Origin of the sequence: Cupriavidus phytohabitans (genome assembly GCF_017815025.1) — a bacterium.
In the GTDB taxonomy this organism is placed as follows: domain Bacteria; phylum Pseudomonadota; class Gammaproteobacteria; order Burkholderiales; family Burkholderiaceae; genus Cupriavidus.
The window spans coordinates 1-56,303 of sequence record NZ_JAGIQB010000031.1 but is presented as its reverse complement, the minus strand read 5'-3'; the positions used below and the strand labels follow the sequence as shown (position 1 = coordinate 56,303).

General features: G+C 66.4%; 53 protein-coding genes and 2 pseudogenes (1 of these 55 running past the window's edge). 26 read left to right on the top strand and 29 right to left on the bottom strand.

The window, feature by feature from the left end; all coding sequences use genetic code 11:
• Together J8I34_RS21060 and mpl are read right to left on the bottom strand one after the other, a co-directional pair.
• Window positions 1-235 carry the 5' end (the start) of a YqiA/YcfP family alpha/beta fold hydrolase gene (locus J8I34_RS21060; RefSeq protein ID WP_029047865.1) on the bottom strand. 389 nt of this gene lie to the left of the window's left edge, so 235 of the gene's 624 nt are visible here — the first part of the coding sequence; the start codon lies at window positions 233-235; the stop codon falls past the left edge of the window.
• Between the two features lie 16 nt (window positions 236-251).
• Complete coding sequence (gene mpl / locus J8I34_RS21055; protein ID WP_029047866.1) at window positions 252-1,631, bottom strand: UDP-N-acetylmuramate:L-alanyl-gamma-D-glutamyl-meso-diaminopimelate ligase; 1,380 nt, start codon at window positions 1,629-1,631, stop codon at window positions 252-254.
• A gap of 202 nt (window positions 1,632-1,833) precedes the next feature.
• Here mpl and J8I34_RS21050 point away from each other — a divergent pair, with 202 nt between their 5' ends.
• The 10 genes from J8I34_RS21050 to J8I34_RS21005 all read left to right on the top strand — a co-directional run bounded on the left by J8I34_RS21050 (window position 1,834) and on the right by J8I34_RS21005 (window position 10,969).
• Complete coding sequence (locus J8I34_RS21050) at window positions 1,834-2,535, top strand: hypothetical protein (RefSeq protein ID WP_029047867.1); 702 nt, start codon at window positions 1,834-1,836, stop codon at window positions 2,533-2,535.
• A 50-nt stretch (window positions 2,536-2,585) separates the two neighbouring features.
• Window positions 2,586-3,134: a TlpA family protein disulfide reductase gene (locus tag J8I34_RS21045; protein ID WP_029047868.1), complete on the top strand. Its 549-nt coding sequence runs from the start codon at window positions 2,586-2,588 to the stop codon at window positions 3,132-3,134.
• A 208-nt stretch (window positions 3,135-3,342) separates the two neighbouring features.
• On the top strand, window positions 3,343-3,840 hold the full coding sequence (gene aroQ, locus J8I34_RS21040) for a type II 3-dehydroquinate dehydratase (protein WP_029047869.1): 498 nt from the start codon (window positions 3,343-3,345) through the stop codon (window positions 3,838-3,840).
• Window positions 3,841-4,007: 167 nt separating this feature from the next.
• The gene (gene accB, locus J8I34_RS21035) at window positions 4,008-4,469 is read left to right on the top strand and encodes an acetyl-CoA carboxylase biotin carboxyl carrier protein (RefSeq protein ID WP_029047870.1); all 462 of its coding nucleotides are present in this window, start codon (window positions 4,008-4,010) and stop codon (window positions 4,467-4,469) included.
• Between the two features lie 258 nt (window positions 4,470-4,727).
• Window positions 4,728-6,080 (top strand): acetyl-CoA carboxylase biotin carboxylase subunit, encoded by a 1,353-nt coding sequence (accC, locus tag J8I34_RS21030; protein WP_029047871.1) that lies wholly within the window; start codon window positions 4,728-4,730, stop codon window positions 6,078-6,080.
• A 54-nt stretch (window positions 6,081-6,134) separates the two neighbouring features.
• A complete protein-coding gene (prmA, locus tag J8I34_RS21025) occupies window positions 6,135-7,028 on the top strand; it encodes a 50S ribosomal protein L11 methyltransferase (RefSeq protein ID WP_029047872.1) in 894 nt (297 codons plus the stop codon).
• 9 nt (window positions 7,029-7,037) lie between these two features.
• Window positions 7,038-8,798, top strand: a complete 1,761-nt coding sequence (locus J8I34_RS21020) for a DUF3426 domain-containing protein (RefSeq protein WP_209806897.1) — start codon at window positions 7,038-7,040, stop codon at window positions 8,796-8,798.
• A gap of 121 nt (window positions 8,799-8,919) precedes the next feature.
• Window positions 8,920-9,420 (top strand): thiol peroxidase, encoded by a 501-nt coding sequence (gene tpx, locus J8I34_RS21015; RefSeq protein ID WP_209774195.1) that lies wholly within the window; start codon window positions 8,920-8,922, stop codon window positions 9,418-9,420.
• Between the two features lie 98 nt (window positions 9,421-9,518).
• Window positions 9,519-10,466, top strand: coding sequence for a carbohydrate kinase family protein (locus J8I34_RS21010; RefSeq protein WP_029047875.1), 948 nt, complete (start codon window positions 9,519-9,521; stop codon window positions 10,464-10,466).
• Between the two features lie 35 nt (window positions 10,467-10,501).
• Window positions 10,502-10,969: an outer membrane lipoprotein gene (locus J8I34_RS21005; protein WP_029047876.1), complete on the top strand. Its 468-nt coding sequence runs from the start codon at window positions 10,502-10,504 to the stop codon at window positions 10,967-10,969.
• A gap of 243 nt (window positions 10,970-11,212) precedes the next feature.
• Here J8I34_RS21005 and J8I34_RS21000 read toward each other — a convergent pair whose 3' ends face one another.
• Window positions 11,213-11,791 carry a histone H1-like DNA-binding protein gene (locus J8I34_RS21000; protein ID WP_029047877.1) on the bottom strand — a complete coding sequence of 193 codons (579 nt, stop codon included), beginning with the start codon at window positions 11,789-11,791 and terminating at the stop codon, window positions 11,213-11,215.
• 1,644 nt (window positions 11,792-13,435) lie between these two features.
• On the opposite strand from J8I34_RS21000, the gene J8I34_RS20995 reads away from it, so the two are divergent.
• Entirely contained in the window at window positions 13,436-13,921 is a 486-nt protein-coding gene (locus J8I34_RS20995; RefSeq protein ID WP_029047878.1) for a DUF2147 domain-containing protein, read from the top strand.
• A 121-nt stretch (window positions 13,922-14,042) separates the two neighbouring features.
• Here the strand turns inward: J8I34_RS20995 and J8I34_RS20990 are convergent, their stop codons facing one another.
• Together J8I34_RS20990 and J8I34_RS20985 are read right to left on the bottom strand one after the other, a co-directional pair.
• The gene (locus J8I34_RS20990; protein WP_209774197.1) at window positions 14,043-16,148 is read right to left on the bottom strand and encodes a TonB-dependent receptor; all 2,106 of its coding nucleotides are present in this window, start codon (window positions 16,146-16,148) and stop codon (window positions 14,043-14,045) included.
• Window positions 16,149-16,315: 167 nt separating this feature from the next.
• On the bottom strand, window positions 16,316-17,197 hold the full coding sequence (locus J8I34_RS20985; RefSeq protein WP_029047880.1) for a LysR family transcriptional regulator: 882 nt from the start codon (window positions 17,195-17,197) through the stop codon (window positions 16,316-16,318).
• Between the two features lie 140 nt (window positions 17,198-17,337).
• Between J8I34_RS20985 and J8I34_RS20980 the strand changes: the two genes are divergently transcribed.
• Both J8I34_RS20980 and J8I34_RS20975 read left to right on the top strand, forming a co-directional pair.
• The gene (locus J8I34_RS20980) at window positions 17,338-17,730 is read left to right on the top strand and encodes a tautomerase family protein (RefSeq protein WP_209806896.1); all 393 of its coding nucleotides are present in this window, start codon (window positions 17,338-17,340) and stop codon (window positions 17,728-17,730) included.
• Between the two features lie 167 nt (window positions 17,731-17,897).
• Window positions 17,898-18,731, top strand: coding sequence for an aldo/keto reductase (locus J8I34_RS20975; RefSeq protein ID WP_209806895.1), 834 nt, complete (start codon window positions 17,898-17,900; stop codon window positions 18,729-18,731).
• Between the two features lie 19 nt (window positions 18,732-18,750).
• Here J8I34_RS20975 and J8I34_RS20970 read toward each other — a convergent pair whose 3' ends face one another.
• On the bottom strand, window positions 18,751-19,167 hold the full coding sequence (locus tag J8I34_RS20970) for a hypothetical protein (protein WP_209806894.1): 417 nt from the start codon (window positions 19,165-19,167) through the stop codon (window positions 18,751-18,753).
• Between the two features lie 189 nt (window positions 19,168-19,356).
• Here J8I34_RS20970 and J8I34_RS20965 point away from each other — a divergent pair, with 189 nt between their 5' ends.
• Window positions 19,357-19,935 carry a BPSL1445 family SYLF domain-containing lipoprotein gene (locus J8I34_RS20965; protein ID WP_209806893.1) on the top strand — a complete coding sequence of 193 codons (579 nt, stop codon included), beginning with the start codon at window positions 19,357-19,359 and terminating at the stop codon, window positions 19,933-19,935.
• A 106-nt stretch (window positions 19,936-20,041) separates the two neighbouring features.
• Window positions 20,042-20,941 carry a recombination-associated protein RdgC gene (locus J8I34_RS20960; RefSeq protein WP_209806892.1) on the top strand — a complete coding sequence of 300 codons (900 nt, stop codon included), beginning with the start codon at window positions 20,042-20,044 and terminating at the stop codon, window positions 20,939-20,941.
• Window positions 20,942-20,976: 35 nt separating this feature from the next.
• On the opposite strand, the gene J8I34_RS20955 is transcribed toward J8I34_RS20960, so the two are convergent.
• The 12 genes and pseudogenes from J8I34_RS20955 to J8I34_RS20900 form a co-directional block, all read right to left on the bottom strand.
• On the bottom strand, window positions 20,977-21,429 hold the full coding sequence (locus J8I34_RS20955) for a thioesterase family protein (protein ID WP_209806891.1): 453 nt from the start codon (window positions 21,427-21,429) through the stop codon (window positions 20,977-20,979).
• Between the two features lie 122 nt (window positions 21,430-21,551).
• Window positions 21,552-22,907, bottom strand: coding sequence for a BatD family protein (locus tag J8I34_RS20950; RefSeq protein ID WP_209806890.1), 1,356 nt, complete (start codon window positions 22,905-22,907; stop codon window positions 21,552-21,554).
• Entirely contained in the window at window positions 22,904-24,538 is a 1,635-nt protein-coding gene (locus tag J8I34_RS20945; protein WP_209806889.1) for a vWA domain-containing protein, read from the bottom strand. Before J8I34_RS20945 ends, J8I34_RS20950 begins: the two co-directional genes overlap by 4 nt.
• Entirely contained in the window at window positions 24,538-25,560 is a 1,023-nt protein-coding gene (locus tag J8I34_RS20940; RefSeq protein WP_209806888.1) for a vWA domain-containing protein, read from the bottom strand. Before J8I34_RS20940 ends, J8I34_RS20945 begins: the two co-directional genes overlap by 1 nt.
• Entirely contained in the window at window positions 25,547-26,092 is a 546-nt protein-coding gene (locus J8I34_RS20935) for a DUF4381 domain-containing protein (RefSeq protein ID WP_029047890.1), read from the bottom strand. The genes J8I34_RS20940 and J8I34_RS20935 overlap by 14 nt, the downstream gene beginning before the upstream one ends.
• Entirely contained in the window at window positions 26,089-27,117 is a 1,029-nt protein-coding gene (locus J8I34_RS20930) for a DUF58 domain-containing protein (protein WP_209774209.1), read from the bottom strand. The genes J8I34_RS20935 and J8I34_RS20930 overlap by 4 nt, the downstream gene beginning before the upstream one ends.
• Before the next feature lie 16 nt (window positions 27,118-27,133).
• Window positions 27,134-28,111, bottom strand: coding sequence for an AAA family ATPase (locus J8I34_RS20925; protein WP_209774210.1), 978 nt, complete (start codon window positions 28,109-28,111; stop codon window positions 27,134-27,136).
• Window positions 28,108-30,751 (bottom strand): annotated as a pseudogene (locus J8I34_RS20920) (fused MFS/spermidine synthase). Before J8I34_RS20920 ends, J8I34_RS20925 begins: the two are co-directional and overlap by 4 nt.
• A 58-nt stretch (window positions 30,752-30,809) precedes the next feature.
• Window positions 30,810-32,570: an arylsulfatase gene (locus J8I34_RS20915; RefSeq protein WP_029047894.1), complete on the bottom strand. Its 1,761-nt coding sequence runs from the start codon at window positions 32,568-32,570 to the stop codon at window positions 30,810-30,812.
• Between the two features lie 56 nt (window positions 32,571-32,626).
• Complete coding sequence (locus J8I34_RS20910) at window positions 32,627-33,709, bottom strand: HAD family hydrolase (RefSeq protein ID WP_371748113.1); 1,083 nt, start codon at window positions 33,707-33,709, stop codon at window positions 32,627-32,629.
• Between the two features lie 43 nt (window positions 33,710-33,752).
• Window positions 33,753-35,039 (bottom strand): formylglycine-generating enzyme family protein, encoded by a 1,287-nt coding sequence (locus J8I34_RS20905; protein ID WP_209806886.1) that lies wholly within the window; start codon window positions 35,037-35,039, stop codon window positions 33,753-33,755.
• Entirely contained in the window at window positions 34,931-35,215 is a 285-nt protein-coding gene (locus J8I34_RS20900; protein ID WP_209806913.1) for a hypothetical protein, read from the bottom strand. Before J8I34_RS20900 ends, J8I34_RS20905 begins: the two co-directional genes overlap by 109 nt.
• A 101-nt stretch (window positions 35,216-35,316) precedes the next feature.
• On the opposite strand from J8I34_RS20900, the gene J8I34_RS20895 reads away from it, so the two are divergent.
• Entirely contained in the window at window positions 35,317-36,327 is a 1,011-nt protein-coding gene (locus tag J8I34_RS20895; protein WP_209806885.1) for a Bug family tripartite tricarboxylate transporter substrate binding protein, read from the top strand.
• 82 nt (window positions 36,328-36,409) lie between these two features.
• Here the strand turns inward: J8I34_RS20895 and J8I34_RS20890 are convergent, their stop codons facing one another.
• On the bottom strand, window positions 36,410-37,567 hold the full coding sequence (locus tag J8I34_RS20890; RefSeq protein ID WP_245176044.1) for a CaiB/BaiF CoA transferase family protein: 1,158 nt from the start codon (window positions 37,565-37,567) through the stop codon (window positions 36,410-36,412).
• A 269-nt stretch (window positions 37,568-37,836) separates the two neighbouring features.
• Between J8I34_RS20890 and J8I34_RS20885 the strand changes: the two genes are divergently transcribed.
• From J8I34_RS20885 to J8I34_RS20870, 4 genes are all read left to right on the top strand, one after another.
• Window positions 37,837-38,643, top strand: coding sequence for an IclR family transcriptional regulator (locus J8I34_RS20885; protein ID WP_245176040.1), 807 nt, complete (start codon window positions 37,837-37,839; stop codon window positions 38,641-38,643).
• 119 nt (window positions 38,644-38,762) lie between these two features.
• Window positions 38,763-39,764 carry a Bug family tripartite tricarboxylate transporter substrate binding protein gene (locus J8I34_RS20880; RefSeq protein ID WP_209806883.1) on the top strand — a complete coding sequence of 334 codons (1,002 nt, stop codon included), beginning with the start codon at window positions 38,763-38,765 and terminating at the stop codon, window positions 39,762-39,764.
• A 75-nt stretch (window positions 39,765-39,839) separates the two neighbouring features.
• On the top strand, window positions 39,840-41,012 hold the full coding sequence (locus J8I34_RS20875; protein ID WP_209806882.1) for an acyl-CoA dehydrogenase family protein: 1,173 nt from the start codon (window positions 39,840-39,842) through the stop codon (window positions 41,010-41,012).
• Between the two features lie 76 nt (window positions 41,013-41,088).
• Window positions 41,089-41,592: a GNAT family N-acetyltransferase gene (locus J8I34_RS20870; RefSeq protein WP_209806881.1), complete on the top strand. Its 504-nt coding sequence runs from the start codon at window positions 41,089-41,091 to the stop codon at window positions 41,590-41,592.
• Window positions 41,593-41,695: 103 nt separating this feature from the next.
• Here J8I34_RS20870 and J8I34_RS20865 read toward each other — a convergent pair whose 3' ends face one another.
• The 5 genes and pseudogenes from J8I34_RS20865 to J8I34_RS20845 form a co-directional block, all read right to left on the bottom strand.
• Window positions 41,696-42,541, bottom strand: coding sequence for an enoyl-CoA hydratase/isomerase family protein (locus J8I34_RS20865; protein ID WP_209806880.1), 846 nt, complete (start codon window positions 42,539-42,541; stop codon window positions 41,696-41,698).
• Window positions 42,538-43,773: a CaiB/BaiF CoA transferase family protein gene (locus tag J8I34_RS20860; protein WP_209806879.1), complete on the bottom strand. Its 1,236-nt coding sequence runs from the start codon at window positions 43,771-43,773 to the stop codon at window positions 42,538-42,540. Before J8I34_RS20860 ends, J8I34_RS20865 begins: the two co-directional genes overlap by 4 nt.
• 59 nt (window positions 43,774-43,832) lie before the next feature.
• Window positions 43,833-44,802: pseudogene (locus tag J8I34_RS20855) on the bottom strand (Bug family tripartite tricarboxylate transporter substrate binding protein).
• A gap of 66 nt (window positions 44,803-44,868) precedes the next feature.
• Complete coding sequence (locus tag J8I34_RS20850) at window positions 44,869-45,807, bottom strand: LysR family transcriptional regulator (RefSeq protein WP_029047906.1); 939 nt, start codon at window positions 45,805-45,807, stop codon at window positions 44,869-44,871.
• Between the two features lie 268 nt (window positions 45,808-46,075).
• Window positions 46,076-47,038: a LysR family transcriptional regulator gene (locus J8I34_RS20845; protein ID WP_209806878.1), complete on the bottom strand. Its 963-nt coding sequence runs from the start codon at window positions 47,036-47,038 to the stop codon at window positions 46,076-46,078.
• Window positions 47,039-47,142: 104 nt separating this feature from the next.
• On the opposite strand from J8I34_RS20845, the gene dsdA reads away from it, so the two are divergent.
• The 3 genes from dsdA to J8I34_RS20830 are packed head-to-tail and all read left to right on the top strand — an operon-like array spanning window position 47,143 to window position 51,401.
• On the top strand, window positions 47,143-48,483 hold the full coding sequence (dsdA, locus tag J8I34_RS20840; RefSeq protein ID WP_209806911.1) for a D-serine ammonia-lyase: 1,341 nt from the start codon (window positions 47,143-47,145) through the stop codon (window positions 48,481-48,483).
• Window positions 48,484-48,523: 40 nt separating this feature from the next.
• On the top strand, window positions 48,524-49,843 hold the full coding sequence (locus J8I34_RS20835) for an MFS transporter (RefSeq protein ID WP_209806877.1): 1,320 nt from the start codon (window positions 48,524-48,526) through the stop codon (window positions 49,841-49,843).
• A 34-nt stretch (window positions 49,844-49,877) separates the two neighbouring features.
• Window positions 49,878-51,401: a M81 family metallopeptidase gene (locus J8I34_RS20830; protein WP_209806876.1), complete on the top strand. Its 1,524-nt coding sequence runs from the start codon at window positions 49,878-49,880 to the stop codon at window positions 51,399-51,401.
• A gap of 421 nt (window positions 51,402-51,822) precedes the next feature.
• On the opposite strand, the gene J8I34_RS20825 is transcribed toward J8I34_RS20830, so the two are convergent.
• The 5 genes from J8I34_RS20825 to J8I34_RS34800 form a co-directional block, all read right to left on the bottom strand.
• The gene (locus J8I34_RS20825; RefSeq protein ID WP_209806875.1) at window positions 51,823-52,809 is read right to left on the bottom strand and encodes an IS5 family transposase; all 987 of its coding nucleotides are present in this window, start codon (window positions 52,807-52,809) and stop codon (window positions 51,823-51,825) included.
• Window positions 52,810-53,057: 248 nt separating this feature from the next.
• On the bottom strand, window positions 53,058-53,576 hold the full coding sequence (locus tag J8I34_RS20820; RefSeq protein WP_209806874.1) for a hypothetical protein: 519 nt from the start codon (window positions 53,574-53,576) through the stop codon (window positions 53,058-53,060).
• Window positions 53,573-53,761, bottom strand: coding sequence for a hypothetical protein (locus tag J8I34_RS20815; RefSeq protein WP_156914395.1), 189 nt, complete (start codon window positions 53,759-53,761; stop codon window positions 53,573-53,575). The genes J8I34_RS20820 and J8I34_RS20815 overlap by 4 nt, the downstream gene beginning before the upstream one ends.
• Window positions 53,758-54,336 carry a PAAR domain-containing protein gene (locus J8I34_RS20810; RefSeq protein WP_209806873.1) on the bottom strand — a complete coding sequence of 193 codons (579 nt, stop codon included), beginning with the start codon at window positions 54,334-54,336 and terminating at the stop codon, window positions 53,758-53,760. Before J8I34_RS20810 ends, J8I34_RS20815 begins: the two co-directional genes overlap by 4 nt.
• 232 nt (window positions 54,337-54,568) lie before the next feature.
• Entirely contained in the window at window positions 54,569-54,718 is a 150-nt protein-coding gene (locus J8I34_RS34800; protein WP_245176038.1) for a hypothetical protein, read from the bottom strand.
• Between the two features lie 347 nt (window positions 54,719-55,065).
• On the opposite strand from J8I34_RS34800, the gene J8I34_RS35260 reads away from it, so the two are divergent.
• The 3 genes from J8I34_RS35260 (at window position 55,066) to J8I34_RS20795 (ending at window position 56,270) form a co-directional block, all read left to right on the top strand.
• Complete coding sequence (locus tag J8I34_RS35260; RefSeq protein ID WP_255360116.1) at window positions 55,066-55,197, top strand: hypothetical protein; 132 nt, start codon at window positions 55,066-55,068, stop codon at window positions 55,195-55,197.
• A gap of 142 nt (window positions 55,198-55,339) precedes the next feature.
• Window positions 55,340-55,990, top strand: a complete 651-nt coding sequence (locus tag J8I34_RS20800; RefSeq protein ID WP_209806872.1) for a lasso peptide biosynthesis B2 protein — start codon at window positions 55,340-55,342, stop codon at window positions 55,988-55,990.
• Window positions 55,991-56,006: 16 nt separating this feature from the next.
• Complete coding sequence (locus J8I34_RS20795) at window positions 56,007-56,270, top strand: hypothetical protein (RefSeq protein ID WP_209806871.1); 264 nt, start codon at window positions 56,007-56,009, stop codon at window positions 56,268-56,270.
• Window positions 56,271-56,303: the final 33 nt, after the last annotated feature.

Here is a 56,303-nt window from a genome sequence, read left to right as displayed (position 1 = left end):
GCCAGCGGGCATAGAAGCCGCCCAGCGACGAGCCCATGATGGCGACTTCCTGGTCGCCGCCAGCCCGGGCGGCGCGGATGGTGGCCTCGGCCTGGGCGATCGCCAGCGCCGGCGAGACATTGAGCTCCGGGCAGGCGTAGTAGCGCCCTACGCCCCACTCGCGCATGCGCTCCTGCACCAGCCGCGCCTTGAACGACTGCGGTGAGGAGCGGAATCCGTGCAGGTACAGCAGCATGGCGGTCCCTTCCGGCTCAGGCTGCCGCGGCCAGCGCGTCCAGCAGTTTCTGGTGCACGCCGCCGAAGCCGCCGTTGCTCATTACCAGCACGTGGTCGCCCGGCCGCGCCGCGGCGCGCACGGCCTGCACCAGCGCCCCCAGGTCCTGGAACGCGGTTGCCTTGTCGCCCAGCGGCGCCAGCGATTCGGCCAGGTCCCAGCCCAGCGCGTCCTTGCCGGCCGGGGCGCCGTAGCCGAACACCAGGTCGGCCTGCTCCAGGCTGGCCGGCAGCTGGGCTTTCATCACGCCCAGCTTCATGGTGTTCGAGCGCGGCTCCAGCACCGCCAGGATGCGGGCATCGCCGACGCGGCGGCGCAGCCCTTCCAGCGTGGTCTGGATCGCGGTCGGGTGGTGGGCGAAGTCATCGTAGACGGTCACGCCGCCGACCTCGCCGCGTACTTCCATGCGGCGCTTGACGTTGGCGAAGCGCGACAGCGAGGCGATCGCCTGCTCCGCCGGCACGCCCACGTGGCGCGCCGCCGCGATTGCCGCCAGCGCGTTCATGCGGTTGTGCGTGCCCTGCAGGTCCCACACCACGGTGCCGACCACGGCACCGCCAAACCAGACGTCGAAGGCATCCTTGCCCGGCCGCGCGGTGTGGGCGGCATCGCTCTCGCGCCAGTCGCCCACGCCGAACTGTTCGACTTCGCTCCAGCAACCGCGCTCGAGCACGCGCGCCAGGCTTTCCTCGACGCCGTTGACGATGAGGCGGCCCTGGCCCGGCACGGTTCGGACCAGGTGGTGGAACTGCGTCTCGATCGCCGCGAGATCCGGGAAGATGTCGGCGTGATCGTATTCCAGGTTGTTCAGGATCGCGGTGCGCGGGCGGTAATGCACGAACTTGCTGCGCTTGTCGAAGAACGCGGTGTCGTACTCGTCGGCCTCGATCACGAAGAAGTCGGATTCGGTCACGCGCGCCGAGATGCCAAAATTCTGCGGCACGCCGCCCACCAGGAAGCCCGGGTTGTAGCCGGCATCCTCCAGGATCCAGGCCAGCATCGACGTGGTGGTGGTCTTGCCGTGCGTGCCGGCCACCGCCAGCACCCATTTGCGCGCCAGCACGTGCTCGCCCAGCCATTGCGGGCCGGACACATAAGGCAGGTTGCGATCGAGGATGGCTTCCATCAGCGGATTACCGCGCGACACCACGTTGCCGATCACGAAGAGGTCTGGCTCCAGCGCCAGCTGGGCGGGGTCGAAGCCTTCGATCAGCTCGATGCCCTGCGCTTCCAGCTGGGTGCTCATCGGCGGATAGACATTGGCATCGCAGCCGGTGACGCGATGGCCGGCCTGCTTGGCCAGCACCGCCAGGCCGCCCATGAAGGTGCCGCAGATGCCAAGGATATGAATATGCATGGGTTCCCGGGAAGACATGAAGCCCGCAGGCTTGGGGGACTCGGCACCCGGCGCACGCGCGGCGGCAGCGTGGCCGCATGGTGATGGCAGGCCGGGCAGGAAGCCTTCGATTGTACCCGAGCGCCGGCGGCGTTCGCTGCACCGCCGCACCCGCGCTTGCCTGCCCCACAGCGCCCCGGCTGCGCTCCGGTATCATGGGGCAATGAGCCGACGTACCCCGCCCGACCCCAACCGCCTGCGCGAGGAAATCGCCCAGGCCGCCGCCCGTATGATCGCCGAGGACGGCGCCGACTATGCCACCGCCAAGCGCAAGGCCGCCCGCCAGGTGCTGGGCGAACAGCGCGTGCCCGGCGAATGGCTGCCCGATAACGACCAGGTCGAGGCCGAAGTGCGTGCCTACCAGGCGCTGTTCCATGGCGACACCCAGCCGCGCGTGCTGGCCCTGCTGCGCCGCGTGGCGCTGCTGACCATGGAGGACCTGGCGCCGTTCCGGCCCTACCTCGTGGGCGCCGTGCTGAACGGCACGGCCACCGAGCACTCGGATATCTATCTGCAGTGCTTCTGCGACAGCGCCAAGGACGCCACGCTGCACCTGCTGAACGCCGGGGTCGACTTCGAAACCAGCGAAAGCCGTCACTTCGGGGGCCGCGCCGATGTGGAGACCCTGAGCTTCCTGTGGAAGGGCCAGTGGCCCGAGCGCCGCGAGGCCCGGCAGCTGGCCGGCGAGGTGCGCGCGGAACTGGGCGTGCCCGTTGGCATCCATATTGCACTGTATGATGCCGTCGACGAACGCGGCGCCGTGCGTGCCGATGCTTCCGGACGGCTCGCTCGCGCGGACCTGCAGGCAGTACGCGCGCTGATCGGCGAAGATGCCGGCACCGGCCCGGCCGGAAACGCGGCCTGAAAGCCTGATCGGCTACGCTGCCTACTAATGCTCAACAGCCCAGCTCGCCCATGACCGACACTGTCACTTCGCCCGTCCGCCGTTCCCGCCTCTGGCTGTGGATCGGGGTTGCCGTCGTCGCCTGCGCCGCTGGAGCGCTTGCCGGCCACTTCGTGTTCTCCCCCAAGCCCGCGAACGACCAGGCGGTGGAGGCGTTCTTCCAGACGCGGCTGCCGGACCCTGCCGGCACCGAGCTTGACCTGGGCAAGCTGCGCGGCAAGACGCTGGTGGTGAATTTCTGGGCACCGTGGTGCGGCCCCTGCGTGGAAGAAATGCCCGAGCTGACCGCGCTGCACGAGGAATACAGGAACCGGCAAGTCGAGTTTGTCGGCATCGGTATCGATTCAGCCAGCAATATTCAGCAGTTCACCCGTAAGGTACCAGTCGCCTATCCGCTCGCGGTGGCAGGCTTTGCCGGCACGGAGCTGTCGCGCAACTTTGGCAACAGCGCCGGCGGCCTGCCCTATACCGTGGTCATCAACCCCGACGGCACCGTCAAGTACCGCAAGATGGGCCGCGTCACCGCGGAAGAGCTGCGCGCAGTGCTGCCGCGCACCTGAGGACGCAGTGGAGTAAGTTCTTTCGGTATCTCCGGTCAATTTCGGATTTCTCGCACGATTTATTCCGTTTTCAGGCCGGGAGACTGAGAAAGTGCCGAAAACGCCTCCGAATCGCCCGAACGCCCCGGGAGCCTTGTATCCCGCGCTAGACAAATCCCTCTAAGCTACGGTAATCTCCGCGCAATTTCGTTGATCTGGTCGAGCCGCCGTGACTGCAACCCGCTCCATCCGTCGCTCAGCCCGCTACCGCAAGGTGCTGGTCCTCCATGGGCCTAACCTGAACCTGCTGGGTACGCGCGAGCCGGAGACCTACGGGCATACCACCCTCGCCGATATCGACGCAGCGCTGGCCGATCATGCATCAAAGGCCGGTATTTCCCTGGCTTCGTTCCAGTCCAACCATGAGGGGGAACTGGTCGACCGCATCCACGCCGCGCGCGCGGAAGGCGTCGATTTCATCATCATCAACCCGGCGGCTTACACGCATACCAGCGTGGCCCTGCGCGATGCGCTGGCCGGGGTGGCCATCCCGTTCGTGGAGGTCCACCTGTCCAACGTGCACCGCCGCGAGAGCTTCCGTCACCACTCCTATTTCTCCGACGTGGCTGTCGGGGTGATCTGTGGGCTGGGTTGGCAGGGATACCTGCTGGCACTCGACTATGCGCTCGCCCAGGAACAGCCGTCGCCAGGGAGCCCGGGGCGCTGACCCCTGCCAGAATTTTTTGACGAACCTGCGCGCGCCGCCTGGCGGTCCGCGCCCGTTGCGCGTGCTGCGGCACGGCGGGCGCGGCTCCGTGGTGGACGCCACAACGATTTCTTCCGCCGCAGCCCAGCGGGCAGCGGCCGGACAACCTGATTCAGGAGGATAAGAAGATGGACCTGCGCAAGCTGAAGACGCTCATCGACCTGGTGGCCGAATCCGGCATCTCCGAGCTGGAAGTCACCGAAGGCGACGGCAAGGTACGCATCGTCAAGCAACCGCCGCAAATCGTCGCCGCGCCGATGGCCATGCCGCAGCTGCAGGCGCTGCCGGCCACGCCGGCCGCTGCCCCGGTCGGGTCCGCCGCCCCGGCCGCCGAGCCGGTTGCGCAGCTGCCCGCTGGCCACATCGTGACCTCGCCGATGGTGGGCACCTTCTACCGCGCTCCGTCGCCGGGCGCCGCCCCGTTCGTCAATGTCGGCGATTCGGTCAAGGAAGGCCAGACCGTCTGCATCATCGAAGCCATGAAGCTGCTCAACGAGATCGAGTGCGACAAGGCCGGCGTCATCAAGGAAATCCTGGTCGAGAATGGCCAAGCTGTGGAATACGGCCAGCCGCTGTTCGTTATCGGCTGAACCTGAATGGCATGCCGCGCCCAGCGCTGCGTGCGGCCGCCAACGTGGCCGCAAGCACGGCACCGGCGCGGCCCTCTACGGCGTTTCAGGACGCCAGGGACGTGTGGACATCGCAACACGTTCCGTGCAGTTCCATGCAGTTCCGCGCGTTAATGTGGCGCGTCGGCCAGGCGGCCCAGCGGCCAGCCTGACGGCCGCGCGCCCGATGTGCCATGGCGGCACGCAGCGGGACCGCTCCCGTTCTCGCAGAGAGAGACCATGTTTGAAAAAATTCTGATCGCGAACCGCGGCGAAATCGCACTTCGCATCCAGCGCGCCTGCCGCGAACTGGGCATCAAGACGGTGGTGGTGTATTCCGAGGCCGACAAGGAGGCCAAGTACGTGCGCCTGGCCGACGAAGCCGTCTGCATCGGCCCGGCCCCGTCGCCGCAGTCGTACCTGAACATGCCGGCCATCATCTCGGCCGCCGAAGTGACCGATGCGCAGGCTATCCACCCGGGCTACGGCTTCCTGTCGGAGAACGCCGACTTCGCCGAGCGTGTGGAAAAATCCGGCTTCGTCTTCATCGGCCCGACCGCCGACAGCATCCGCCTGATGGGCGACAAGGTCTCGGCCAAGCAGGCCATGATCAAGGCGGGCGTGCCGTGCGTGCCGGGCTCGGACGGCGCCCTGCCAGACGACCCCAAGGAAATCCTGGCGACCGCGCGCCGCGTGGGCTACCCGGTGATCATCAAGGCCGCCGGCGGCGGCGGTGGCCGCGGCATGCGCGTGGTGCACACCGAGGCCGCGCTGCTCAACGCCGTCAACATGACACGCGAGGAAGCCGGCCGCGCCTTCGGCAATCCCGAGGTCTACATGGAGAAGTTCCTGGAGAATCCGCGCCACGTGGAGATCCAGATCCTGGCCGACCAGCACAAGCAGGCAATCTGGCTGGGCGAGCGGGACTGCTCGATGCAGCGCCGCCACCAGAAGGTGATCGAGGAAGCCCCGGCGCCGCATATCCCGCGCCGCCTGATCGAGCGCATCGGCGACCGTTGCGCCGAGGCCTGCAAGAAGATGGGCTACCGCGGCGCCGGCACCTTCGAATTCCTGTATGAGAACAATGAGTTCTACTTCATCGAGATGAACACCCGTGTGCAGGTCGAGCACCCGGTCACCGAGATGATCACGGGCATCGACATCGTGCAGGAACAGATCCGCATCGCTTTCGGCGAGAAGCTGCGTTTCCGCCAGAAGGATGTGCAGTTCCGCGGCCACGCGATCGAATGCCGCGTGAACGCCGAGGACCCGTTCAAGTTCATCCCGTCGCCCGGCCGTATCACCGCCTGGCACATGCCGGGGGGCCCCGGTGTACGCGTGGACTCGCACGCGTATGATGGCTACTTCGTGCCGCCCAACTACGATTCGATGATCGGCAAGATCATCACTTACGGCGCCACGCGCGAGCAGGCCATCGCCCGCATGCGCATCGCGCTGTCCGAAATGGTTGTGGACGGTATCCAGACCAATGTTCCGTTGCACCGAGAGCTGATGATGGACGCGAACTTCGTCGAAGGCGGCACCAGCATCCATTATCTTGAGCATCGCCTGGCGGAGCGCGCTAAGGCCTGAGTAACGTTACCCCGACGTTACCCGCAACACACACGCAGCAAGCAAGGGAAGCCCGTGGCATTTCAGGAATGTGTGATCGAAGTGGCGCAGGACCAGGCCGAAGCCTGGTCCGAGGCCCTGTTCGACCTCGGTGCGCTGTCGGTCTCGGTGGAAGACGCCGATGCCGATACGCCCGATGAGCAACCGCTTTTCGGCGAGCCCGGGCTCGAACCCAAGCAACTCGCGTGGAACCGCTCGCGCGTGGTGGCGCTGTTCGGCGACGATGCCGATCCCGCCGTGGTGGTGGCCGCTGCCGCCAACCAGCTTGGCATCGATCCGGTGCCGGCCTACGAACTGCGCGCTGTGGAAGACCAGGACTGGGTGCGCCTGACGCAATCGCAGTTCGAGCCGATCCGCATCGGCGAGCGCATCTGGGTGGTGCCGTCGTGGCATGACGCGCCCGAGCCCGACGCGGTGGTGCTGGAGCTGGATCCCGGCCTGGCCTTCGGCACCGGCAGCCATCCGACCACGCGGCTGTGCATGCAGTGGCTGGAGCAACACGTGGTGCCGGGCGAGACCGTGCTCGACTATGGCTGCGGCTCTGGCATCCTGGCGATCGTCGCGCGCAAGCTCGGCGCGGGCGCTACCGTCGGCATCGACATCGATCCCAACGCCGTGGAAGCCTCGCGCTACAACGCCGAGCGCAACCAGGTCGAGGCGTCATTCGCGCTGCCCGAGTCGGTGTCGGAAGCCACCTATGACCTGGTGGTCGCCAATATCCTGTCGAACCCGCTCAAGCTGATGGCCGCCATGCTCAGCGCCCGGGTGCGCCCCGGCGGCCGGCTGGTGCTGTCCGGCGTGCTGGAGCGCCAGGCGGAGGAAGTTGCCGCCGCCTATGCGCCGTGGCTGCCGCTGACGGTATGGCGCGCCGAGGAAGGCTGGGTGTGCCTGCACGGCACCCGTCCCTGATCTGCACAGATGGCCGCCGTCAAGCTCGTCACGCGCTGCCCGGCCTGCCGCACCGCCTTCCGGCTGGTCGCCGACCAGTTGCGCCTGCGCCAGGGGCTGGTGCGTTGCGGCCACTGCGAAACGGTGTTCGATGCACGCGAACACCTGATTGAAATCCCCTTGCCGGCGGGCAGCGCCACGCCGCCGGCATCCGGCGTAACGGCAACGGCCACGCCGGCGGCCACACCCGCACCGGCAGCTGAAGCTCCGCGCCCCGGCGAGTCCGCCGCGGCACCGCAGCCTGCGCCCTCCACGCAATTTACGCCCACCATCGATCCCGGCTATGACGTGCCGGCGCTGGACGCGCCTACCATGCTCATGACCTCGCCCGAGGACCTCGATGTCCCGGCACCGGCTGAGGTGGACGTGCATGAGGACGAGATCGAACGTGCGCTGCGCGAGGCCAACGAGGCCGTCGCCCAGCGCGACGCGCGCGATGCGGAGCGGCAAGCCGACGTCGAGCCCGAGTCGCAGCTGACGCCTGCGGCGCAGACCGCGCCGGAAGCGGAACCCGCGGCGGAGCCGGAGCCGGAGCCGGAGCCGGAGCCGGAGCCGGAGCCGGAGCCGGAGCCGAAGGCAGAAGCAGAAGCAGAGGCAGAGGCAGAGGCAGAGGCAGAGGCAGAGGCAGAGGCAGAGGCAGAACCAGAACCAGAACCCGAAGCCCTGCCTGAACCGGAGCGCGAAGCGACGCCCGGCGCAGAAGCCACCGCCACGCACGCGGCACCGCAGCCGGCCGCACCGCAAGCTGCAGCGCCGGCATGGCCCGCGCTGAACCACAACGCACTCGATCATCCTGCGCTCGATGAGCCGGCACGGATCGGCAAGACCGCCGAAACCGAAGCGGAGGCGGTAGCAAAAGCGGAAGCGCCAGCGCCCCAGCCAGGCGGTGTGCCCGCACCCGCGGCCATCCCGAGTGCCAGCGAATTCCTTCGCGCCGCGTCGGCGGATATCGGCCCGCCACCGGCGATCCATCCGTCGCCGGCGGACACGCCCCAGGCTGCCGCCGAGCCATCTGAGAGCGAGGCTGCCGAGCGCACCGACACCAGCGATGCGCGCTACGGCCGCGACGCCGGGCCCGCGCTCGACACCGGCGGGCCCGCCAGCATCACTGGTGAAGCCGTCGCACGCGAGCAGACCACGCGCCGCTGGACCCGCACGGAAGCTCCGGCCGGCCCGGTCTTCGCTCCCGACTTCCTGCGCCACACCCGCGAACGCGAGCGCGAGCGCGCCCCCGCGCGCAGCCGCGCGCCGGCGCCGCGTACGCTCTGGTACGTCGCGGCAGCGGTGCTCGCGCTGGGCGCGACGGTGCAAGCGGTGTATCTAGCGCGCAGCCCGCTGGCCGGACAGTTCCCGATGCTGCGTCCGGCACTGGAAGCCGCATGCGCCCCGTTCGGCTGCGACGTGCCGCCGTGGCGCGACATCGACGCACTGCGTATCGAGAGTTCGCAGCTGCAGCGGCTCGACGAAGGCGGCGACGCATACATGCTCGCCGTCACGCTGCGCAACCTGGGCCGCGCCACCACCGCGCTGCCTGCGATCGAGCTGGTCATGACGGACCTGCAGGACCAGCTGTTGTTGCGACGTGTGCTGCAACCGGCGGATTACCTGGACCCTTCGCAAAAGGCCTTCGCCACGGAGGGTCTTCGCGCCGGCATGGAGCTGCCGGTTCGGGTACGATTCCGGACGCAGCAGGCGCCATCCAACTACCGCGTGCTGATTTTTTATCCCTGAATTCCGCGGCCTGCCGCCGGACCGAATCCGAGTCCGGCGGCGGGCGGCGCCCCCCCACCGGGCATTGGCCGGCCAGGCGCCGGAAACTGAACCGGAAACCATCAGACATCAAGGAGTAGACATGAGCAACGTCACCCTCGGCGGCAACCCGATCGAAGTCGCAGGCAAGTTTCCGCAGGCCGGCGACAAGGCGCCCGCCTTCTCGCTGGTCGGCAAGGACCTGAAGGACGTCACGCTGGCCGACTTCGCCGGCAAGCGCAAGGTGCTGAACATCGTCCCGAGCCTGGACACGCCGGTGTGCCAGGCCTCGGCCCGCAAGTTCAACGAGGCCGCTAACGGCCTGGCCAACACCGTCGTGCTGACGATCTCGGCCGACCTGCCGTTCGCGATGGGCCGCTTCTGCACCGCCGAAGGCCTGGCCAACGTGGTGACGCTGTCGACGATGCGCGGCGCCGAGTTCAAGGGCAACTACGGTGTGGACATCAAGAGCGGCCCGCTGGCCGGCGTGACTGCGCGCGCGGTGGTGGTGCTCGACGAGAACGACACCGTCAAGTACGCCCAGCTGGTCCCGGAAATCAAGACCGAGCCGGACTACGAAGCCGCCCTGGCCGCGCTGCAGTAACGCGCGCCGCCTGACGGCAGCGGCCGCCCGCGGAACCGGGGCGGCCGTTTTCGCTTTATCTGACCCATACAACCAACAACCTACCACCTGGAGAGAGCATGGCCAGCCTGATCTGCGGCTCCGTCGCCTACGACACCATCATGACGTTCGACGGACGCTTCCGCGAACACATCCTGCCGGACCAGATCCATATGCTGAACGTCTCGTTCCTGGTGCCCGGCATGCGCCGCGAGTTCGGCGGCTGCGCCGGCAACATCGCCTACACGCTGAAGATGCTCGGCGGCGACCCGGTGGTGATGGCCACCGTCGGCACGGATGCCGAGCCCTACCTGGAATACCTGCGCAAGCTGGAGATTCCCACCAGCCACATCCGCGTGCTGCCCGAGACCTTCACGGCGCAGGCCATGATCACCACCGACCTGGACAACAACCAGATCACCGCCTTCCACCCTGGCGCAATGAGCCAGTCGCAGCTGAATAATGTCAAGGACGCGCTCGGCGGCGGCAAGGCGCCGGCGCTCGGCATCGTGGCCCCGGACAGCCGCGAAGGCATGCTTCACCACGCGCGCCAGTTCGCCGATGCGGGTGTTCCGTTCATCTTCGACCTGGGCCAGGCAATGCCGCTGTTCAACGGCGAAGACCTGCGGGAGTTCGTTGAACTCGCCAGTTACGTGACAGTCAATGACTACGAGGCGCAGGTCCTGCTGTCCCGTACCGCATGGACCAGTGCGGAGGTTGCCGCCAAGGTCCGTGCCTTCATCGTCACGCACGGCGAGCGCGGCGCCAGCATCCATGCCGATGGTCGGCAGTACGCGATCCCGGCCGTGCAGGCCGAGCGCATCGTGGACCCGACCGGCTGTGGCGACGCCTTCCGTGGCGGCCTGCTCTACGGCATTGAAAACGGTTTAGACTGGGAAACGACCGGCCGCCTGGCTTCGCTGATGGGGTCGGTCAAGATCGCGCAACAGGGTCCGCAGAACCACTGGTTGTCGCGCGAGGAAATCGGCAACCGGTTCCAGTCTGCATTCGGGTACCGCTACGCCTGATCTGCGGCCAGTGCGTGGCTTTTTCGGGATCTGACATGAATCACAAGGTCCGGGGCGGCGCGCTTGCCGTCATTGCCATCGCGGCCCTGGTCGCCGGCTGTGCGACAGAGTCGAACTCCAACAGCGTCTACAGCACCGGCCAGGCGCAGCGCGAGCAGACGGTACGCTATGGCGTGGTCGAGGGGGTACGCGAAGTTGCCATCCAACGCAGCCAGACCGGCGCGGGCACGCTCGCCGGCAGTGCCATCGGCGGCATCGCGGCTGGCAGCACCATCGGCAGTGGCAACGGCGCGGTGGCAGCAGGCATCCTCGGCGCGATACTGGGCGGCATCGCCGGCAGCGCTGCCGAGAACAAGGTCAACGAGCGGCGCGGCCTGGAGATCACCGTGCGCCTGGACAACGGCGAGATGCGTGCGATCACGCAGGAGGCCGACGAGGTCTTCCGCCCGGGCGAGCGCGTGCGGCTGCTGTCCTCAGGCGGCGTCACCCGCGTCACGCACTGAACCGCTGCGCCCGGCCGGGCGCCAGCATGAGAGCGCATCCAGGCGCCCGCGCCCGCACGGGCCGCGGCGCTTTTTCTTTGACCGGGCACCAATGAAAAAACCCGCCGGGCCAGCGGCCATCGGCGGGTCTGCAAGACTGGCGTCTTGCTGACCGGATACGCGGTATCCGGTCATGCTGGCACGCACTGCGTGCCGATGTGGTTCCGTACGGAACGCGTAAGGCCCACGCCGTGGCGGCGCAGCTTACGGACGGTTGCCCGTCGGGAACGGCCAGGCAGCGGCCGGGTTCAGCGCGGTCTTGGCAGCCGAAGCGGGAGCAACGGCAGGGGCAGCGGCAGGCTTCGCGGCAGCCTTCCTGGCAGCCGGCTTCTTCGCGGCAGCCTTCTTGGCCGGAGCCTTCTTGGCAGCCGGCTTCTTCGCAGCAGCCTTCTTGGCCGGTGCAGCCTTCTTGGCGGCTACCTTCTTGGTCGCAGCCTTCTTGGCCGGTGCTGCCTTCTTGGCGGCGACCTTCTTCACTGCGGCCTTCTTGGCCGGTGCTGCCTTCTTGGCGGTGACCTTCTTGGCGGCGACCTTCTTGGTTGCAACCTTCTTGGCGGCGACCTTCTTCACCGCGGCCTTCTTGGCGGGGGCCTTCTTGGCCGCAGCCTTCTTCGCCGGCGCAGCCTTCTTGGCAGCGACCTTCTTCACGGCGGCCTTCTTGGCCGGTGCCTTCTTGGCGGCCGGTGCTGCCTTCTTGGCGGCTACCTTCTTGGTTGCGGCCTTCTTGGCGGCCGGCTTGGCGGCCTTCTTAGCCGCCGGCTTTTTCTTTGCAGCAGTTGCCATGGATAACTCCTTCACTAGAGAGTGAATATCGAATGACCTAAGTCAGGCGACCCGACCGACCCGAGGCGCGATACCACAGCGCGTGCCCCAGTCGAGCGAGCGATTCATCGGCGCGCGGACCGACTGCGGCTGCACGCTAATGAATTTGGTTGCAGGCGCACCGCCAGCAGCGGTGACTTCGCGGCAGTTGCGGACCCGCAAGCGGGACCGGGGCACTTGCCGCGCCCTGGAATATTCGATTGGCCCGCCCCGCCAGCTGGGTCGGTGCGCGGCCTGAAAAGAGGAGATATCGGACAGCAGGCCTGCGGTGCGGGCATGGCCTCGCGCACGGCAAGCGGCATTCATTCGGTGGTAGCTGGTCCAACCCGTTAATGGACCAAGGGAGACTGCACGCGTTTTAAGAAGCCGGCTCGGCCAGGTCTGCGTCAAAGTTCTCGTGCTCCTCGGCTACAACCTTCATCACTGCATCGAAGCGCGCATCGCGCTCGTCGTTCCAATCTTGCTTCCTGCTTCTCTGCAATGAAGTGAGACTCTTGTCAAGGCGAATCATAATTCGTTTGCACGATGATGTTAAGAAAAAAGTGCAAAAAAACTTGCCTGCATGCGTTGCTCAAACTAGTTCTCGCGCGCGTCGTCACGAAGACGTTGCCGATGGCATCGCGATGCATCGCTCGCACGCTGGTGCGAAGGCACGCTTCGCACGTTCGCGCACGCGTCGCGGCGCTCCATCCCGACCCGCACGCGCGCAGCTTTTACACACCCGCGCAGCACCTGCTTACAAGCCGCGTAACGCGCATCGAAGGAGCGCGCGCGCCCTGCTGCGCGCCTCATCGCGCTTTCCGAAAAACCGCATGGACAAAGGCTTTGCGGGCGATGTACCGATACGCGCGCAGCCAGCGCAGCAGTGCGCGCGCACGTCAGCGCGCGCGCCGGAAACTGGTGGCACGCTTCGTCGTCTGCATGCGCTACACAGTCGTCAGCGCGCACGCGCAACGCGCGTTTGGCTGACGGCGACGACTCGCGCCACCTACGTCGCGCGAGCACGCCGGACATTCCGTCGAAGAGTGATGCGCGAACGCAACGGTTTGCATCGAAGCAACAGCGCGCGAGCATCAAAGCGTTGCGATTGAGCAAAGCGGCGACGCGCGCGAAGCATCGGGGCAACACTTCGAACGCTTGTCGGAGACAGCTGCGCCGACAGCATCGCGATCGCTGCTCTCATCCATTCGGATGACTCCGATCACGCACCGCAAGCTGCGACGCGCATCGCGCGATGCCAACCGTCGCGCCACGCTACGCAGCGCTTGCCACACGCTTGCCGATCTCCCCTCGAAGGCCCCGCGGTGCGCCGCACGTCCGCTTAGAGGAATGCTTCGGCAGCACGTTCAGCGGCCCGGTTTGCTGCAACACAAAAACCTGCAAACGACGGCCGCATGCGGCTTTGCGGGGAGCGCGCAAGCCGTGCGCTGGAGCCACCGCGGAGCTCGGCGCGGCATGCCGGACGATTGCGGCGCGGCGGCTGCGACAGTAGATTGGCGTGCGCGCCCGCCGCCCGGCCCGCGCCGCTTCGACGCAAGCGGCGGCCGCCGCGCGGTGCATCGCACCGGCCCGCTGCCGGTGGCAACGAACCTCAAAGGAGACATCATGCGCAAACCATCCCACCTCGCCGCTGCCCGTCCGCTGGTGCGTCCGGCATTGCAGGCGGCGGTGCTCGCCGTCACCCTGCTCGGCAGCGCCGGCGCGATGGCGCAGGCCTCGCCCGGCGGCATGTGGAAGACCATCGACGACAGCACCGGCAAGCCGCGGGGGCTGGTAGAGATCAGCGAGAAGAACGGCGTCTACAGCGGACGCCTGGTGAAGACGTTCGTGGAAGGCGACGGCAAGCCCAGGGTCTGCGACAAGTGCACCGACGCGCGCAAGGACCAGCCGCTGATCGGCATGACCATCCTGAGCGGACTGCGCAAGACCGGCGACAACGAGTGGAGCGGCGGCGAGATCCTCGACCCGGAGAACGGCAAGGTCTACAAGAGCAAGATGTCGCTGGCCGAGGACGGCAACAAGCTCAACGTGCGCGGCTTCATCGGCATCAGCCTGATCGGCCGCACCCAGACCTGGGAACGCGAGCACTGAGCGTCGACGGCTCGTGTGACTCAGGGTTTCTCCGCAGCCGCGGGCAACACGCGGCGGCGCGGCTGACGAAAAAAAACCGGGCGGTTCTCACCGCCCGGTTTTTTGTCCTCGATGCTGCGCTTTACATCCGGTACCGCAGCGTCGCCATCACGCTGCGCGGGGCGCCGGGCATGTTCAGGTTGGGGCTGGTGCCGTGCGCCGACACGATGTAGCCCTTGTCGAACAGGTTGTACACGTTCAGCTGCGCCTCGAAGGCGCCGCGGCGGTACCAGGCCATGGCGTCGGCGGTGACGTAGCCGGGCAGCGTCACGGTATTGAGCGGATCGGCATAGCGCGCGCCCACCAGGTTGAGGCCGGCGCCCACGCCGAAGCCGTGGCCCAGGTCCTTGGTCACCCACGCGTTGCCGGAGTGGCGCGGCGTGATGGTGGCGCGCTTGCCCTGCAGCGCGGCGGTGGACTTGGTGATGGTGGCATCCAGGTACGCGTAGCCCGCCAGCACACGCCAGCCGCTGCCCAGCTCGGCCGCGCCGGAGAGTTCGATGCCGTCCGTGCGTTGCTCGCCGATCGGCAGCAGTGCCGTGTTGGTGGCGTTGGCAACCTTGATGTTGCTGCGCTCCAGGCGGAACACCGAAATCGTGGTGCTGGCCTTGCCGTTCAGCCAGTCGTACTTGGCGCCGACTTCGGTGTTGTTGGTGGTCTCCGGCGCCAGGTCGGCGTTGTTGGCCGCCAGCGCAAAGGCCTCGCCCGACGGCTGGAACGACTTGCTCCACGACACGTAGTACGACTGCGCCTTCGACGGCTGCCACACCAGGCCGGCGCGCGGGCTCCAGGCGGTGTCGGTGCGCGACAGGTCGCGCTGGCCGGCGATCCGGTTCCTGGTCTCCTGCTGGAAGTTGTCGTAGCGCACCCCGACCAGCGCCTTCCACTGCTCGCTGAACTTGATCATGTCCTGAGTGTAGAACGCCAGGGTGTCGAACACGCCGAGGTTCGACGTGGTCGGATTGCCCGGCGCCTTCAGCGCCAGCGTCGGCAGCACCGGGTTGAACAGGTCGAACGTGCCCGGCACCGGCTTGGTATTGTTGACCTGGTCCTTGTTCTGTTGCCCGATCTCCATGCCGTACAGGATCTCGTGCTCCATGCCCAGGAAGGTCGCCTTCTGGGTCAGGTCAGTCTGGTTGAACCAGCCATGTTCCTCGCGGCGGACATTGCCGTGGTTCATGGTCAGCGTGCGCGCCGCTTCGTTGACCGCAGCGGTCAGCGTGTTGTTGCGGTCCAGCGAGTAGTGGTAGTAGCGCGTGGCGTTGCGGATCGACCAGTTCTGGTTAAAGCGGTGGTTGATCGTGGCGGTGCCGGAGAACACGCGCGACTGGGAGTAGTCGGCATCGCGCGCATTGGCCGCGCCGTAGTAGCGCGAGGCCGGCACGTCGACCGGGCGGCCCTGGTAGGCCGGGATGCCGAAGTCGGTGACGCGGCGGTCTTCCAGGTAGTCAGCCTGGAACAGCACGGTGGTCTCGGGCGCCACGCGCAGCTCCAGCGACGGCGCGATCGCCTTGCGGTCCAGGAACTGCTGCGAGCGATAGCTGTTGGCCTTCTGCACGGCGCCGGTGATGCGGAACGCGGCAGCGCCGTCGGCGAACACGCGGCCGACGTCGGCCTCGGCGCGGCGGTCGGCCCACATGCCGTAGCTCAGCGCGAAATCGGTGACGTCGATGCCGGGCTTCTTGGTGACGCGGTTGATCAGGCCGCCGGCCGAGCCACGCCCGTACAGCACCGCCGCCGGACCCTTGACCACTTCGACGCGGTCCACGTTGGACAGGTCGCGGAAGTACAGCGCGTCGTCGCGGATACCGTCGACGAACTGGTCGGCGATCGCGGTGAAGCCGCGGATCGAGACCTGGTCGCGCTGGCCGTCGCCATGCGAGAACGACACGCCGGGCACGTTCTTCAGCGCGTCCTGCATCGACGTGGCGTGCTGGTCGCGCATCACCTCGGCGGTGACCACGTTGACGGTCTGCGGGATATCGCGCAGCGGCGCTTCGGTCTTGGTCGCGCTGACCGCATTGGGCGGGTTATAGCCGGCGCCCAGTTCCCGACTGACATCGGCCTTGACGGTGACCTCAGGCAGCTGCGCCGCTGCCGCCGGGGTCGCCTGCGACCAGGCTGCCATCGGTTGAAAAATGAAGGTCCCCGCCACCGCGGCGCAGATCGGGTGAAGTTTTATTCTCATTTCCCTGTAATCGACTGTAATTTATTCTAAGAAAGCGACGCATTATCAATTACGAGAATGAAGGGGTCAACGAGATTGCGAATTATTCCCATTCAACGCCGCACAGCGTTGTTTTCAGATCGGCGTTGACCGGGAGCAGTACGCTGGTGCCTGACTTGTGAGCCGACTCAGGCCAACTGGTCGGCCAGGACGTTGCGCGCCTCGGCAATGAACGGCGATTCGCTGCGGCGGGCGGGTAGCAGGAAGAACTCCGCTTCGGGCAGGCGCGGCAATCCGAGCCGCGCGACCGTGCCGCCGTCCAGCGGCGCGACACCTGGCCCGATCGCCGATGCATTCAGGCAGGACAGCCCCAGCCCGGCTGCGAGCGCGAGATGCAGGCCCGCCACGCCCGAGGCCGAGTGCGCGACCTCGAACGGCAGGCGCTTGCGCAGCAGCAGCTGCACCACGAACTGGTGCAGCGAGCACGTATCGGGCAGCAGCACCAGCGGCAACGTGGCGGGCAAGGCGTCGGCCTCGCCGGAGGCCGCCACCCAGGCCAGGGCTTCGCGGCGCAGTACCGTGCCCCGCGTGCTCTTGCCTTGTGTATCGCGGCCGCGCGGCAGGCGCATGCTCAGGCCGATATCGAAAGCATCCATCTCGGCGGCGGCATCGATCGCCGCACTCTTCATCACCGTCACGTGCAGCCGCAGGTAGGGATAGCGTTCGCGCAGGCGCCGCAGCATGCCGGCGATCTCGCCAGGGCGGAAGTAATCGGTGACAGCCAGCCGCAGCTCTCCTTCCAGCGCGTGCCCGCGCAGCTCCTGCAGCGCCAGTTCGTTCAGTGCGAGGATGCGGCGCGCGTGCTCCAGCAGCCGCGCACCGGCCGGCGTCGGCACCGCGCCGTGCCGCCCGCGCGACAGCAGCGGCACGCCGGCGCGCTCTTCCAGCTTGCGCAGCTGCTCGCTGACCGACGACTGCGACAGAAACAGCCGGGGCGCCGCGGCGGACAGGCTGCCGCTGTCGGCAACGGTGACAAAGGTGCGCAACTGGTCTGTTTCGAATCCACGCATGTCGGGGCTCCAGCAAGGGGAAAAAGGCGGCCGCAGTTCCTTCGGCTGATCCGATGGATCGCATCGGATATTCCCGCTTATCCGATAGTACACCGGCTCCTAACATGGCATCACCCACCCACGAAACAAGGAGCACAGCCATGCCCCACATCGTCCTGCAGCTCTCCGGCCAGCCCGATGCCGCCCTCACCCGCCACAGCGCCGCCGCCATCGCCGACCTGACCGCAAGCGTGCTCGGCAAGAAACGCGACGTGATTGCCATCACCGTCCACTATGTACCGCACGACAACTGGATCATCGGCGGCGTGCCGCTGTCCGGGCAGGACCGCAACGCCTTCCACCTCGATATCAGCGTCACCGACGAGACCAATACCAAGGCCGAGAAGGCGCAGTTCATCCGGGACGTGTTCGAAACCATGGCGGGCCTGCTCGGCAGCCTGCATCCCGTCTCCTATGTGCATGTCATCGATGCCCGCGCGGCGGCGTACGGCTATGGCGGCCGCACGCAGGAGTACCGCCACCAGCAGGGCTGACGCGCGCGGCGAAGGCTACGGCACCATGCTGCGCAACGAGCCCGAGTATTTTGTGACCGGACTGGCCTGAAGCAATCGGGCGGCCCGCCGCTTGTACATTTAGTGCGTTGTTAACTAGTGTGGTTGGGTGCAGCCGGCACCCAACCCGGCCAACTGGAACCCGACGCATGAAAGAGATCACCCTGCCCGACGGCGAGCGCATTCCCGCGCTCGGCATGGGAACGTGGAACATGGGCGAGACGCCCGCCGCGCGCGCCGAAGAGATCGCCACGCTAAGGCTGGGCCTTGACCTGGGCCTGCGGCTGATCGATACCGCCGAGATGTACGGCGAAGGCCAGTCCGAGGAAATGATCGGCGAGGCCCTGGCCGGGCGGCGCGAAGAGGCCTTCCTGGTCAGCAAGGTCTATCCGTTCAACGCCAGCCGCCGCGGCACCGTGCAGGCGTGCGAGCGCAGCCTGCGGCGGCTGCGCACCGACCGCATCGACCTGTACCTGCTGCACTGGCGCGGCGGCGTGCCGCTGGAGGAAACGGTCACCGCCATGCAGGCGCTGCAGCGCGACGGCAAGATCCGCCACTGGGGCGTCAGCAACCTGGACCTGGCGGACCTGCAGGAGTTGTGGGACGCGCCCGGCGGCGACGGCATGGCCACCAACCAGCTGCTGTACAACCTGGGCCGGCGTGGGATCGAATGGGACCTGCTGCCGTGGCTGCGCCAGCGCGGCATCCCGGTGATGGCCTACTCGCCGATCGAGCAGTCGCGGCTGCTGGGCAACCCGGGGCTGAAGCGCTTCGCGCGCGACCACGGCATGACCGCGGCGCAGGCGGCGCTGGCCTGGCTGCTGGCGCAGGACGGCGTCATCGCCATTCCCAAGACCGGCCGGCGCGAGCGCCTGCAGGAGAATATCGGCGCGCTGTCACACCCGTTGTCAGCGGCCCAGCTGGCCGAACTCGACCGCATCTTCCCGCCACCGGACGGGCCAGGGGCGCTGGAGATGCTGTGAGCGCGCCCGCGGCGCGGCGTCAGTTCAGGCGCGACGCGTAGCGTTCGCGCTCGACGTAGCGCACCAGGTAGTTGCGCGCCTTGTCGCGGGTATCGGCCGTGACGCGCGCCGCCGCCTGGCGGGCGCTGTTCTTGCCGTGCGACGACGACATCTGTCCGTCCAGGTAGCTGCGGAAGGCGTCGTGCATGGCGTTCAGGTCGGACTGGCACGCGGCCAGCGCCGCATTCGCCACGTCTTTCGACTGGCCCTTGGACGCCAGGTTGTCGTCGGCCTTTTCCTTGACGCAATCCATGTATTTGGCGCGCAGCGACTGCCAGCCGCTGCTGTCGGCGGTCGCGGCAGCGCTGGCGGTATCCCCGGCGGCGGGTCCGGTCGAGGGCTGGGAAGCGCACGCAGCGAGGAGCGCCAGTGGCAGGGCGGTAAGAATTTTCTTCATGCCTTGATGATGCGATGCGGCGGTGCCGCATGGGTGCGTGGTGGTTTCGGGAGCCGTCAAACTGCCACGAATGCGTCGGCGAGGCTACCTTCGTCACAAATGGAAACGCCTCGTCACCACGTGATCTTTTGTCCGAGTGCTTCTGGCGCCTATGCTTCAGAGACGACAACAACACCCAAGGAGACAAGAATGAAGCGTCGAAACTTCCTGACCGCCAGCGCAGGCCTGGCCCTGGGCAGCCTGGCACTGGGTGCCTGTACCACCACACCACCCGACGCGCCGGCCGACAAGGCGGCCCGGCGGCGCGAGCTCGACTCGGGCGTCGATGCCACGCTGTCGCGCCTGTATGGCTCGGTCAACGGCTCGCGCGAACTCGGCAGTCGCGCGCGCGGCATCCTGGTGTTCCCCAAGACGTTGTCGGCCGGCTTTATCGTCGGCGGCGAATATGGCGACGGCGCCCTGCGCTCGGGCGGCGCAACGCGCGGCTATTACCGCCTGGTTTCCGGCTCGTTCGGCTGGCAGATCGGCGCGCAGTCCAAGTCAGTGATCCTGATGTTCCTGACGCAGGACGCGTACGACAAGTTCGTACGCAGCTCAGGCTGGACCGCCGGTGTCGATGCCACCGTCGCGCTGGCGACGGTCGGCGCCAGCGGCGTGCTCGACACCAATACCGCGCAGCAGCCGATCGTCGGTTTCGTGATGACCAATGCGGGGCTGATGGCGGGCCTGAGCCTCGAAGGCAGCAAGATCACCCGGCTCGACCTGTAAGCACCTGGCGCGGGCTTGCGCCGCACGGCTCGACGGCCGTGCGGCGGCAGTTTTTCGCGGCCATCCGCCGCGAGGGGATAGAATTCGTCCCTTTGGCCGAATTCTCATGTGGTTCAAGAACCTGCAGGTCCATCGTTTCTCCGCCCCGTGGACGTCCGGCGCCGACGAAGTCGAAGCCAGCCTGGCGAAGCACGCCTTCTACCCCGGCACCAGCCTCGAAATGCAGACGCAGGGCTGGGCCTCGCCCCGTGACAACGGCCAGCTGGTCCACGCCGTGGGCCGCCAGATGCTGCTGACGCTACGCACCGAGAAGAAGCTGCTGCCGACCACCGTGGTCAACCAGGTCACGCGCGCACGCGCCGCGGAGATCGAAGAGCAGCAAGGCTACAAGCCGGGCCGCAAGCAGATGAAGGAACTGAAGGAGCAGGTCACCGAGGAACTGCTGCCGCGCGCCTTCAGCATCCGCCGCGACACGCGCGTGTGGATCGACCCGGACAACGGCTGGCTGGCGATCGACGCCGCCGCCGCGGCCAAGGCCGATGAAGTGCGCGGCATGCTGTTCAAGGCGCTGGATCCGCTGCCGCTGGTCAACCTGCATGTCAACCAGTCGCCGGTGGCGGCAATGACCGAATGGCTGGCCGGCGATGCCGCGCCGGGCGGCTTCACCGTCGATCAGGAAATCGAGCTGCAGTCCGGCAGCGAAAGCAAGGCCACCGTGCGCTATGTGCGCCACCCGCTCGATCCCGAAGACCTGCGCCGCCATATTGCCGCCGGCAAGCGCTGCACGCGCCTGGCGATGACGTGGAACGACCGCGTCTCGTTCGTGCTGACCGACGGGCTGGTGGTGAAGAAGGTCGCGCCGCTGGACGTGATCAAGGAACAGGCCGACGGCACCACGCATGACGAAGACGAGCGCTTCGACGCCGATTTCGCCATGATGGCCGGCGAGCTGTCCGGCATGCTGGGCGACCTGACCGAAGCGCTGGGCGGCGAACGCAAGAACTGAGGCAGGCGGCGCGCGCTGCCGCGGGCCGGCCCCCCTTACGCCGGTTTCGCCATCCAGTTCACCTTGGGGAAACGGCCGGCAAACCCGGCCGGCATCGGCACCACGGTCTTGCCGGCGTAGTCGAAGAACACGAAGCCTGACTTGGCCATGGCGATCAACGCGCCGTCAGCCGGGCGCGTGATGCGGAAGATGATGTCGCCGCCGTACTTGTTGAAGTCCATCACGCCGACCTCGAACAGCAGCTGGTCGCGCGCGTGCGCTTCGTTGCGATACATGGTGGCCAGGTCCGTGACGATGATGCCGAAACCTTCCACCTGGTCCCCCTCGCTGCCGAACTCATAGAGGAAGCGGGCGCGCGCCTCGGAGATCATCGAGATCATCGAATCGTTGGCCAGGTGGTTGGCCGAGTTGATGTCGGTGACGCGCACGGTCAGGTGGGTCGAATAGCAGAACTGGTCGTCGGGAAGGTCGAGTTGAAGACGGGCCATGGCGGCATCGGGCTAAGTGGACGGGAAGCCGCCGCCCGGCGCGCGCAAGGGTCATCCGATCCCGGGCAGGCTGGCGGCGAGGCGCCCATCATAGTCGATCCGGCCGGTTCGGCCAGCGGGGCTCAGGGATTGAGCGGCGGCAGGGCTGCGGGCATCGCCCGATGCGCGCGGACAGGCCGGTGTGGGGGGCCGTACTTCGGCAACAGGCCCGCAAGTTCGCTGCCGTTCCATTGCCCCGTGCCGGTGCCGGCACCGAACAGGCGCCGTTCGAGTTCATCAACGGCGGAAACCAGCGCCGTGTCGCTGGTGCCTGCCGCCCACTCCGAAGGGGCCTTGCCCCACGCGGTGCGCGACCACACCCCCAGAGCGCGATAGGCTGCCGGTGCGTCATCCGCGCGGCAGGCCTGCAGCAACGCAGCGAGCCGCGCCTCGCTGCCAGCCGCCCTGGCGCCGCGCCGTGCCGCGAGCGCCCGGCGCAGGCGTGCCACGCGCGGCCGTGCCCAATGCAGCAGCAGCCACGCCAGCACCAGTACCAGGGCACCCCCGGCCGCCCACAGCCACAGGCGCCACGCGGTGCCGCCCTCCCCGGGCAGCGGCGCGGCGTGCGGGCCGGTCGGCGACAGTCCTGCGAGGTGCTGCGCGGAAGCCACGTCCACCTTCACCTCGGGTGCCTCCGATTCGCCGGGCTTGCGCGTCACCGGGTCGAACCATTCCACCTTGATCGCCGGCAGCGTATAGGTCCCGGCGTGCTCGAACACATAGGTAATGCGGTCCGTGCGGCTGCCGCCCGTATTGCCGGCGCTGTCGTGCGCGGCATCGCTGAGTTGCGGATCGCCAGCGAACACGCGCACACCGGATGGCGCCTCGACCTTTGGCGGCCGGATCATCATGGCCTGGGTCTGCGGCGCGAACGTGGTGATGGTGCGCACCAGCGCGTCACCGGCATGGAATTGCGCCTGTGGGCCGCTCACCGGGCGGTCGAAGCGCTGCGTGACGTTCAGGCGCGCCACCGGCAGCGTGGCAACGGCCGGCGCGCCGGCTGCTCCCGCGGCGCGGATCGTGGTGGCCGGCAGCGTGACGCTGCCCTGCCGCGGCTTGCCGTCGTCGCCGGAATAGGTGAAGGCGATGGAGACCTGCGGCAACTGGAAATCACCGCCCTGCGCCGCGGCAAACAGGTAGGTCTTCCGGATGCCGGCATAGGTCACGCCGTTGATGGTCTCGACCGTGTTCTGGCCGCGGTCGTCCGGCATCGTGACGATCGCGCCGGGCACCTGCAGCGTCGGAAAGACCGGCGCCGACAGGAAGAAGTTGGGCGCCAGTACCGTCACGTCGATGCGGATCTGCTGGCCCGGCAACACCGGCTGCTGCGCCGCCACGTCGACGCGCACGACGGGATCGGCCCCCAGCGCGAGCGCGCTCGCCAGCCACAACACAAGGCCGGCGAGCCAGATGCCGAAGCTCCGCCCCGTGCGCATCATGGTTTGGCTCCGCCCGGCTGCGCCCGGCTCTGCTGCAGCGCGAACTTGCGCTGCAGCAATTCGGTCGGCGTGGTCTGGATCGCGCGCATCCAGGTCTCGGCGCTTTCGACCGCGCCCATCTCCAGCTTCTTGCCCTCGCCCTCGGGCGGCCTGGACTCGCTGTCGTACTTCACTTCGTCTGGCTTGATGTCGGGCGCCTCCTCGCCTTCCTTCGGCTTTTCCGCCTTCGCGGCCAGTTTCTCCATGAGCGCCAGGTTGGCCGCTGCCGCGGGCCATTGCGGGCGGCGTTTCAGGGCCTGCCGGTAGCGCGCCGCCGCATCCTTGTACTTGCCCATCCACGCCAGCGCATCGCCCTGGTTGAAGTCGCTCTCGGGCGAATCGACCAGCGCGAAGCTCTGCACCGCCTGCGCGTATTGCCCCGCGCGGTACTGCGCCACGCCGCGCCACATGGGGTCGTCGAACAGCGCGGCGGCGCCGGCAAAGTCGCCATGCTCGAACGCCCGGCGGCCCTGCTGGTCATGCGTGAGCCACAGGTCTACAAAGCGCCACGCGCGCGGCGCTTCGGCATCCGATGCCGAAGCCTGCGCGCGCAACTCCTGCTGCGGCGCCGCCAGCGCCACGGCAAGCAGCACGCCCGTGATCCAGCGCACGGTCCAACCCTTGCGGAACCACAGCACACCCAGCAGCGCAATGGGTATCGTGAGCCACCAGCCCTCATCCTTCCAGCGCGTGTTGTCCGCCGACTGCTTCTGCGCGAGGTGCGACTGCACGTGGCGCTGCACCCAGGCCACGTCGTCGTCGCTGTCGGGCGTGAACGTGGCAACCGGCACGCCGGTATCGTCGCCAAAGCGCTTGAGCGCGGCCATGTCCATGCGCGCGAACACGCGCACGCCGTCCTTCTCGACAAAGCCGTCGGTGCCGCTGCGCAGCGGGCCGCCGCGCTCGGTACCGATTGCCAGCACCACCGGCTGGCTGCGCCCGCTGCCTGCCTGGGCCTTGAACGCGCGCTCGGCGGCGGTTTCCACCCCATCCGTCAGGAACAGGATGGTGCCGGGCACCTCCTCATGCGCAAGTGCCGCGTCGATGGTGCGCAGCGCCAGCGCGGTGTCCCGGCCGGGCACCGGCATGATGCGGGTCTGCAGCGCATCGACAAAGGTCTGCAGCAGCGTGGCGTCGTCGGTCAGCGGCAGCACCACGTGCGTGGAGCCGGCATAGGCCCAGATGGCGGTACGTCCGCCGTCGCGGCGCGCCAGCAGCGCCTTGATCTTGAGTTTCGCGCGTTCGAGCCGCGTGGGCGTCACGTCAATGGCATCCATGGTCGGCGACAGGTCGATGGCGATCGCCAGCGGCGCCTTGTCGTCGAGAAACGGCGGGCGCTCGCGCTCCCACGCGGGACCGGCCAGCGCAATGGCGCCGAGCGCGAGCAGCAGCGCGGTCAGGTGCACGGGGCGGATGGCCAGCCGGCGTCGCTCGCCGACCATCAGCGCGTCCAGCAGGTGCGGGGCGATCGCGTCGCGCCAGCGGCGCCGCACATCGCCGCGGCGGCGCACCGCCCACACCAGCAGCACCGCCGGGACCAGCACGAGCAGCCACCATGGGCGCAGGAAATGGAAATCGGCAAGCGCGTGCATCACGGCTCCTCCGCCGCCGGCTGCGGCGCGCCCTGTCGGCGCGGACGCGACAGCCACGCCGACCACACCGCCATGATGAGCTGGTACACCAGCACCACGCCGACCGCGGCGCCGAGCGGCCACATGAACAGCTCCCGGCGCGGCCGCCACGACAGCGTCTTGTGGTTGTGCGGCGTGATGCGGTCGAGCGTCGCGTAAATGCTCTCGAGCCCCTTCTGGTCGGCGCCGAAGAAATAGCGCCCGCCCGTCTGCGCGGCGATGCGCTGCAGCACGCCGAGATCGACGCGCTGCTCGCCCTCGGCGGACGGGTCGCCGATGCCGATCGTATGGACGATCACATGCAGCTGCCTGGCGATGTCCGCGGCGCGTTCGGGCGGCATCTTGCTGGCGGTGTCGTTGCCGTCAGTCAGCACGATCAGCACCTTCTCCGGCGCCTCGCTCTGGTCGAACATCTTGATGCCAAGGCCGATGCCGTCGCCCAGCGCCGTGCTGGGCCCGGCCATGCCCGGCAGCAGGTCACGGATCATGGTCTGCACGAGCGCGTGGTCCAGCGTGAACGGCGCCAGCGGGTATGGCGCGTCGCCGAACACGATCAGCCCGATGCGGTCGCCGGGCCGGCGCGTCACAAAATTGCTGACCACCTCCCGCACCGCCTGCACGCGCGGGATCAGCGCGCCGGCCGGGTCGCGGAAATCCTGCGTATCCATTGACTGCGACAGGTCCAGCGCGAGCAGCAGGTCGCGCGCCGGCTGCACCTTCTCGATCGGCGCCTCCAGGAACTGCGGGCGCGCCAGCGCCGCTACCAGCAGCGCCCAGGCGAGCGGCGCCAGGATGCGCTGCAGCCAGTTGCTGCGCGGCACGACTGCGCCCGGCGCCGGCTTCAGCCCCGCCGCGCTGGCCACCTCGCCGAAAAACGGCAGGCGCACGGAGGGGCTTTCCTCGCGATACGGCGGCAACAGCCACCACAGCAGCAAGGGCAGCGGCAGCAGCACGAAGAGCCACGGGTATTCAAACTGGTACATGGTGGCCGGCAATCCATTGCTGGCAGGCCGCAGCCGTGGCCGTCACCCGGCTGTCGGGCCATTGCGCCAGCGCCGCGGCATCGCGGTACTGTGCGTCGCTGACCAGCGTGGCGAGCACCGGCGCCGCCGCGCCGGCCTTGCCTGCATGGGTCCGCAGGAACTGCGCCCACTCCGCACCGGCCATGCTCGCCACCTCTGTGCGCGGCCACGCCGCCAGGGCGGTGCGCTTGAGCAGTTCCGCCATGGCGACCAGCGCGCGCGCGCGCGCCTGCGGCGACGCGGACATGCTTGCGCGCAACCGTGCCAGCTCGGCCAGCGCCTCGCGGCGGTAGCGGTTGGCGCGGTAGCGGCGCCACCAGCGCCAGGTTGCGAAGGCCAGCAGCGCCAGCACGATCGCGCCGGCCACCGGCCAGCCGATGGTCTGCGGCCGCCACGACGGCGGCGGCGGCACGACCACCTCGGCCATCTGCTGGAGATCGCCGGCAATCGTGGCGCTGTCGGGCGCGGCCGTGCTGTGCGTCAGGTCGCTCATGGCCGTCCTCCCTGGCGGGCGCGCAGCGTTCCCCTGCCTTGCGGCAGCGCTTGCCCGAGCAGGCGGCGCAGCTGCAGCGGCGTTTCCTCCGCGGCCGACAGCGGCAGCAGCGGCACGCCGATGGCGCGGTGCCAGCCCAGCAGGTTGCGGCTCTGCGCATCGACGAAGTCGGCGATGCCCTTGCGCGTGGCGGTCTGCCCGAAGCCGAGCTCGACCTGCAGCTCGCCGTCGCTCACGACAAGGTGGCCGGAATCAGGCAGCTCAAGCAGGAACGGGTCATAGACCAGCATCGTCAGCAGGTCGTTGCGGGCGCTCATCGACAGCATCAGGTCACGCGTGGCCGCGTCATGCCCGTCGAAGTCGCTGATGACGATGACCAGGTGGTCATGCCGCGCCAGCCGTGCGGCGCGCTCGAGCGCGGCATTGAGCTGGCCGGCGCCGCGCCGGGCGGGGGCATCGGCACGTAGCGCCTGATTGTGGCGCGCGATCTCGCCAAGCAGGTGCTCCACGGCCTGGCGGCTGCGGCGCGGCGCGAGTTCGATGCAGTCGCTGTCGCCGAACACGAGGCCGCCGACACGGTCTCCCTCCGACAGCACGCGCCACGCGGCAAGCGCAGCAGCCTCGGCGGCCACCACGGACTTCATCGCGCGACGGCTGCCGAAGAACATGTTGATGCGCTGGTCGACGAGCAGCAACACCGGCCGGTCCTTCTCCTCGCTGTACACGCGTACGTGCGGCTTGCCGGTGCGAGCCGTGACGCGCCAGTCCATGCTGCGGATATCGTCGCCGGGCAGGTAACCGCGCACTTCCTCGAAGGTCAGGCCGCGACCGCGTACCCGGGATGCGTGCCGGCCGGCCAGCACGCTGTGCACCGGCTGGCGTGGCAGGAAATGGAAATCTCGCGCGGCGACTTCGAGCGCCGCCAGCGCAGCGGCATCGACGCTGACACCGGGCTGCACGCGTGCGAGCCTGGCGGGTCCCGCGGGCACCGACGATCGGCCGAGCGAGGCAAGGTGGAAACGCATGGCGCTGCCCGCCGCGTCAGGCCACGGCCACCTGCTGCACCAGGCGGTCGATCACGGCATCGGCGCTGACACCGGCCGCGTGCGCCTCGTACGACAGGATCAGGCGGTGGCGGAACACTTCATGCACCACGGCCTGCACATCCTCGGGCGAGACGAAGTCTTGCCCGCGCAGCCAGGCATGCGCGCGCGCCACCTTGTCCAGTCCGATGGATCCGCGCGGGCTCGCGCCGACCTGGATCCAGCGGTCCAGCTCGTCATCGACGGCCTTGGGCTCGCGCGTGGCATGCACGAGCGCGACCATGTAGCGCGCGACCGCTTCGCTCACGTGGATGCCGTGGATCTCGGCCCGCGCGGCGAAAATGACTTCGGGTGCCAGCCTCTGCACGGAGCCCGCCTGTGCACCGGTGGCGGCGCCAGCCTCCTCGGCGCGCGCCAGCGCGACGATCTGCGCCTCGGCGTCGGCTTCGGGGTAGGTCACGTTCACGTGCATCAGGAAGCGGTCCATCTGCGCTTCAGGCAGCGGGTAGGTGCCCTCCTGCTCGATCGGGTTCTGCGTGGCCATGACCAGGAACAGCGGGTCGAGCTTGTGCGTGACGCCGCCGACGGTGACCTGGCGCTCTTCCATGGCTTCGAGCAGCGCCGCCTGCACCTTGGCCGGCGAGCGGTTGACCTCGTCGGCGAGCACCAGATTGGCGAAGATCGGCCCGGCCTGGAAGCGGAACTCGCCCTTTCCGCCCTCGGTGTAGTACACCTCGGAGCCCGTAACATCGGCCGGCAGCAGGTCAGGCGTGAACTGGATGCGCGACAGCTTTGCCTCCAGGTTCCGCGCCAGCACCTTGATCGCGCGCGTCTTGGCCAGGCCCGGCAGCCCTTCCACCAGCAGGTGGCCGTCAGCGAGCAGGCCCAGCAACATGCGCTCGATCATGCGCTGCTGGCCGACGATGGCCTCGCCCATCCGCTGCTGCAGTGCCAGCACGTCGTCACGGGTGCTCATGGGGCATTCCTCGATGGCGCCGGGCCGGGTGTACGGCGGACACCTCCGAACCAGGCGTAGTAAGGGTTGTCAGGATCGGTGCGCATGACTTGCTGCATATGCAGCGCCCAGGCGCCGCGGTCGCCGTAATAGGCATCGAGGCCGGCGGTGTAGAAGGTGTGCAGCGTTTCGCGTTCGCGCCCGATATCGGCGATCAGCCCGGCATCGGCGCCGGTCAGCGGCGGCTCGGTCTGCAGCGTCAGCAGGCGCTGCAGGACCTGCGGGAACCCGGCACGCCGCACCCAGGCCGCGTATTCGATGCGCGGGCGGTCGTCGGTCACGGCGGGCGCATCGCCGGCATAACGCTCCAGGCCCGCGCGGTCCGTCACCCAGGTCGCCAGCAGCGCGGCCGGCGAGGCCACGCCGACCGCTCGCAGCGCCGACGCCACTTCCGGCTGCGCAAAGCGCTGGCGGATGCGTGCGGCATCGAGCGTGACCGGCGACAGGGAGCCCACCAGCATCATCTCGTGCAGTTCGGTAGTCCACAACGTCGCGTGCGGGAACACGTCGAGGAAACTGCGCACCAGCGAGCGCGTGTCTTCGTCGTTCTGCGTGGGCAACGGCAGCCATTGCGCGACCAGCCCGCCCGGTTGCAGCCGTGCCGCAGCCAGGCGATAGAAATCGGTCGAGTACAGGTTGACCACGCCTGCGGCCGAAGGCGGCGGCGGCTCCAGCGTGATCAGGTCGTAGCGCTGCTCGCTCTGCAGCAGCTCGCGCCGGCCATCCCGCAGGCGGATGTCGACGCGCTTGTCGCCGGTCACGCCGAAGTTGCCCTGGAACCGCGGCACCGCACGCAGCACCGGCGGCAGCAGTTCGGCCACCACGCGCTGCTGAAGTCCCGGATACGCCAGCGTGGCACCGGCGGTAATACCTGTGCCGAGGCCGATCACCAGCGCCGAGCGCGGCGTGCCGCTGTGCACGATCAGCGGCAGCAGCGCCTGCAAGCGCATATAGCGCAGCGAGGCCATGGTGTCGCCGGAGTTCGACACGCCCTGGATATAGAGGCGGTTGAAGCTATGGCTAGACGACGATTGCTTCACCACCGCCACGGTGGCGCCGCGGCCTTCCTCGTAGAACACCATCTCGCCGCCACGTGCGCGCGCCAGCAGCGTGGCGAGCCGGTCCGCGGGCGCGAGCGTCGCGGCAATTACCGCAAGCAGCGCTACCATCGGCACGGCCCAGCGCGCCCGCTTGCGTACACCGGAGCCGAGCGCCACGGCGATGACGCCGACAATGCCGGCGCCCACGGCCAGCAGCGACAGTGTGTGGACAAGGCCGATGCGCGGCACCAGCACAAACCCCGCCACCGCCGTCCCGACGATGCCGCCCAGCGTATTGAGCGCGACCACCGCGCCCACGCCGGCGCCGAGCCGGTGGTTGTCCACGCCCACACGCAGCACGAACGGGAACGCGGCGCCCAGCAGCAGCGTGGGCACGAATACCACGCTCAGCGCGGCCACGGCAAAGCCAGCACAGGCCGCAGCAAGGCCGTTCGGCGTGACCGACTGCACCCAGGCCGATACCACTGACTGCGCCTGCAGCAGCCATTCACCGAGCACCACGATCTCGAGCAACGCCACCAGGCCCGCTGCGGCGATCAGCATCCCGAACGCGCCCCACGGGTCTCGTGTTCGATCGGCCCGCCGCGCCGCGAGCGCACTGCCGATGGCAAGGCCCGCAAGGTAGGTCGCAAGCACCACCGCGAAGGCAAAGGTGCGCGTGCTGATGAACTGCACGATGGCTTGCGACCACACCACTTCGTAGCCAAGCGCGATGCCGCCCGCGGCGGCATAGAGCACCAGCGCCAGCCGACCGTCGCCGGCATCGCGCGCGGGCTCTGCGGATGCGGGCGGCGCGGCAACAGTGGCGGCCGGTTCGTGCGCGGGCACCGTGCGCGAAGCCAGGGCCAGCGCGGCGACCGCGGCCAGACCGTTGAGCGTGGCCGCGGCCAGCGCGCTGGCCATGATGCCGAGCCAAGGGATCAGCACAAAGCCCGCCAGCAGCGTGCCGGCAATGGCGCCTGCGGTGTTGGCGGCATACAGGCTGCCGCCATGCGTGCCGACCTGGCCCGCGCGCGACGCAAGCGCGCGCATCAGCACCGGCAGCGTGCCGCCCATGGCCGCCGCAGGCAGGATCACCAGCACGAACGGCAAGGCCCAGGCCAGCAGGCCGACGCGGCTTTCCAGCCACGCGAACGGCGCCGCGGCGCGAGCGAGCGCCAGCGTGGCGCCAATGGCCAGCACCAGCACGGCGATTTCGAGCCACGCATACAGCCGCAGCGGCCGCGCATGGCGGTCGGCCACGCGCCCGAACAGCCAGCCGCCGAGCGCGAGCCCTGCAAAGAAAGCGCCCACGGCGGTGGTGATGGCGTGCACATCCACGCCGACCACAAGCGCGAGCTGCTTGATCCAGAGAACCTGGTAGATCCAGTCCGGCCGTGCCGGAGAGGAAAAGCAGCAGGGCAGGCACCAGCAAGGCGCCATGTTGCGCCAGTTGGCCCTGCCCTGCCCGCAAGGCGGCGCTTTGCGCGCGCCGCGTTTTGCCAGATCTGTGCCGCGCTTGCTGCTTGCCGGCGTTTGCGCCGGCATGCGCTTCTCTCATGGTGCGATCCTGGTGAAGAGACTGGCCGGGAGGATCCGGCCAACCATTGCCACGGGAATTACTTCGCGCCCGCCGCCGCCCCCTTGTCAAGGGACTTCATCAGCGCCTCGGTCATCTGGTCGATGGTGAAGCTTGCCGGCCTCTGGCTGGGCGGATACTCCTTGAATGTCTGTAGGAACGGCCCTACCCGCGACGACGCATAGCTGATCATGTATGCATTCTTCGCGGTCCAGTCATAGTACTGATCGGACACGATATCCGCACGCTCATAGGGATCCATGCGCAGATTGAACGCCTTCGGCACGCGCAGGCAGGTGAACGGGTTCGCCCACACCTGGAAGCCGCCCGGCTGGCGTTGTTCGCAGAAGACAAACTTCCAGTCGTTGTGACGCATCGCCACCAGGACGCCGTCATCGTTGAAGTAGTAGAAGTCCTGGCGGGGCCCAGTATTGCTCTGACCCGTCAGGTATGGCAGGAAGTTGTAGCCGTCCAGGTGCACCTTGAAGGACTTGCCGCCGATGCTGGTGCCCTTGAGCAGCCGGTCCTTGATATCGGCATCGCCGGCCGCCGCAAGCAGGGTCGGGAACCAGTCGAGCCCGGACATCATCGTCGTGGACACCGTGTTGGGCTTGATGCGCCCGGGCCACCGGACAAGCGCCGGCACGCGGAAAGCCCCTTCCCAGTTGGTGTCCTTCTCGCTGCGGAACGGCGTGGTCGCGGCGTCCGGCCAGGTGAACTGGTTCGGGCCGTTGTCCGTCGTGTAGATCACGATCGTGTTGTCGGCGACCTTCAGGTCATCCAGTGACTTGAGCAGCTTGCCGACATGCCCGTCGTGCTCGATCATGCCGTCCGCATATTCATTGCCCGGCATGCCGCTCTGCCCGCGCATCGACTCGCGCACGTGCGTGAACAGGTGCATGCGCGTGGTGTTCATCCACACGAAGAACGGCTTGTCGGCCTTGACCTGTTTTTCCATGAAGCCGATCGCCGCCGTCGTGGTCTCGTCGTCGATGGTTTCCATGCGCTTGCGGTTGAGCGGGCCGGTATCTTCCACCTTGCCGTCAGCAAAGGAGTGGATGACGCCACGCGGTGCATTTGCCTTGACCCAGGCCTCGTCGTTCTTCGGGTAGTACGGGCGCTCGGGCTCCTCTTCCGCATTCAGGTGGTAGAGGTTGCCGAAGAATTCGTCGAAGCCATGCGCGGTCGGCAGGTACTCGTTGCGATCGCCGAGGTGGTTCTTGCCGAACTGGCCGGTTGCATAGCCAAGCGGCTTGAGCGCCTGCGCGATGGTCACGTTCTGCGCTTGCAGGCCGACGGGCGCCCCCGGAATGCCGACCTTCAGCAGGCCCGTGCGCAAGCCGACTTCACCCGTGATGAAAGTGGATCGTCCCGCCGTGCAGCTGTTCTCGCCGTAGTAGTCGGTGAGCATCATGCCTTCCTGCGCGATGCGGTCGATGTTGGGCGTGCGATAGCCAACCACACCGTGGCTGTAGGCGCTGATGTTGGTCTGGCCGATGTCATCGCCGAAGATGACGAGGATATTGGGCTTCTTGCCGGACGGCGCGGTCGCCGGCAGCGCGGGCGCCGAAGCCGCCGCAACCGGCGCACTGGCGGCGACCGGCGGATTCTCCCTGGCCGGCACCGGCGCGGCCGCGGTGGGTGCCGGCGCCGTGGCGGGTGCCTGGGCAGCCGGCTGCTGCTCCTTGGGCGGCGTCTCCTTCTTGCCGCAGCCCGCGATCGTGAAAACGGCGGCGGCCATGGCCAGCATCACCAGCCTGGAGCCCCGTCCTTTCGCTATGCCTTGTTCAACTCGGTGCATGTCCCGCCTCCGTTCGTTGACCCGTTACGGTCGGTTCACTGCTGCTCCCATCGTGCTCATGGCTTGCCGGCCGGATAGATCTGCTGCCAGTCCTGCTTCATGCTGACCACGGTCCAGCCCTTGGCCCTGGCCGCATCCAGCGCCTTGTCGAGCTTGCCGACCTTGGACTGGCGGTCGTAGGCGAACTCCCGTTCGGCGTCGTCGTGATGCACCAGCACCGCCAGGCGCGGACCGTCGCCGCCGGCGGTGTACTCGAGCATCTGCAGGTCGCCGTCGGAATTGCCGACGGCGAGGATCGGGCGGCGGCCGATATGACGGTAGATGCCGACCGGCTTGCCGGGGCCGTCATCGATAAAGTCGAGCTTGGGATCGCGCATCAGCATGGGCTTGCCGTCGCGCACCATGTAGCGCACCGCCTGGGACGAGCCGATAACCTGTTCGGGCGGAATGCCGTAAACCTGCTGGCTCCACGGCCGCATGAAGTCGATGGTGCCGCCGGACACGATGTAGGTCTTGAAGCCGTTGGCGCGCAGGTAGGACAGCAGTTCGAGTTGCGGCTGGTAGACCAGCTCGGTATAGGGCCGGTTGAACCTGGGATGGCGCGCCTTGGACAACCAGTCGCGGATGGTGCGGTCGTATTCGTCCACGCTCATGCCGCTGTTGGCCGTGGCGATCAAACCGAGCAGCTGCTTCTGGTTTGCCATCAGCGCGTTCATGTCGTTGGCCATCAGCGCCTTGAACGCGGCATTGTTGCGCCACTCCGGATGCTGCGGCGCGGCGGCCCGGACCTGGTCGAGCAGGAAGAAGAACTGGAAGTACAGCGGCTGCTCGCTCCAAAGCGTGCCGTCGTTGTCGAACACCGCCACGCGCGCCTCGGGTGGCACGAAGGTGGGCGAGCCCGGGCTGGTCACGTCGGTCACGAACTTGAGCAGCGCCTGACGCGCGGCGCCATCGCGCCACGATGGCAGGGCCTGTTCCGCGGGCCGTGCCGCCTGGGTGGCAGCGGCCTGTGCCGCGGGGGCCGCAGGTCCGGCGGGCGCGGTACAGCCGAGCTGCAGTCCGGAAAGCGCCAGCGCGGTACACACTGCGGCGATCGTCTTGCGCGATGCGCTGGCGCGCAAGGCGCTGTTGGCGGGCATGCTCATGGCACTTGCTCCTGTCTCGTGTCGCACCGCCCTGGCGTCAGCGTGGCGCCGGTTGCGACTGTCCGCCCATCGCCAGCGGCATATGGGGCGCATTGCGGCGCATCTCGGCCCAGCGGCTGTCGTCCATCACCAGCCGGAAGCCAAGGTGCGACATGCTGTTGAAAGGATCCGTCCCGCGCCGCGCGCTGGGGCGGTAGCTCAGGCAGTAGTCTTCGTTGCAGAGGAACGAGCCGCCGCGCGTCACGCGCTTGGGCGCGTTGACCGGTACGCCGGGCTCGCCGGGATCCCACGAGGCCAGCGGGCCGACGGGATTCTCGATCGGCTGCGCCTTGCCGGCTTCGCGCCGGAACTGGTCGGCGCGGTACCAGTCGGCGACCCATTGCCAGGCATTGCCGGTCATGTCGGACAGCCCGTAGCCGTTGGGCGGGAACGTGCCGACCGGGCTGGTGCCAAGCGCGCCGCCGGCCTTGGGGCTGACTACCTGGCTGACTACCGGACTGACAACGGGGAACGGCTGCTTCTGCTGGCCCTGCCAGACGTTGGCCATCTGCTTGCCGGCGGGCGCGAACTGGTCGCCCCATGCGTAGGTGGCTTGCTCCAGCCCGCCACGCGCGGCGAATTCCCACTCCGCTTCGGTAGGCAGGCGCTTGCCGGCCCATTTGGCGTAGGCCTGCGCATCTTCGTAAGACACCTGCACCACCGGATGGTCGTCCCTGCCTTCGATCGAGGTACCGGGACCGCCCGGATGACGCCAGTCGGCGCCGGGCACATAGCGCCACCAGCGCGAGTAGTCCTGCAGCGGCACCGGACGCGGCGTGCCGACAAAGACCATGCCGCCGGCAACCATCGCGCTGTCGGGCGGACGCGGCGTACCGGGGGGCAGCTCTACCTTCAGGGTTTCCCAGTCCGGCGCCCGCTCCGCCGTGGTGACATACCCGGTGGCCTCGACGAACTTGCGGAACTCGGCATTGGTGACGTGGTGCTTGTCCATCCAGAAGGCATGCACGCGTACCTTGTGCGCCGGCTTCTCATTGGCCTGCGCCATCTTGCTGTCGCTGCCCATCAGGAATTCACCGCCGGGTACACGGACCATGCCGAGCGGGCCGTTCCTGCCGTCGCCTTCTACCACCCCGGGCGCCTTGCTGTCGCGCGACTGCGCGTACCACCAGCTGCCGCCCGCGCCTGCCGCGATGCCGGCACAGACGAGCAAGGCAATCACGAATCCGCGGCGTCGATGCGGCGCCGCAGCAGAGGCAGGCAGCGCTTGCGCTGCGCCGCGCGGCGGAGCATGTGAATGGAGCCCGTTGCGCTTGCCAGTTGCCATAGGACGTCCTCCACCAAAGACAAAAAAAGGTGCAATCGTGCACCTGCGGGTATCGTCACAGAACGGGTACCGAAAAGGAACTTAGATTTCTTGCCGTGCGTGTTGAAAGATTTCACGGCGACGATGTCATCAGTGCTTGCTCCTCGGGGTAAATACCGCCCCGGCGTCTCGTCCATAGCGCCGATGTGCCACGCCCGCAGCGGCCCGTACGCTGCCGTCTGCCATGCGCGCAAGGCGCGACAAGACAACCAGGACGTCATAACCAGGAGGAAACACCATGCAAGCTGACCGACGCAAAGCCCTGCAGTGGCTGGGGGCAGGCTCCCTCGCCGCCACGGCTTCGGCACTTGGCCTTGGCCATGCCAGGGCCCAGTCAGGACAGTCCGCCGTGTCGAACTATCCGGCGCGGCCGGTACGGCTGGTCGTGCCCTACCCGCCGGGCGGCGCCACCGACGTGCTGGCACGCGCGCTCGGCGATCCGCTCGGCAAATTGTGGCAACGCCCGGTCATCGTCGAGAACCGCCCCGGCGTCGGCGGCATGATCGGCGCCGACGTGGTGGCCAAGGCGACGCCGGATGGCTACACGCTGCTGCTGGCGCTCCCCAGCCTGGTGCAGACGCCCTACATGGTGGCCAAGCCCCCGTTCGATCCGCTGCGCGATCTCACCGCCATCGGCCAGCTGTGCACCTCCAGCCTGGTGCTGACCGCCAACAGCGCCATGCCGCGCACGTTGCCCGAGGTGGTCAGCCTGGCCAAGACGCAGCCGAACAAGATTTCCTACGGCACTTATGGCATCGGCACCGGCGCCCATCTCTATATGCAGGTGTTCGCGGCCGCTGCCGGCGCCGAGCTGCTGCACGTCCCATACAAGGGAGAAGCCCCGATCGCCACCGACCTGATCGGCGGCCAGATCTCGCTGGGTACGCTGTCCCCGATGACCGTGCGCCAGCACGCGCGCACCGGCAAGCTGCAGCCGCTGGCCGTGACCGGCAACGCGCGCGCGCCGATGCTGCCCGATGTGCCCACCTTCCAGGAGCTCGGCTACAAGGGGCTCGACGGCCCGGCCTGGCTCGGCCTGTTCACGACGGCCGGGACGCCGCAGCCGATCGTCGAGAAGATTTCCGCGGATGTGGAGACGGTGATGGCCGCGGCCGATATCCGGCAACGCATGGCCGACCTCGGACTGATCGTCAAGACTTCGCGCCCGGCCGCGTTCGCGGCGGTGGCGAAGGCCGACCAGGCTTACTGGGGGAACGTGATCAAGAAGTACAACATCCGGCTGGATTGAGCTGGGCGCGCATCGCGACCCTGTTCGAGGCACGCCCCCTTTCCGACACTGGAAATGCGCGCCCAGCAAGAAGCGAAGCGTTTCAGATGACGCCCGCTTCCCGCAGCGCGCGCAACTCGCTCTCGCCCAGTCCCAATGCGCCATAGACCAGCGCATTGTGTTCGCCCACGGCCGGGCCGCAGCGCGGCGCGGCCGGTGCGTAGCCGGAGAACCTCGGCACCACGCACGGCGCCGGCACTGACCCGAGTTCGGCATCCGGCAGGCGCACGATCGCCTCGCGCGCCTGCATCTGCGGATCTTCGACGATGTCTGCGATGCTGAACACCTTGCTGAACGGTACCTGGCAAGCCTCAAGCGCCGAAGCCACATCCGCGTAGCTCCTGGCAGCAAACCAGGCCGCGACCTGCGCGTCGAGCGCATCGAGATGGCGCACGCGGCCGGCGTTGGTGGCGTAGTCGGCCGCGTGCGCGAGCTGCGGCGCAGCCATCGCGTCTGCCAGGCGGCGGAAGGTGGCATCGGAGGACGCCACCACCGACACCCAGACGTCATCCGAGGTCCGGTACATATTCGACGGTGCCGCATAGGTAGTTCGATTGCCCGCGCGCTGGCGCACGCGGCCCAGTTGCTCGTACTCCACCGCCAGCGGCTCCAGCAGCCGGAACAGTGCTTCAGTGGCCGCCAGGTCGATCTCACGGCCGGGCAGGTCCGGCCGCGCGCGCCGCTCCGCCACCGCGGTGGCGATGGCAAAAGCGCCGAACAAGCCAGCGACCATGTCGCCGACCGGATAGTTCATATGCATCGGTCCGCTCTCCGGCGAACCTGCCAGGTTGGTGAACCCGCTCATCGCTTCAAAGATCCGCGCAAAGCCGGGCCGCTGCGCATACGGTCCGGTCTGGCCGAAGCCGGTCAGCCGCAAGACCACCAGGCCGGGGTTGGCAGCGCGCAGGGTATCGATATCCAGCCCCCAGCGCGCCAGCGTGCCGGTGCGGAAGTTCTCGACCAGTACATCGAACTGCGGCAGCAGTTTCAGGAAGATCTCCTTGCCGCGCGGTGTGCGCACGTCCAGCGAGATGCCGCGCTTGCCGCGGTTGGTGACTTTCCAGTACAGCGCATGCGCGTCGGTAACGGGCTCAAGCGAGCGCAGCGGATCGCTGCCATCGGGCAACTCCAGCTTCACGACTTCGGCGCCCATGTCGCCACACAGCGTGGCCGAGAACGGTGCCGCCACCACGGTGGCCATGTCCAGGATGCGCACGCCTGCGAGCGGGCCGGCGCCGGTATCGGTGTGGGTGTTGCAAGGCTTTGCCGCCGTGGCGGCGTGGTCGGGTGACGCGTTCGGCATGGGATCTGTCTCTTCGTTTTGGGGATGGCGCAAGTTGCTGCGATCCAAACTGACAGCCCCGCTCGTCGGGCGCAAGCACGGTTTCGCTGTGCGGAACCATCGTGCTACAACATTGACGAGCCCCCCTTACGGATCCGAGCATGAATGCCAACAGACCGCCGCGAGACATGGAACGCCCTCCACTGCCAGGCCTTGCCAGTGCCGACGAACTCTCTACCGATCGCCAGTTCGCCAGCAACCTGGCGCGCGGGCTGGATGTGCTGAGGGCGTTCACGCCGGGCAGCCCGGTGCTGGGCAACCAGGACATCGTGGCGCGGACCGGACTGCCCAAGGCAACGGTGTCGCGCCTGACGTACACGCTCAGCCTGCTTGGCTTCCTGAGCCGGGTGCCGGGCAACCAGAAGTACCGGCTCGGCGCGGGCGTGCTGGCGCTGGCGTATCCGATGCTTGCGGGGCTGGCTATCCGCCAGATCGCGCGGCCATATATGGAAGCCATCGCCCGCGAAACCGGGTGCACGGTGAACCTGGGCATGCGCGAGCGGCTGACGGTGGTGTACGTGGACAGCTGCCGCGTCGATCCTGGCAACGTGTACCAGCCCGACATCGGCAGTACGCGGCCCTTGCTGTCCACCTCGATTGGGCGCGCCGTGCTGCTGGCGTGCGGGGCGGAAGAGCGCGCCGCGGTGCTGAACCGGCTGCGCGTGGAAGATGCCGAGCGCTTTGAGCGGGAGCAGCCGATGTGGATCGCGGAACAGGCGCACTACGCGGCGCATGGCTATTGCCTGAGCCGCGGCGAATGGCGAACCGACATCCATGCGATTGCCGTGCCGATCCGGCAATCGCTGCATGAAGACCCGTTCGCGCTGAACTGCACCGTCGCCGCCGCGCGCGACCGTGACGACATGCTGGCGCGCACGGTCGCGCAGAAGTTGCGCGAAGGCGTCAGGCAGATCGAGCTGGCGTGCGCGCGTTGACGGCAAGCGGTTCTCGAACGAGGTATCAGGCAATGACGACGTAGCGAAAGTTGTAGCAAGCAGGCGCCAAGCGATCCGACGAGATTGCGGCCTTATCGGGAAACTACCCAGGAGACAAGATGCAACCCACTCAACCAGCGCGCCGGCGCCTGCTGGCCGCCATGCTCGGCTGCGCCGCGCTCGCGCCTGCCGTGGCTTTTGGCGCCGCCGACAGCGCCGACAGGTTCCCCGCCCGCCCCATTCGCATCATCGTGCCGTTCTCGGCCGGCGGCGTGGTCGACACCGTCACCCGCGCCACCGCCGAGCGCATGGCCCAGTTGCTGCGCCAGCCTGTCATCGTCGAGAACCGTACCGGCGCGGGCGGCGCCATCGGCACCGACGTCGCCGCCAGGGCCACGCCGGACGGATACACGCTGCTCGCCGTCAGTCCCAGCTACGTGATCGGCCCGCTGCTCAACAGCGCGATCAACTGGAAGGGCGCACGCGACTTTCGCGCGGTTGCCGGCTTTGGCGTGGTCCCCAACGTAATCGTGGTCCCGGCGGCGTCGCGCCTGCGCAGCCTGCCCGAATTGCTTGACGCCGCGCGCAGCCAGCCCGGTGCGCTGACCTACGCCAGCGCCGGCGTGGGTACCTCCAACCACCTCTGCGGCGAACTGCTCGCGCAAATGACCGAGGTCAAGCTGACGCATGTGCCGTACAAGGGCCAGCCCGAGGCGCTGACGGACGTGCTGGGTGCACGCGTGTCGATGATGGCGCTGACCGCGGCAATCGCACGCCAGCAGGTCCAAAGCGGCAAGCTGCGTGCACTCGCCGTGACTTCCGCCAAACGTTCCGCGGCGTTGCCAGACGTTCCCACGGTTGCCGAAGCTGCGCGCCTGCCCGGCTATGAAGTGGGCGCGTGGCTAGGACTGGTCGCGCCGCACGCCACGCCCGACGCCGTCGTGCGCAAGCTGGCCGACGCCGCGGCGCAGGCGGTCAGCGATCCTGTCGTGGTCAAGCGCCTGGCCGACCTCGGCATGGACGTGGCCCCGCAATCCGCACCCGCCTTCGACCGCTACCTGGACAGCGAATCGCAGAAGTGGACCCGCGTGCTGAAGACCGCCGGCATCACAGCCCAATAGCACCTTCCACACCTGTCGTTCACAAGGCAAGACACATCCCGTTCCATCCCAGACACCTGCCCATCTCACTTTCCCATGATCCGCGACGCCGCCCGCATGCAAGCCCTGCTTGCCGACCTCCGCCAGTTCGTCCTCAACACCTGCATTCCGCTCGAAGCCGACATCGACCGCGACGACGTCATCCCTGAACCGGTGGTCGACGCCATGCGACAACTCGGATTATTCGGACACAGCATTCCCGAAGCCTACGGCGGCGCGGGTCTGACCTCTGAAGAACTGACGCTCGTCAACATCGAAGTCTCGCAGGCCGCCACCGTCTTCCGTGCGCGCTTTGGCGGCAACACCGGCATCGCTTCCGAGTCGCTGGTCGTTGACGGCACCGAAGCGCAGAAGACGCGCTACCTGCCGCGGCTTGCATCGGGCGAGCTGACCGGCTGCTTCGCGCTGACCGAGCCCGAAGCCGGATCCGACGCCACCTCGCTGCAGACGTCGGCGCGGCGCGACGGTGACCATTACGTGCTGAACGGCAGCAAGTGCTTCATCACCAACGCGCCGATCGCCGATCTGTTCACCGTGTTCGCCCGCACCGACCCGGATATCTCCGGCGCGCATGGCATCAGCGCCTTCCTGGTCGAACGCGGCACGCCCGGCATCAGCACCGGCGAACCCGAACGCAAGATGGGCCAGCACGGTTCCCCGGTGGGCGACGTCTACCTGCAGGACTGTCGCGTGCCGGCCACCGCCATCGTCGGCGGCCAGCCTGGCGTCGGCTTCAAGACAGCGATGAAGGCGCTCAACAAGCAGCGCATCAACCTGGCCGGCCTGTGCATCGGCCCTGCCATCCGCCTGGTGGACGAGATGGTGCGCTACGCCAGCCAGCGGCGCCAGTTCGGCAAGCCGATCGCCGATTACCAGCTGGTCCAGCAAATGATTGCCGACAGCAATACCGATATCCACGCCGCGCGCGCGCTGGTACTGGAAACCGCCCGCCGCCGCGACAACGGCGAGGACGTGACCATGGAGGCATCGATGTGCAAGCTGTTCGCCTCTGAAATGTGCGGTCGCGTGGCGGATCGCGCGGTGCAGATTTTTGGCGGCAGCGGCTATATGGCGCGTACGGTGGCGGAGCGGTTTTATCGCGACGTGCGCCTGTTCCGCTTGTATGAGGGGACCACGCAGATCCACCAGCTGAATATTGCCAAGCGGACGATGCAGGCGCGGGAGGGGGTGTTGGGACACGTGGGATAACGACGCAAGGCGTCCACCGACGAAATGGATTCCTGTGGGCAATAATGATCGTGTCCGACTTCCCACCGAGACCACCATGCCCGCACCATTGATCCACTCGGCACGCCTCGCCCTGATTCCCTTCTCCGGCGCCGATGCCGACGAAGTCTGGCCTTGCATCACTCCAACCCTGGCCCGCTACATGGAATGGGAACCCGCCCCCTCGCCGGCGGCATTCCGCGACGTCTGGCAAGCCTGGCTGTCGGCCATGGACGACGGATCGGATTTTGTCTTTACCATCCGCCGGGCCAGCGATGGCCATTTCCTGGGACTGGCCGGGCTGCATCACGCCGATACGCCGGCACCGGAATTCGGTATCTGGATCAGGGAAGACGCCCACGGCCATGGCTATGGCATGGAGGCCGTGCTGGCGGTGAAGGACTGGGCCATGGCTGCACTGCAGCCGTTACGGTTCATCTATCCGGTGGCGGAAGAGAATTGGGCGAGCCGGCGGATTCCGGAGGCGATGGGCGGCGTGGTAGTGGACAGCCAGCCTGCGCCGAAGTATGTGCGCGTGATCTATGAAGTGCCAGCACGGTGATGCAGGCACGCTGCCGCATACCGCCGGGGCGGCGGAACCCGCTTCACGGTAAGCGGCAATGGCCCGACGCGAACCCTCATTCGCGCCGGGCCATCCAGAACATCTAACGCCCCTTCCACTCCGGCGGCCGCCGTCCCACAAACGCCTCTACCCCTTCCCGGAAATCTTCGCTCCCATAGCAAAGGCGCACGAGATCATCGGTATCGGCCACCGCCTCCACGGTCTGCCGCCGCAATGCCTCCTTGACCACCGTCTGCGTAACCGGCGCCAGCGCGGCAAGCCGGTTGCATAGCGCGGCAACTTCGCTCTCGATCGACTCGGCCGCATAGACGCCTTCCAGAAATCCGCACGCCAGCGCCGCATCGGCATCCAGGATCTGCGCCAGCAGCAGCATGCGCCGCGCTGGCTGCAAACCCCACGCCGCGCGCAGCTTGGCGAGGTTCAGCGCCGACAGCGTGTTGCCGAGCGTCCTGGCGATCGGCACGCCGAAGCGGGCCTTGGGCGTCGCCACGCGGAAATCGCAGGCGGTCGCGATGGCCAGCCCGCCGCCCACGGCCCAGCCCTCGATGACGGCCACGGTCGGCATCGGCAGCTGTTCGACAAGGCGGACGCCCTCGTCGATGCGCGCTTCGTAGGCCACCCCGTCATCGCCGCTCGAAAATTGCCGGAACTGCGCGATATCAGTGCCCGCGACAAAGGCCTCCCCGCCCTCGCCGCGCAGCACCACCACGCGCACGCCCGCGCCGCCATCCGCCGCCAGCTTGCGGCAGTGCGTGGCGAGCTGCTCGTACATCGCCCATGTCATCGCATTGCGCGCGGCCGGGCGGTCGAACGTCAGCGTCGCGACCTGTCCCTGCACCGTGAGCCTGACTTGCCCGTCGCTGCCAGCGCCGGCGTCGCGCTGGCTCGACTCGGATTGGCCGCCTCCCGGCGGCAGCGTGGCGCTCATGCGCCGAACGCGCCGGCCGCCGCCAGCGACTGCTGTTCGTCCTTCGACAGTCCCAGCTCGGCGAGGATCTCTTCCGTATGCTGGCCCAGCAGTGGCGGCGGGCGCCGTACCTGCTGCGGCGTGCCGCCCATCTTGACCGCGAAGCCGATGTTGGGCACCTTGCCCTCGATCGGATGATCGATCTCGATGCGCATCTGGCGATGGCGGCCGTGCTCGCTGTCGAAGGCCTGCGGGTAGGTCAGGATCGGACCGGCCGGGATGCCGGCTTCGAGCAGCCGCTCGATCCAGTAGTCGCTGGTCTGCGTGGCGAAGCTTTCCTCCAGCGCGGCGATCAGCGCCTGCCGGTTCGCGAGCCGCAGCGACACAGTGGCAAAGCGCTCGTCCTTGAGCAGGTCTTGCCGGTCCAGCGTATTGCACAGCAACTGCCACAGCTTCTGGTTGGTGGCGCCCATGACGAAGTAGCCGTCGGCGGCCTTCATCGCCTGGTACGGCGCGCTCATGCGGTTGGCGGTGCCCAGCGGCTCGGGCTCACGGCCCGTGCCCCAGTACTCGCAGGTGTCCCACACCGAGAACGCCAGCGCGGAGTCAAACAGCGACGCATCGACATACTGCCCCTTCCCCGTCTCCCTGGCGCCGATGTAGGCGGACAGCATGCCGTAGGTCGCGAACAGCGCGCAGCCGATATCGGCCACCGGCACGCCCGCCTTCACCGGCGCGCCGCCCGGGTAGCCGGTCACGCTCATCACGCCAGACATCGCCTGCGCCATCAGGTCGAAGCCCGGCCGCGTGGCCCACGGCCCGCTCTGGCCGAAGCCCGAGATGCTGCAGTAGACCAGCTTCGGGTTGATCTTGCTGAGCGTCTCGTAATCGATGCCCAGGCGCTTCATCACGCCGGGACGGTAGTTCTCTACCAGGATGTCAGCGGTTTCCGCCAGGCGATAGAGCACCTCGCGGCCGGAGTCGGTCTTCAGGTCCAGCGTGACGCTGCGCTTGTTGCGGTTCATGTTGAGGAAGCCCATGCTGTCCGGGCCCTTCATCTTGAACCCCATCGAGCCGCGCGTCTGGTCGCCGCCCTCGGGCGGTTCGATCTTGATCACGTCGGCGCCGAGGTCGGCCAGCAGCATGCAGGCATAGGGCCCGGCCATGACCTGGCTGACGTCGAGCACGCGCACGCCGGACAGCGGCAGTTTGGTGGCAGGCGCTTGCGCGCCGGTTTCGGTGAAATCGGTCATCGGGTGCTTCCTGGGAAATTCGATAAGGCGGCGTATGCGGGCGCGACGGCTACGCGCCATCAGCTCTCGGCCTTCACGCCGGCGTCCTTCACGACCTTGGCCCACTTGGTGGACTCGGACGCGATGAAGGCGCCGAACTGCTGGTTCGTGCCGCCGGAATCCTCGGCGCCAAAGCTCTTGAGCCTCTCGGCCACGTCGGGCATCGCCAGCGCGCGGTTGACGTCCGCGTTCATGCGCTGCACCAGCGCCGCCGGCATGCCCTTGGGTCCCACCAAGCCGTACCACGATGCCGCGTCCAGTCCAGGAAAGCCCGACTCCGCCAGCGTCGGCACATTGGGATGGCTGGCCGCGCGCTTCAGGCGGGTCTGCGCGATGGCAATCACCTTGCCCTGCTGGATGAACGGCGTGGCGGCTGTCATCGTGTCGAAGGCATAGTCGATCTGCCCGCCCATCAGGTCCGCCACCAGCGGGCCCGAGCCCTTGTACGGCACGTGCACCACATCGATCCTGGCTTGCATCCGGAACAGCTCCAGCGCCAGATGCTGCGCCGAGCCGATGCCGGACGAACCGAAGGAAATCTTGCCCGGGTTCTTCCGGCACAGCGCCACGATGTCCGAAACCGTCCGCACCTTCTGTTCCGGACGGCAGGTCAGCATATTGGGCGTGACGCCCACCATCGAAATCGGCGTGAAATCCGCGCGCGGGTCGTACTTGACGTCCAGCAGCGCCGGGGCGATTGCATGGCTGTTGACATGCGCCATCAGCAGCGTGGCGCCAATACCAGCGTGGTGGTGGAGAACAAGCCTGGCGCAACCGGCGCGATCGCCGCGGCCTATGTGGCCAAGCAGCCGCCGGATTCCACATGACCCCGAGCTTCTGCCCGATCACGCGCGCCAGCACGTCCGTGCCGCCGCCGGGGGCAAAACCCACGACGATGCGCACCGGCCCTTGCACGTCAGCGGCGGCGCGCGCCAGGCCGGGCATCGCCAGTCCGGCCGCCGCGGCCAGGATGAATTGTCTGCGCTGCATTGCGTGTCTCCGTAGTACTAATCGTTATGGAGCCATCATCCGCAATGCGCGCGCCGCGGGCTATCGCTATTTTTGGGATTCTGGTTTCGCGTTTTGCGCAAGCACTTCCAGCACGCTGAGCGCGGCGGAGGAAAGTGCGCCATGGGGCCGGTGGCAAAGCACGAATTGCCGTTTCGCCCAAGGCTCGGCAATGGGCAATCGCACGAAGCGGCTACCGGCTGCGACCTCGCCGGCGATCGCCTCCGGCATGACCCCGGCGCCCAGGTTCTGCGCCACCAGGGCCGCGATGCTGTCGAAGCCGCCGACCCGCATGCGCATATGGAGCACGCGGCCGGCCTCCTCGGCCAGACGCTCCAGGCCGATCGAGATGGCCGAGCTTTCGCCGAGGACGATCAGGTCGCAGTCCAGCACATCCTCGGTCGTGACCTGCTTGCGCCGCGCCAGCGCATGGCCGCGCGCCACCACCAGGACCAGCCGGTCATCGCGATACGGCTCGGTCGGCAGGTCGATCACGCCCAGGCTGCCTTCATAGATGCCGATGTCCACGGTGCCCCGGCGCAACGACTGCTGGACTTCCTGGCTGTTCATTTCCTGCAGGTCGATGCGGACACCGGGGCAGGTGGTGTTGCAGCGCTGGATGTCGAAGGGAAGGAACTGGATGACCGCCGATTTCGGCGCCGCCACCCGCACCACGCCCAGGTCGCCGCCGACGAAAGAGGCGGCATCGTCCTGCATGCGCTGGACGGTATAGGTGATGCCGCGGGCGTGGGCCAGCAGTGCGCGGCCGGCTTCGGTCAGGGCCATGCCGTGCGGGAGGCGTTCAAAGACGGAGACGCCGAGCTGGGATTCGAGTTCGAGGATGCGTCTGGACGCCGCTGCGGCCGCCAGATGCACCCGTTCCGCGCCGCGGGTGATGCTGCCCTGGTCGGCTACGGCGATGAAGAGCTGGATCGTGGTCAGGTCGAAATGCAGGCGCGGCGCGCGGATGGGTGCGGAGGACGTCACGATGGTCGGCGCTAAGTGGGCGTCGTTGGGGGCGAGCTACCGTTCGAGCGCAAGGAATCCGGTTTCGAAGTGCCTTGGAATGCTCTACCGCAGGCTGCGCCATTCTCCACTCATGAAGCGGTGTCAGCAAGCGGGATTCTCCCGCGAAACCGTGCCGGGATATCAGGCAGGGCCGGCGAGCAAACGGCGATTCGGGGTTGCCTCCGCTGCCCGCGTGTTGCCGGACGGGGGTCTTTGTACGGTTTTGTATTACGCCCCGCCAACGCAGTCAGTCGTATCCAGCTCCCCGCGACACCCCGCCCAGCGAAAGCAACTCCATCCGCGCAATATCGAAGCGCGCACACTCTGCCTTGAGCCACGAAGAGAAAATGGTCACGCGGCGGTCCTCCGGATTACGAGAAAGCAGCATGTAGCGCGCCGGCGCGCGTACATGCTTGCCGAAGACATCCACCAGCCGTCCGCTCCTGAGCTCGTCATAGACCAACGCCGTACGTCCCATCGCCACCCCCTGGTGGTTCAGCGCCGCGCTGATCGCAAGGCTCGACAGATTGAATTGCGGCCCCTCCAGCTGCGCAATCCATGCCGGGTGAAAGGCCTCAAGCCATATGCGCCATTCCACGAACTCGGCTGCGCCGACCCACGGCGATGCGTCATGCAGCAACACGACGCCGTCGAGCGACACCCCGCCAGATAGCCCAGGGTGCTGGGCGAGGTACTCGGGCGTGGCCACCGGAATCAGGAACTCGTCTAGCAATACGTCGGCATGCATTTGGCTGTAGCGGACCGGGTCATAACGCACTGCCACGTCAATGTCGTCCGCCTCCATCGATTGCCTGTCCAGGGCCTGGAACTCGGCTTTCAGGCGCACGGACACATCCGGCTGCTCGCGGTGGAACTCGGTCAGGCGCGGCATCAGCCATTGCAGCGCAAACGACGGCAGGCAATTGACCTGCAACGGCGCGTTTGGCAGGCCGAGCCGCTGGATCGTCTGCTGGATGTCATGCAGTGCGCGCGTCGTCGTCTCGAACAGTGCCTCGCCCTTTGGCGTCAGTTTCAGGTTGCGCGGCTGCCGCACGAAGAGCATGTAGCCGAGGCGGTCTTCCAGATGGCGTATCTGCTGGCTCACCGCGCTTTGGGTGAGGCTCAGCGATTCGGCGGCCTTGGTGAAGCTCAGCAGGCGTCCCGCGGCTTCGAAACACCGCAGCGCGCCGAGAACGGAGGAGTCGAGCATTTGGATTAGCCTGGCTAATACATACGTTAGAAACCATCGCTATTCTTGCACAGCTGCAGCGCCTACGATCATGGCTCATAAGGCATTCCTCGGAAAACGACTTGATGACCACCCTGCCGCTGCCCACAGAACTATTAGCACGACTTCAATCGAAACGACCGCTGCTTTGGCTGAATCCGAGGCTGGGACAACCCCTGCCGGCTTCCGCCCCATCGACAGAACTGATCGAGGCAGCCGAGGCACGTCTTGCGCGCTGCGCACCGCTCATGGCGACGCTGTTTCCCGAACTGGCGTCAAGCGCTGGGCAAGTGGAATCGCAATTGATGCCTGCCACCGCGCTCCAGCACTCGCTCATTGGCAACGAGGGCGCCGAAGGCGCCTGGTTTATCAAGCGAGACGACGAACTGCCGATTGCCGGCTCCATCAAGGCACGCGGCGGCTTTCACGAAGTGCTGGCGATTGCCGAGTCCATCGCAATCGAGCACGGCATCCTCGACCCCGACGGTGACCGCCGCGTACTGGCAACGGCGGAAGCGCGCGCGCTGTTCTCGCAATACTCGGTCACGGTCGGCAGCACCGGCAACCTGGGCCTGAGCATCGGCGTCATGGCGGCGGCGCTCGGATTCGATGCGGTTGTGCATATGTCCGCGGACGCCAAGACGTGGAAGAAGGACCGCCTGCGCAAGCGCGGCGTGCGCGTCGTGGAACATGAGGGCGACTACGCGGATGCCGTTGCAGCAGGCCGGGAGCAGGCGTTGGCGGCGCCGCGCTGCCATTTCGTTGATGACGAACGCTCCGCCCTGCTCTTCCTTGGGTACGCGGCCGCAGCCCGTCACCTGGCGCGCCAGCTGGCCGAGGCCGGCCGCGTCGTGGATGCCGCGCATCCGCTCTTCGTCTATCTCCCCTGCGGCGTCGGCGGCGCCCCCGGTGGCATCACTTACGGGCTCAAGGCACTGTTCGGCGAACATGTGCACTGCTTCTTTGCCGAGCCCGTGGCCTCGCCGTGCGTACTGGTGCAGTTGGCCTCGGGTGCGGACGCGCCCGTATCCGTCTACGACATCGGCCTGGATAACCGGACCGACGCCGATGGCCTCGCAGTCGGCCAGGCATCCCATCTGGTCAGCCCGTTGATGGCTTCCCAGCTCGCCGGCGTGTTCACCGTCCCCGACGATCAGCTCTACGTTCAGTTGCTCGCGCTCAAGACGTCGATGGGCGTGGAAGTCGAGCCTTCAGCGGCGGCCGGCATCGGCGGTCCGGGCTGGCTGCGGGACTCGCCCGAAGGTCAGGCGTATGTGCGTGATCACGGGCTCGACATGCGCGATGCAACGCATGTGATCTGGGCCACCGGCGGCTCGCTTGTTCCTTCCGAAGAGCTTTGCCGGTTCCAGGACTACGCGGCAACGCTGGCCGGCGATGCGTCCGGCGCGATGCAACAGGTAGCCTGAATCTTTCATCGTCGCCCCCAATAAAAACAAGGAGGCTTTCATGGAGCAGCACGCCACGCTTTCGCCCGATGTTCAGGGGCGACCTGACACCTACGCATTTGCAGACGCCACCTACCGCAAGGTCGCCCTGCGCTTCATCCCGTTCCTGATGCTGTGCTACGTCGTCGCGTATCTCGATCGCGTGAACATCGGCATCGCCAAGCTCAACATGCTGTCCGACCTGCAATTCAGCGAGGCGGCCTACGGGCTCGGCGCAGGGCTGTTCTTTATCGGCTACATGCTGTTCGAGGTACCGAGCAACCTCATCATGCATCGTGTCGGCGCGCGACGCTGGATTGCCCGGATCATGATCTCGTGGGGCCTGCTCTCGGGCGTCATGGCATTTGTCACGACGCCGTGGCAGTTCTACACGGTGCGCTTCCTGCTCGGCGTCGCCGAAGCCGGCTTCTATCCCGGCGTGATCCTCTACCTGACCTACTGGTTCCCGAATCGTCGCCGCGCCAAGGTCACGGCCATCTTTCAGGCGGGTATTCCCATCGCCGGCCTGCTCGGCAGCCCTTTGTCGGGCTGGATCCTGGAACGCTTTCACCTGGTAGGAGGTCACGCCGGCTGGCAATGGGTGTTCGTGCTCGAAGCCCTGCCAACGCTCCCGCTGGCCATCGGCGTGCTGTGGATCCTGACGGATCGCGTCAAGGACGCCAAATGGCTGACACCAGCGCAGCGCCAGCTGATCGAGAACGATATCGCGCAGGATGACCATGGCCGCGAGCACATGCCGCTGACCGGCATTCTGCGCGACATACGGATCTGCAAGATCATCCTGATGACGTTTCCGGCGATGATGGCGTTGTACACGCTCGGCTTTTACCTGCCCACGCTGATCAAGGACGCAGGGGCGGTCAGTGGCGTGCAGATCGGCCTGCTCAGCGCGATTCCGTACTGCGTGGCCGTGGTAGCCATGGTGCTGGTGGGGCGGAGTTCGGATCGGCATGGAGAGCGTCGCTGGCACCTTGCCGGCATCATGCTGGTGGGCGCTTTCGGGCTCGTGGCGAGCGTCTTCGCGGGGCAGAATCTCGTGCTCGCCGTGTTCTCGCTGTCGATCGCGGCGGCAGGGATCATCAGCTTTTCGCCGATCATGTGGACGTTGCCGACGGCATTCCTCGGCGGAGCCACTGCTGCGGCGTGCATCGGCGCGATCAACAGCCTTGCGAACCTTGGCGGCTTCGTCAGCCCGTACCTGATCGGCTGGATCCGCGATACGTACCACAGCACCGCCCCGGCCATCTTCATCATCGCCGGCGCACTTGTCGCCGGCGCCCTGATCGCCCTAAGCTTCGATCCAAAGAAGGTCAACCGCTGATCGCGCGCAAAACCTACATCCCGGAGGCATTCCCGTGACTTCAGACCAATCGCCCGTCCGCCTGGCCGTTGCCGGACTCATCCATGAGACCAACACGTACGCCGCCGAATTCGCGGGCATGACGTCACTGCGCGCATTCGAGCAGTTTCGGGGCGACGAAATCCTGGCGGCGTTCGACAAATCGAATCATCAGGTGGGCGGCTTTATCGAAGGCGCACGCAAGACCGGCGCCACGCTCGTTCCCACCTACGTCGGGCAGGCGACGCCATCGGGCACGATCGAAGCCGGCGCGTATGCCGCCATGAAGCAAGACATCCTCGATGGCATTCGCGCCGCGCTGCCGGTTGATGGCGTGCTACTGGCCCTGCATGGCGCCGGTGTCGCCGACGGCACCGAGGACATCGAAGGCGATCTGGCGCTTTCCGTTCGTGCGCTGGTCGGGCCAGGTGTCCCGATTGCCGCGGTCTACGATTTGCACGGCAACATGACGGACGCGATGCGCGATGCTTGCAACTTGACGTTGCCGTGCAAGCTGTATCCGCATACGGACTTCCATGAACGGGGCGTCGAAGCGGTCGAGTTGCTGCTTGAGATGATTGGGGGAAGGCTCACGCCGGTCACCGCGACGCGAAGCCTGCCGATGCTGCCGTACATCGTGACGACACAGGACGGGTTCATCCCGGCGGAGGTCAATGACGTTTGCCAGAAACTGGCCGCCCAGCCGGGCGTAATCGACTGCTCGTGGTTCCACGGCTTCCCCTACGCGGATATCGCGGCGCCCTGCCCGGTGGTCGTGTGTACCACGACCGGAGACGCCGCGCTCGCGCAGCGCTGCGCCGACGAAGTCGCGCAATGGATCTGGTCGCATCGCGAGGAATTCCGTCCGACGTTTCCGTCACCGGCACAGGGCATCGCCCTTGCCTTGTCGGCGGGAGAGGGTCCGGTTGTCGTCAACGAGTACGCAGACAACCCTGGTGGCGGCACGCCCGGAGACGGCACGCATTTGCTTCGTGCGTTACTGGATGCCGGTCCGCCCGCCGGTACGTGCTGTTTCGCATCGATCAACGACGCGGCCGTGGTTGCAGAGGCACAGTGCGCGGGTGTCGGGGCTATGATCAGGGTCTCCCTGGGCGGCAAGCAAGGCCGCTTTCAGGGCGCGCCGATCGATGCCGACGCCTATGTGAAATGCATCACGGATGGTCGGTTCGTGAATCGGCCTGGCTCGATGTTTGAAGGGGTTCGGTTCGACCTGGGGGCGATGTGTCGGCTGATCATCGGTGGGGTCGATGTCATCGTGGCTTCGCGGGCCGAGCAGATCTTTGATGTCGAGCCGTTTGCGCTGCATGGGTTGGATGTCACTGGGTACAAGGTCGTGGCGATCAAGGGGGCCAATCACTTCCGTGCTGGCTATCGGACGGTTGCTAAGCAAGTCATTTCCGTCGACAGTGAAGGCTTGAGTACGGCTGCGATTGCGTCGTTTCCGCGTGAAAGGCTCGTCGGGGAGTTTTGGCCTTTGTGCGACGATGTGCGGTTTAATGGCGGTGCCGAAGTCTTATGACAGAAGCACGCTTGATAGGTCTGGCCGGCCGGAACCAGACGTGGCCCTTGAACGCGCCCGCGCGCAATATCGATCTGTATCCTGACGGCGCTCTGCCGTGACGCCGTGCTCCGTTCGGAAGCACTGCGCAGGCCTGGCTAAACCCGATGGGGATGGCCCGCGCCGCGTGGATCAGCGGTTGATGCGTATAGAACAACGACATCCCAGCCAATGAACCGCATCGGGGTAAGGTTCTCGCTATCGAACGTTCTGGATTGCATATGGCCGCCCTCTCCATCAGCCTTTAGGGAAACGCTGATCAATGAGGTCGGCGAGCAGCGATGCAGGTAAGCCCGACCTTGGCTTTTGTGATGTGAGAGAAGAAGGCCGCTTCCGGCCAGTATTTGCCTCGCTTCGCACCTTTCGTGCGCACTTTGTGCGCTCAGGACGGATTGCTCCCCTGGGTAGCTAACAGCCGTTTCCTGGCGAGCGCCAGATTCGCCAGACCAAACAGGCTGAACAACTGCGCCGTGTTCTTGGCCAGGCCTTTGTAGCGAACCTTGCGATGACCGAACAGATTCTTTATGACATGGAACGGATGCTCGACCCGCGCCCGGATCTGGGCCTTGGTCCGCTCGACCGCGATCATCAAGTCCTTGAAAGCGCCATCACGCATCGCCTTGATCTTGCCGCGCTTGACGGCTACCTGCCATTTCACGGACTTGCCTTGCATCTCGTCGCGCTTCTCTACGCCCGTGTAGCCTGCGTCACCAAATGCATGGTCTTCGTGGCCATGCAGCAAAGCATGCGCTTGCGACACGTCCGACTCGTTGGCCGCTGTTCCAACCACGCTGTGCACCAGCCCAGACGCCGCATCAACGCCGACGTGCGCTTTCATGCCAAAGCTCCACTCGTTGCCCTTCTTGGTCTGATGCATCTCCGGGTCGCGGCTCTTCTGCTTGTTCTTGGTCGACGGTGGCGCCTCGATAATGGTGGCATCCACAATCGTGCCTTCCTTCATCATCAGCCCACGCTCGCACAGCATGATGCCGATCTCGTCGAACAGCTTTCGCGTCAGTTCATGTTCGACGAGCATGCGGCGAAACTTCAGCAGCGTCGTCGCATCCGGCACTGCTTCGACCGCCAGGTCGATCCCGGCAAACGCGCGCATTGCCATGCTGTCGTACAGCGCGTCTTCCAGCGCTTCGTCAGACAGTCCATACCACTGCTGCAGGAAGTAAATTCGCAGCATCCGCTCCAGCCCGATCGGCGGCCGCCCGCGTTTGCCCTTGGGGTAGTACGGCTCGACTGCAGCTATCAGTCGCGACCAAGGCACAACGTTTTCCATCTCGGTCAGGAAGCGCTGACGGCGCGTCACCCGCTTCTTGCCGTGGCTTTCTGCTTCCGCAAAACTGATCTGTCGCTTCATCACCGGACTATGAATCATGGGATGCCTATGACAACGCACTTACTCACTGCCGCGATGACTCGCGCACTGATTTAATCAGCGTTTCCTTAGCACGCGGTACTGTACGTAGCAGTCCCCGCAGGCGTACTGCATGTAGATAACATCAATCGTTACGTTCTCGTCGGACAGGCTAAAGGCGTACACAAAGACAAAAGAAATCCCGACCAGCAATGCAAGAAAATGAGTGACGACTGCGCGAAGGACAGGTTTCATTTCGCCAACTCGCTCTCGTCCAGAGCGCCTGCCTTCTTGGTCCTTATCAGGAGCTTACCGCCCCTGTATATCGCCCGCCCCAAATGCCTGTAATCCTGGTCCGGAATTTCCGTCTTATCCCCATTGATCCGCGGATCGGTGCCCGTCGTGTGCCCAATCACGACGGACTTCGTCTTTCCAGCCTCAAAGAGGTACTTCGAGAAATCGGCCAGGATGTTGTCCGATCGGGCTGCGGTCTGGCACCCGTGGATCTCCACCTTGGTGTCTTCGGTGAAATTACCGAACTTTAGCTTCCTGAGATGCGCACGAGAGAATGAGTCGTTGTGGAAGATATAGCGATACAGCCTGATATTGTTCAAAAAGCTGACACCCTTGTCATTTCTGACGGTGACCATGAAGAAGTTGTCCGGTCCCCCATGCGTGAAGATGTCCAGCGACCGGATACTGTTTGGCTTCTGATCGTTGATCTCGAGAATCAGTGACTGCAGCGACCGCAATCTCTTGTTGATTATCACGTACTTGTTCTTGTCATCTCTCTTGTAGTTTTTGGCATGGCGGCCATCTGGAAGGCTGAATTGTCGCTCTGCGCATAGGCCCCACCCCACAACAGTAAGCGGACTTTTCGATCATATTGAACCGTGTGAACGGAGTCCTTGGTTGTGTTTGTCCGTGCCTTCTGGCCTTTCAGATTGCCGCTCATGCTTTCCCCTCCATCCGTATTTCTGCGTCGTCGCCCAAATAGAGGGTGAGCATCTCCGGCCTCTCTGTACTCACCCGCTCACAACGTCCATCAGCGTCCGTGTAGCCGCGGTACGTGGCATCGTCTGAGGTCTCTATGTAGTAAGCGAGGCATGCTATCGGTGCGTGGGTGTTGCCGTCGACAACTCGCACCTGTTCGTCGTAGGTATCGCCAGCGGCTTCTTCAGATTCTGTGGCCCCGGTGATCTTGGAGTGAGGAGATGGGGACGAAGAGCCTGCACCTCGGCGGTTGACTTCGACGGTGAAATTCCCTTGCGACGGAAGCACGATTGGATGGGTTGAACATCCGCAGTACACCCGCGCACCACTGACCAGAATCTGCTTGCCCTCGAAATCAAAGGCCGGGTAGCAATCATTCCTTACCTCACCGCCCGACTTGCAGGCAGGGCAGGACGCGTAGTCGCCCTCCACACCGACCGTCGTCCCATGGTGAAAGACACTCCGCCCGGTTGCGATCAGGATGCCGACCGTGCTTGTCTTGTCACCGTTCTTCAATGGATAGCGAATATCAGCCACGTAGATCTCCGATCCCTGACATGCGTTGGAACGGAAAGCTATACGTGACGCCGCTGCAGGATGTCTTTATAGCAAATCCGAAAATTGGTTGGAAATATCTGCAATTCCGTGCGCCGATGGGGCCCGCCTGGCTCTTCACGATGCCCGGTCATGCGACGAGATGCAGTTCGACGCCAGCGCCCGCAACTCCCGCGCCATAGCAGGCGCCACCTGACTGGCGCAACGGGCAAGATTAACTTGCATGGCCGTCGGCGACGTCCAAAAGCATCGGGTCAATGCTGTAATCCCGCTGATCCAGCCATACAAGCAGATCCAGCAAGTGCCACAGTGTGGTGCTGCCTTCATGCACCGGCGCCGGGAAAAACTCGGGATAGCCGATCATCAGCTTGGCATGTTCTGGCGGGACATGCCGACGCATCGGCGATATCGGTGAGCCCCACCATCATCGAGAGCCCGCCTGTGTCGCACGGCATCACCTGACATCCAGAACCAAGAATCTTTCGCTGCGCCGCAGCCTACCTCTCCCCGAGGGCTAGCCAAATCGCGAAGGATCGAAAATTTCTCCTGTGATCTTCCGAATTCTCTGAACACGCTCTTCTAATCGCGCACCTATACCTATAAGCAGACGGTCGCCATCACCTTGGCAAAACCGCATGAGCCAATCCAAAAAAGAGGGGAAAGAAGTTACCTGATGTTACGTTGATTAAGTTAAACCGTAAGGAGATCAACATGAAACCGAATCACGAAATCAATGAAATTCTTGAATGCGATGATTTCGAGGATATCAACGCCACCGATAGCACGCAAGGTAAAGCGGGCGGCGCTATTCTCGAAAGTATTTCGTGGGTATACCAATTTTAACTAGATGCTCCCATGCCCCCAGAGGTAAGCACAAGAATCCTGTGGCAGTAACGTCGCGAACGAAATGCACGCGCTGGCCTAAGTGAATCCGTTGTGCCTGCCTCGCGGGGGCAGCTCCACCCACCCTTCGTTCGATAGTGAAATGCAAGATAACATTCGATTCGCTTGGTTCGAAGATCAACTGATCCTCTTGAATATAGCCGGGGACACATACACGGTATTGTCGGCGGAACACTCAAGGAAACTGTTACTTCATGCCAGGACCGTCGCAGAAAGAACCGCTGATTTCGGGATATTTTGCACGCAGCTATCTGATTTCGCGATTGAATCCATTACCAGCAACCGACGCATTCATTACACCGGCGTTTCCCAGAACTGTTGGCGTTTAATGAAGCAAGATGTTTCGACTCCACACTGTACGACCCTTGTCCTGCTAGCATTGCGTGCTTTGCATCTGGTGCATCAACGTTCGGCAGTAAGGCGTCTCGCCGGATTGAAGCAGCTTATTGAGCGTGCACAAGTCCGCCGAGAACTCACACCCAAATGCGAACTTGGTGAGCTGGTTAGGGCCTTGAATGCGGCCTGCATGCTTTACTACCGAAAGACGAAGTGCCTTGAGTGGTCAGGCGCATTGGCTCTGGTGGGTTATCGCTTTGGGTACGATCTTCGCCTGATCGTTGGGGTGCAGAATCGCCCCTTCTACGCGCATGCCTGGATTGAACATGAAGGGCATACCGTCGGCGACGACCCCGATCTACGCAAGCAGCTTGCTGTCATCCTCGAGATCAACTGACTAGCCGGGGAGGCATATGATCTTCGCGAAATTGCAGCCCATGCCTTCAAGTGCCATGGAGATACGCTCGGGTGCGCGCACATGGTCGAACAACGGCGAGCACGTCGCGGAGATTTCATCTGAGCAGGGCGCACTTGTCGCTTTTGGGGAAACCATTGAAGCATCCTGGCTGGTTGCGGGTCAGGTCTTCTGTCTGGAAAGCGGGGTCCCCGCATCTCCGGCAAGGGTAGCTGAGCTCATGTGGTTATACACAATTGTCCCCGTCGTCGACGGCTCGTAAGCCTCGCAGTGTCTTCGCCGCGACATGAACTTC

Coding starts and splice junctions, on each gene's coding strand:
- J8I34_RS20925 (WP_209774210.1), bottom strand. CDS start 28,111: ATGAGCACCCGTGACGACGTGCTGGCACTGCAGCAGCGGATGGGCGAG.
- J8I34_RS21050 (WP_029047867.1), top strand. CDS start 1,834: ATGAGCCGACGTACCCCGCCCGACCCCAACCGCCTGCGCGAGGAAATC.
- J8I34_RS21000 (WP_029047877.1), bottom strand. CDS start 11,791: ATGGCAACTGCTGCAAAGAAAAAGCCGGCGGCTAAGAAGGCCGCCAAG.
- J8I34_RS20900 (WP_209806913.1), bottom strand. CDS start 35,215: ATGGACGAGACGCCGGGGCGGTATTTACCCCGAGGAGCAAGCACTGAT.
- J8I34_RS20995 (WP_029047878.1), top strand. CDS start 13,436: ATGCGCAAACCATCCCACCTCGCCGCTGCCCGTCCGCTGGTGCGTCCG.
- J8I34_RS20980 (WP_209806896.1), top strand. CDS start 17,338: ATGCCCCACATCGTCCTGCAGCTCTCCGGCCAGCCCGATGCCGCCCTC.
- J8I34_RS20895 (WP_209806885.1), top strand. CDS start 35,317: ATGCAAGCTGACCGACGCAAAGCCCTGCAGTGGCTGGGGGCAGGCTCC.
- J8I34_RS20955 (WP_209806891.1), bottom strand. CDS start 21,429: ATGGCCCGTCTTCAACTCGACCTTCCCGACGACCAGTTCTGCTATTCG.
- J8I34_RS20880 (WP_209806883.1), top strand. CDS start 38,763: ATGCAACCCACTCAACCAGCGCGCCGGCGCCTGCTGGCCGCCATGCTC.
- J8I34_RS20935 (WP_029047890.1), bottom strand. CDS start 26,092: ATGAGCGACCTGACGCACAGCACGGCCGCGCCCGACAGCGCCACGATT.
- J8I34_RS20970 (WP_209806894.1), bottom strand. CDS start 19,167: ATGAAGAAAATTCTTACCGCCCTGCCACTGGCGCTCCTCGCTGCGTGC.
- J8I34_RS20940 (WP_209806888.1), bottom strand. CDS start 25,560: ATGTACCAGTTTGAATACCCGTGGCTCTTCGTGCTGCTGCCGCTGCCC.
- J8I34_RS20975 (WP_209806895.1), top strand. CDS start 17,898: ATGAAAGAGATCACCCTGCCCGACGGCGAGCGCATTCCCGCGCTCGGC.
- J8I34_RS20890 (WP_245176044.1), bottom strand. CDS start 37,567: ATGGCCACCGTGGTGGCGGCACCGTTCTCGGCCACGCTGTGTGGCGAC.
- J8I34_RS20950 (WP_209806890.1), bottom strand. CDS start 22,907: ATGATGCGCACGGGGCGGAGCTTCGGCATCTGGCTCGCCGGCCTTGTG.
- accC (WP_029047871.1), top strand. CDS start 4,728: ATGTTTGAAAAAATTCTGATCGCGAACCGCGGCGAAATCGCACTTCGC.
- J8I34_RS20990 (WP_209774197.1), bottom strand. CDS start 16,148: ATGAGAATAAAACTTCACCCGATCTGCGCCGCGGTGGCGGGGACCTTC.
- J8I34_RS21005 (WP_029047876.1), top strand. CDS start 10,502: ATGAATCACAAGGTCCGGGGCGGCGCGCTTGCCGTCATTGCCATCGCG.
- J8I34_RS20930 (WP_209774209.1), bottom strand. CDS start 27,117: ATGCGTTTCCACCTTGCCTCGCTCGGCCGATCGTCGGTGCCCGCGGGA.
- J8I34_RS20795 (WP_209806871.1), top strand. CDS start 56,007: ATGATCTTCGCGAAATTGCAGCCCATGCCTTCAAGTGCCATGGAGATA.
- J8I34_RS20945 (WP_209806889.1), bottom strand. CDS start 24,538: ATGCACGCGCTTGCCGATTTCCATTTCCTGCGCCCATGGTGGCTGCTC.
- J8I34_RS20870 (WP_209806881.1), top strand. CDS start 41,089: ATGCCCGCACCATTGATCCACTCGGCACGCCTCGCCCTGATTCCCTTC.
- J8I34_RS21045 (WP_029047868.1), top strand. CDS start 2,586: ATGACCGACACTGTCACTTCGCCCGTCCGCCGTTCCCGCCTCTGGCTG.
- J8I34_RS20910 (WP_371748113.1), bottom strand. CDS start 33,709: ATGCCCGCCAACAGCGCCTTGCGCGCCAGCGCATCGCGCAAGACGATC.
- J8I34_RS21010 (WP_029047875.1), top strand. CDS start 9,519: ATGGCCAGCCTGATCTGCGGCTCCGTCGCCTACGACACCATCATGACG.
- mpl (WP_029047866.1), bottom strand. CDS start 1,631: ATGCATATTCATATCCTTGGCATCTGCGGCACCTTCATGGGCGGCCTG.
- J8I34_RS20985 (WP_029047880.1), bottom strand. CDS start 17,197: ATGCGTGGATTCGAAACAGACCAGTTGCGCACCTTTGTCACCGTTGCC.
- J8I34_RS20825 (WP_209806875.1), bottom strand. CDS start 52,809: ATGAAGCGACAGATCAGTTTTGCGGAAGCAGAAAGCCACGGCAAGAAG.
- J8I34_RS20915 (WP_029047894.1), bottom strand. CDS start 32,570: ATGCACCGAGTTGAACAAGGCATAGCGAAAGGACGGGGCTCCAGGCTG.
- J8I34_RS35260 (WP_255360116.1), top strand. CDS start 55,066: ATGAAACCGAATCACGAAATCAATGAAATTCTTGAATGCGATGATTTC.
- J8I34_RS20965 (WP_209806893.1), top strand. CDS start 19,357: ATGAAGCGTCGAAACTTCCTGACCGCCAGCGCAGGCCTGGCCCTGGGC.
- tpx (WP_209774195.1), top strand. CDS start 8,920: ATGAGCAACGTCACCCTCGGCGGCAACCCGATCGAAGTCGCAGGCAAG.
- J8I34_RS20905 (WP_209806886.1), bottom strand. CDS start 35,039: ATGGCAACTGGCAAGCGCAACGGGCTCCATTCACATGCTCCGCCGCGC.
- J8I34_RS34800 (WP_245176038.1), bottom strand. CDS start 54,718: ATGATCGGCTATCCCGAGTTTTTCCCGGCGCCGGTGCATGAAGGCAGC.
- J8I34_RS20835 (WP_209806877.1), top strand. CDS start 48,524: ATGGAGCAGCACGCCACGCTTTCGCCCGATGTTCAGGGGCGACCTGAC.
- J8I34_RS20875 (WP_209806882.1), top strand. CDS start 39,840: ATGATCCGCGACGCCGCCCGCATGCAAGCCCTGCTTGCCGACCTCCGC.
- J8I34_RS20845 (WP_209806878.1), bottom strand. CDS start 47,038: ATGCTCGACTCCTCCGTTCTCGGCGCGCTGCGGTGTTTCGAAGCCGCG.
- J8I34_RS20885 (WP_245176040.1), top strand. CDS start 37,837: ATGGAACGCCCTCCACTGCCAGGCCTTGCCAGTGCCGACGAACTCTCT.
- J8I34_RS20865 (WP_209806880.1), bottom strand. CDS start 42,541: ATGAGCGCCACGCTGCCGCCGGGAGGCGGCCAATCCGAGTCGAGCCAG.
- dsdA (WP_209806911.1), top strand. CDS start 47,143: ATGACCACCCTGCCGCTGCCCACAGAACTATTAGCACGACTTCAATCG.
- J8I34_RS20960 (WP_209806892.1), top strand. CDS start 20,042: ATGTGGTTCAAGAACCTGCAGGTCCATCGTTTCTCCGCCCCGTGGACG.
- J8I34_RS20815 (WP_156914395.1), bottom strand. CDS start 53,761: ATGAGCGGCAATCTGAAAGGCCAGAAGGCACGGACAAACACAACCAAG.
- J8I34_RS20800 (WP_209806872.1), top strand. CDS start 55,340: ATGCAAGATAACATTCGATTCGCTTGGTTCGAAGATCAACTGATCCTC.
- J8I34_RS20860 (WP_209806879.1), bottom strand. CDS start 43,773: ATGACCGATTTCACCGAAACCGGCGCGCAAGCGCCTGCCACCAAACTG.
- accB (WP_029047870.1), top strand. CDS start 4,008: ATGGACCTGCGCAAGCTGAAGACGCTCATCGACCTGGTGGCCGAATCC.
- J8I34_RS21020 (WP_209806897.1), top strand. CDS start 7,038: ATGGCCGCCGTCAAGCTCGTCACGCGCTGCCCGGCCTGCCGCACCGCC.